General features: G+C 60.3%; 51 protein-coding genes and 1 tRNA gene (2 of these 52 cut by a window edge). 16 read left to right on the top strand and 36 right to left on the bottom strand.

Going from position 1 to position 56,471, the window contains the following annotated elements:
* Both K1X80_RS17205 and K1X80_RS17200 read right to left on the bottom strand, forming a co-directional pair.
* On the bottom strand, nucleotides 1–1,853 hold the start of the coding sequence (locus K1X80_RS17205; RefSeq protein WP_220172364.1) for an RHS repeat-associated core domain-containing protein. 2,776 nt of this gene lie to the left of the window's left edge; 1,853 of the gene's 4,629 nt are visible here — the first part of the coding sequence; the start codon lies at nucleotides 1,851–1,853; its stop codon lies off the left edge, out of view.
* Between the two features lie 176 nt (nucleotides 1,854–2,029).
* Nucleotides 2,030–3,850, bottom strand: coding sequence for a sigma-54-dependent Fis family transcriptional regulator (locus K1X80_RS17200; RefSeq protein ID WP_186625901.1), 1,821 nt, complete (start codon nucleotides 3,848–3,850; stop codon nucleotides 2,030–2,032).
* Between the two features lie 253 nt (nucleotides 3,851–4,103).
* Between K1X80_RS17200 and K1X80_RS17195 the strand changes: the two genes are divergently transcribed.
* The 6 genes from K1X80_RS17195 to K1X80_RS17170 are packed head-to-tail and all read left to right on the top strand — an operon-like array spanning nucleotide 4,104 to nucleotide 10,033.
* Nucleotides 4,104–5,198 (top strand): ABC transporter ATP-binding protein, encoded by a 1,095-nt coding sequence (locus K1X80_RS17195; protein WP_057445261.1) that lies wholly within the window; start codon nucleotides 4,104–4,106, stop codon nucleotides 5,196–5,198.
* Complete coding sequence (locus K1X80_RS17190) at nucleotides 5,198–6,295, top strand: ABC transporter ATP-binding protein (RefSeq protein WP_057960018.1); 1,098 nt, start codon at nucleotides 5,198–5,200, stop codon at nucleotides 6,293–6,295. The genes K1X80_RS17195 and K1X80_RS17190 overlap by 1 nt, the downstream gene beginning before the upstream one ends.
* Nucleotides 6,292–7,158: a carbohydrate ABC transporter permease gene (locus K1X80_RS17185; RefSeq protein ID WP_120733471.1), complete on the top strand. Its 867-nt coding sequence runs from the start codon at nucleotides 6,292–6,294 to the stop codon at nucleotides 7,156–7,158. The genes K1X80_RS17190 and K1X80_RS17185 overlap by 4 nt, the downstream gene beginning before the upstream one ends.
* 10 nt (nucleotides 7,159–7,168) lie before the next feature.
* Nucleotides 7,169–7,969: a carbohydrate ABC transporter permease gene (locus K1X80_RS17180; protein ID WP_057960017.1), complete on the top strand. Its 801-nt coding sequence runs from the start codon at nucleotides 7,169–7,171 to the stop codon at nucleotides 7,967–7,969.
* Between the two features lie 10 nt (nucleotides 7,970–7,979).
* A complete protein-coding gene (locus K1X80_RS17175) occupies nucleotides 7,980–8,252 on the top strand; it encodes a DUF2160 domain-containing protein (RefSeq protein ID WP_029293327.1) in 273 nt (90 codons plus the stop codon).
* A gap of 38 nt (nucleotides 8,253–8,290) precedes the next feature.
* Complete coding sequence (locus tag K1X80_RS17170) at nucleotides 8,291–10,033, top strand: ABC transporter substrate-binding protein (RefSeq protein ID WP_029293329.1); 1,743 nt, start codon at nucleotides 8,291–8,293, stop codon at nucleotides 10,031–10,033.
* Between the two features lie 233 nt (nucleotides 10,034–10,266).
* Here the strand turns inward: K1X80_RS17170 and nuoN are convergent, their stop codons facing one another.
* The 22 genes from nuoN to K1X80_RS17060 all read right to left on the bottom strand — a co-directional run bounded on the left by nuoN (nucleotide 10,267) and on the right by K1X80_RS17060 (nucleotide 36,531).
* Nucleotides 10,267–11,730, bottom strand: a complete 1,464-nt coding sequence (nuoN, locus tag K1X80_RS17165; RefSeq protein ID WP_057441395.1) for an NADH-quinone oxidoreductase subunit NuoN — start codon at nucleotides 11,728–11,730, stop codon at nucleotides 10,267–10,269.
* Nucleotides 11,731–11,737: 7 nt separating this feature from the next.
* A complete protein-coding gene (gene nuoM, locus K1X80_RS17160) occupies nucleotides 11,738–13,270 on the bottom strand; it encodes an NADH-quinone oxidoreductase subunit M (RefSeq protein ID WP_057445263.1) in 1,533 nt (510 codons plus the stop codon).
* 39 nt (nucleotides 13,271–13,309) lie between these two features.
* Entirely contained in the window at nucleotides 13,310–15,163 is a 1,854-nt protein-coding gene (gene nuoL / locus K1X80_RS17155) for an NADH-quinone oxidoreductase subunit L (protein WP_029293339.1), read from the bottom strand.
* Nucleotides 15,160–15,468 (bottom strand): NADH-quinone oxidoreductase subunit NuoK, encoded by a 309-nt coding sequence (nuoK, locus tag K1X80_RS17150; RefSeq protein ID WP_003174727.1) that lies wholly within the window; start codon nucleotides 15,466–15,468, stop codon nucleotides 15,160–15,162. Before nuoK ends, nuoL begins: the two co-directional genes overlap by 4 nt.
* 2 nt (nucleotides 15,469–15,470) lie before the next feature.
* Complete coding sequence (gene nuoJ, locus K1X80_RS17145; RefSeq protein ID WP_017476146.1) at nucleotides 15,471–15,974, bottom strand: NADH-quinone oxidoreductase subunit J; 504 nt, start codon at nucleotides 15,972–15,974, stop codon at nucleotides 15,471–15,473.
* Nucleotides 15,975–15,983: 9 nt separating this feature from the next.
* Nucleotides 15,984–16,532: an NADH-quinone oxidoreductase subunit NuoI gene (nuoI, locus tag K1X80_RS17140; protein ID WP_003174725.1), complete on the bottom strand. Its 549-nt coding sequence runs from the start codon at nucleotides 16,530–16,532 to the stop codon at nucleotides 15,984–15,986.
* A gap of 11 nt (nucleotides 16,533–16,543) precedes the next feature.
* Nucleotides 16,544–17,551 (bottom strand): NADH-quinone oxidoreductase subunit NuoH, encoded by a 1,008-nt coding sequence (gene nuoH, locus K1X80_RS17135; protein ID WP_017737147.1) that lies wholly within the window; start codon nucleotides 17,549–17,551, stop codon nucleotides 16,544–16,546.
* On the bottom strand, nucleotides 17,548–20,262 hold the full coding sequence (nuoG, locus tag K1X80_RS17130; RefSeq protein WP_057960016.1) for an NADH-quinone oxidoreductase subunit NuoG: 2,715 nt from the start codon (nucleotides 20,260–20,262) through the stop codon (nucleotides 17,548–17,550). Before nuoG ends, nuoH begins: the two co-directional genes overlap by 4 nt.
* 135 nt (nucleotides 20,263–20,397) lie before the next feature.
* Nucleotides 20,398–21,753, bottom strand: a complete 1,356-nt coding sequence (gene nuoF / locus K1X80_RS17125) for an NADH-quinone oxidoreductase subunit NuoF (RefSeq protein ID WP_057441397.1) — start codon at nucleotides 21,751–21,753, stop codon at nucleotides 20,398–20,400.
* Nucleotides 21,750–22,247, bottom strand: a complete 498-nt coding sequence (gene nuoE / locus K1X80_RS17120) for an NADH-quinone oxidoreductase subunit NuoE (RefSeq protein WP_057441399.1) — start codon at nucleotides 22,245–22,247, stop codon at nucleotides 21,750–21,752. The genes nuoF and nuoE overlap by 4 nt, the downstream gene beginning before the upstream one ends.
* A 2-nt stretch (nucleotides 22,248–22,249) precedes the next feature.
* A complete protein-coding gene (nuoC, locus tag K1X80_RS17115) occupies nucleotides 22,250–24,034 on the bottom strand; it encodes an NADH-quinone oxidoreductase subunit C/D (protein ID WP_033896875.1) in 1,785 nt (594 codons plus the stop codon).
* A gap of 72 nt (nucleotides 24,035–24,106) precedes the next feature.
* Nucleotides 24,107–24,781, bottom strand: coding sequence for an NADH-quinone oxidoreductase subunit B family protein (locus K1X80_RS17110; RefSeq protein ID WP_012724951.1), 675 nt, complete (start codon nucleotides 24,779–24,781; stop codon nucleotides 24,107–24,109).
* Between the two features lie 10 nt (nucleotides 24,782–24,791).
* Nucleotides 24,792–25,205, bottom strand: coding sequence for an NADH-quinone oxidoreductase subunit A (locus K1X80_RS17105; RefSeq protein WP_003219575.1), 414 nt, complete (start codon nucleotides 25,203–25,205; stop codon nucleotides 24,792–24,794).
* A gap of 671 nt (nucleotides 25,206–25,876) precedes the next feature.
* Entirely contained in the window at nucleotides 25,877–27,202 is a 1,326-nt protein-coding gene (aceA, locus tag K1X80_RS17100) for an isocitrate lyase (protein WP_003219577.1), read from the bottom strand.
* A gap of 509 nt (nucleotides 27,203–27,711) precedes the next feature.
* Nucleotides 27,712–28,437 (bottom strand): secretin N-terminal domain-containing protein, encoded by a 726-nt coding sequence (locus tag K1X80_RS17095; RefSeq protein WP_057960015.1) that lies wholly within the window; start codon nucleotides 28,435–28,437, stop codon nucleotides 27,712–27,714.
* Between the two features lie 240 nt (nucleotides 28,438–28,677).
* A complete protein-coding gene (locus K1X80_RS17090; RefSeq protein WP_057441403.1) occupies nucleotides 28,678–29,100 on the bottom strand; it encodes a GNAT family N-acetyltransferase in 423 nt (140 codons plus the stop codon).
* Nucleotides 29,093–30,262 (bottom strand): cupin domain-containing protein, encoded by a 1,170-nt coding sequence (locus K1X80_RS17085; protein ID WP_115128480.1) that lies wholly within the window; start codon nucleotides 30,260–30,262, stop codon nucleotides 29,093–29,095. Before K1X80_RS17085 ends, K1X80_RS17090 begins: the two co-directional genes overlap by 8 nt.
* Before the next feature lie 84 nt (nucleotides 30,263–30,346).
* Nucleotides 30,347–31,717 (bottom strand): adenylosuccinate lyase, encoded by a 1,371-nt coding sequence (purB, locus tag K1X80_RS17080; RefSeq protein WP_038441746.1) that lies wholly within the window; start codon nucleotides 31,715–31,717, stop codon nucleotides 30,347–30,349.
* A 125-nt stretch (nucleotides 31,718–31,842) separates the two neighbouring features.
* Nucleotides 31,843–32,466: a high frequency lysogenization protein HflD gene (hflD, locus tag K1X80_RS17075; RefSeq protein ID WP_005789104.1), complete on the bottom strand. Its 624-nt coding sequence runs from the start codon at nucleotides 32,464–32,466 to the stop codon at nucleotides 31,843–31,845.
* Nucleotides 32,463–33,587, bottom strand: coding sequence for a tRNA 2-thiouridine(34) synthase MnmA (mnmA, locus tag K1X80_RS17070; RefSeq protein WP_169990596.1), 1,125 nt, complete (start codon nucleotides 33,585–33,587; stop codon nucleotides 32,463–32,465). The genes hflD and mnmA overlap by 4 nt, the downstream gene beginning before the upstream one ends.
* Before the next feature lie 59 nt (nucleotides 33,588–33,646).
* On the bottom strand, nucleotides 33,647–34,093 hold the full coding sequence (locus K1X80_RS17065) for an NUDIX hydrolase (protein WP_128593586.1): 447 nt from the start codon (nucleotides 34,091–34,093) through the stop codon (nucleotides 33,647–33,649).
* Nucleotides 34,094–34,305: 212 nt separating this feature from the next.
* Nucleotides 34,306–36,531 carry an NADP-dependent isocitrate dehydrogenase gene (locus K1X80_RS17060; RefSeq protein ID WP_169990005.1) on the bottom strand — a complete coding sequence of 742 codons (2,226 nt, stop codon included), beginning with the start codon at nucleotides 36,529–36,531 and terminating at the stop codon, nucleotides 34,306–34,308.
* Nucleotides 36,532–37,026: 495 nt separating this feature from the next.
* On the opposite strand from K1X80_RS17060, the gene icd reads away from it, so the two are divergent.
* Nucleotides 37,027–38,283, top strand: a complete 1,257-nt coding sequence (icd, locus tag K1X80_RS17055) for an NADP-dependent isocitrate dehydrogenase (RefSeq protein WP_057441442.1) — start codon at nucleotides 37,027–37,029, stop codon at nucleotides 38,281–38,283.
* Nucleotides 38,284–38,362: 79 nt separating this feature from the next.
* Here icd and cspD read toward each other — a convergent pair whose 3' ends face one another.
* Complete coding sequence (gene cspD, locus K1X80_RS17050; RefSeq protein ID WP_057960026.1) at nucleotides 38,363–38,653, bottom strand: cold shock domain-containing protein CspD; 291 nt, start codon at nucleotides 38,651–38,653, stop codon at nucleotides 38,363–38,365.
* Between the two features lie 223 nt (nucleotides 38,654–38,876).
* Between cspD and clpS the strand changes: the two genes are divergently transcribed.
* Both clpS and clpA read left to right on the top strand, forming a co-directional pair.
* Entirely contained in the window at nucleotides 38,877–39,245 is a 369-nt protein-coding gene (clpS, locus tag K1X80_RS17045) for an ATP-dependent Clp protease adapter ClpS (RefSeq protein WP_029293391.1), read from the top strand.
* Between the two features lie 29 nt (nucleotides 39,246–39,274).
* A complete protein-coding gene (gene clpA, locus K1X80_RS17040; RefSeq protein WP_057445275.1) occupies nucleotides 39,275–41,545 on the top strand; it encodes an ATP-dependent Clp protease ATP-binding subunit ClpA in 2,271 nt (756 codons plus the stop codon).
* Between the two features lie 211 nt (nucleotides 41,546–41,756).
* Here the strand turns inward: clpA and infA are convergent, their stop codons facing one another.
* From infA to aat, 3 genes are all read right to left on the bottom strand, one after another.
* Nucleotides 41,757–41,975: a translation initiation factor IF-1 gene (gene infA, locus K1X80_RS17035; RefSeq protein WP_002553999.1), complete on the bottom strand. Its 219-nt coding sequence runs from the start codon at nucleotides 41,973–41,975 to the stop codon at nucleotides 41,757–41,759.
* Nucleotides 41,976–42,075: 100 nt separating this feature from the next.
* On the bottom strand, nucleotides 42,076–42,783 hold the full coding sequence (locus K1X80_RS17030; RefSeq protein ID WP_120733463.1) for an arginyltransferase: 708 nt from the start codon (nucleotides 42,781–42,783) through the stop codon (nucleotides 42,076–42,078).
* Between the two features lie 55 nt (nucleotides 42,784–42,838).
* Nucleotides 42,839–43,519: a leucyl/phenylalanyl-tRNA--protein transferase gene (aat, locus tag K1X80_RS17025; RefSeq protein WP_057441414.1), complete on the bottom strand. Its 681-nt coding sequence runs from the start codon at nucleotides 43,517–43,519 to the stop codon at nucleotides 42,839–42,841.
* A gap of 521 nt (nucleotides 43,520–44,040) precedes the next feature.
* Here aat and K1X80_RS17020 point away from each other — a divergent pair.
* Genes K1X80_RS17020 through cysG form a run of 6 tightly spaced genes read left to right on the top strand, consistent with a single transcriptional unit; the run spans nucleotide 44,041 to nucleotide 51,529 of the window.
* On the top strand, nucleotides 44,041–46,449 hold the full coding sequence (locus K1X80_RS17020; RefSeq protein ID WP_057441416.1) for a DNA translocase FtsK: 2,409 nt from the start codon (nucleotides 44,041–44,043) through the stop codon (nucleotides 46,447–46,449).
* Between the two features lie 57 nt (nucleotides 46,450–46,506).
* Nucleotides 46,507–47,130 carry an outer membrane lipoprotein chaperone LolA gene (lolA, locus tag K1X80_RS17015; protein WP_057960009.1) on the top strand — a complete coding sequence of 208 codons (624 nt, stop codon included), beginning with the start codon at nucleotides 46,507–46,509 and terminating at the stop codon, nucleotides 47,128–47,130.
* Nucleotides 47,131–47,140: 10 nt separating this feature from the next.
* A complete protein-coding gene (locus K1X80_RS17010) occupies nucleotides 47,141–48,466 on the top strand; it encodes a replication-associated recombination protein A (RefSeq protein ID WP_057960008.1) in 1,326 nt (441 codons plus the stop codon).
* A complete protein-coding gene (gene crcB, locus K1X80_RS17005; RefSeq protein WP_057441422.1) occupies nucleotides 48,463–48,837 on the top strand; it encodes a fluoride efflux transporter CrcB in 375 nt (124 codons plus the stop codon). The genes K1X80_RS17010 and crcB overlap by 4 nt, the downstream gene beginning before the upstream one ends.
* Nucleotides 48,838–48,853: 16 nt before the next feature.
* The gene (gene serS, locus K1X80_RS17000) at nucleotides 48,854–50,134 is read left to right on the top strand and encodes a serine--tRNA ligase (protein ID WP_057441423.1); all 1,281 of its coding nucleotides are present in this window, start codon (nucleotides 48,854–48,856) and stop codon (nucleotides 50,132–50,134) included.
* Entirely contained in the window at nucleotides 50,135–51,529 is a 1,395-nt protein-coding gene (gene cysG, locus K1X80_RS16995; protein WP_057960007.1) for a siroheme synthase CysG, read from the top strand.
* Nucleotides 51,530–51,595: 66 nt separating this feature from the next.
* Here the strand turns inward: cysG and K1X80_RS16990 are convergent, their stop codons facing one another.
* The 7 genes from K1X80_RS16990 to K1X80_RS16960 all read right to left on the bottom strand — a co-directional run bounded on the left by K1X80_RS16990 (nucleotide 51,596) and on the right by K1X80_RS16960 (nucleotide 55,806).
* Nucleotides 51,596–52,591, bottom strand: a complete 996-nt coding sequence (locus tag K1X80_RS16990) for a glutathione S-transferase family protein (RefSeq protein WP_220172363.1) — start codon at nucleotides 52,589–52,591, stop codon at nucleotides 51,596–51,598.
* Between the two features lie 88 nt (nucleotides 52,592–52,679).
* Nucleotides 52,680–53,681, bottom strand: a complete 1,002-nt coding sequence (locus K1X80_RS16985; protein ID WP_128593584.1) for a glycosyl transferase family protein — start codon at nucleotides 53,679–53,681, stop codon at nucleotides 52,680–52,682.
* Nucleotides 53,678–54,013, bottom strand: coding sequence for a TusE/DsrC/DsvC family sulfur relay protein (locus tag K1X80_RS16980; protein ID WP_169961316.1), 336 nt, complete (start codon nucleotides 54,011–54,013; stop codon nucleotides 53,678–53,680). The genes K1X80_RS16985 and K1X80_RS16980 overlap by 4 nt, the downstream gene beginning before the upstream one ends.
* Complete coding sequence (gene tusB / locus K1X80_RS16975; protein ID WP_220172362.1) at nucleotides 54,010–54,303, bottom strand: sulfurtransferase complex subunit TusB; 294 nt, start codon at nucleotides 54,301–54,303, stop codon at nucleotides 54,010–54,012. Before tusB ends, K1X80_RS16980 begins: the two co-directional genes overlap by 4 nt.
* Complete coding sequence (gene tusC / locus K1X80_RS16970) at nucleotides 54,303–54,653, bottom strand: sulfurtransferase complex subunit TusC (RefSeq protein ID WP_169961315.1); 351 nt, start codon at nucleotides 54,651–54,653, stop codon at nucleotides 54,303–54,305. The genes tusB and tusC overlap by 1 nt, the downstream gene beginning before the upstream one ends.
* Before the next feature lies 1 nt (nucleotide 54,654).
* The gene (gene tusD, locus K1X80_RS16965; protein ID WP_057960002.1) at nucleotides 54,655–55,047 is read right to left on the bottom strand and encodes a sulfurtransferase complex subunit TusD; all 393 of its coding nucleotides are present in this window, start codon (nucleotides 55,045–55,047) and stop codon (nucleotides 54,655–54,657) included.
* Nucleotides 55,048–55,134: 87 nt separating this feature from the next.
* Nucleotides 55,135–55,806, bottom strand: coding sequence for a Bax inhibitor-1/YccA family protein (locus K1X80_RS16960; protein ID WP_029293588.1), 672 nt, complete (start codon nucleotides 55,804–55,806; stop codon nucleotides 55,135–55,137).
* A 152-nt stretch (nucleotides 55,807–55,958) separates the two neighbouring features.
* On the opposite strand from K1X80_RS16960, the gene K1X80_RS16955 reads away from it, so the two are divergent.
* Nucleotides 55,959–56,049: transfer RNA gene (locus tag K1X80_RS16955), tRNA-Ser, on the top strand.
* 128 nt (nucleotides 56,050–56,177) lie between these two features.
* On the opposite strand, the gene K1X80_RS16950 is transcribed toward K1X80_RS16955, so the two are convergent.
* Nucleotides 56,178–56,471, bottom strand: partial view of a tyrosine-type recombinase/integrase gene (locus tag K1X80_RS16950; protein ID WP_220172361.1) — the 3' end only. 771 nt of this gene lie beyond the right edge of the window; the window shows 294 of its 1,065 coding nt (coding positions 772–1,065); its start codon lies beyond the right edge, outside the window — the gene reads right to left on this strand; its stop codon occupies nucleotides 56,178–56,180.

The following is a 56,471-nucleotide window of genomic DNA, read 5'->3' as shown; positions in this document are numbered from 1 at the left end:
AGGCTGTCGTACTGATAGCGCTCGCTTTCGCCGACGGCATTGATCGCCTCAAGCAGTCGCCACTGTTCGTCATAGCGGTAGGAAACAACGTTCTGCTCAGTAACCCAGGCGTCATCCGATTCGCTTTCCACGCGAAACACCTGGTAGTCCAGCGCCACGATATGCCCGCGGTCATAACGCAACAGCAAGGCGCGACCGGCACCGTTATCCAGGCGCAGAATCCGCCCCAAGCCATCGCGGGAAATACCCAGGCGGTTGTCATACCCATCGCTGATCGCCGTCAGCACACCGTCGTGAAAGTGGTAGAAGCGTGCCCCCTGCGCCAGCACCAGCTCATCCGGCGTCGCCCCCAGATAAATCGCCGCTTCAGCCAGGCTATTGCTGATCGCCGGGCGGGCAACGGAGGGCAGGGGAAAGGTGGTGCTGCGGTTCTCATGGTCCGTCCACACCACCGACCCGCCGACCACCTCCAGCCGCTGCGCCAACGAGTGGCTCCAGCCAAAGCCCAACCCGCAATCCACCTCCACGGCACTGGTGCGATACAGGCGTGTCCAGGCAAATGGCAGCACGCCATCCAGTTCGCCATCGGTCAGGGTCAGCAGTTCTTCGCCGGTGACCATGGACACCGGGCAACCGTGGGTCGCGGTTTTATCAGCGCTAGCAGTTGCTTCCCCGTTGGGGTTTTTCGCGGAGGAGGGTGCGTCGTCCAACGCCTCTGCCTGCTTGAGCGTGGTATTGCGCCGCGCGCCCCAGTGCATCTGCAGGCCACCCTTTTTCAAGCCGCCAACCACGCCGCGCACAGCCACCGCCTTGTAGCGATCCACCGCGCCCATAAAACGCTTGAGGATGTCGAACACGCCATTGACGAAGCCCACTGCAACGTCAACCACCTGCTTGCCATACTTCGCCAGACGCAGCCCCAGGTACGCGATCCCGGCACCTTGCAGGGCAATGGTCAGCACCAGCGCAATCAGCAAATCAATGAGCAGCGACACGGCAAACCCGGCAATCACCTCGGCGGTTTTCCCTGCCACCTGGCTGGGCGGCAACGCCGACAACCAGATCATCGCCGTGCGCAACATCAGGTACAGCGCCGCTTCGTCGCTGGCCAGCAACATCGCCTGTTCCATCACCTGCGGCGCTTCGCGCGCCAGGGCTGTCAGCTCGGCGGCCTGGGCGCCAAGGCGTTCGATGTGTTTGGCCGGGTCCTTGAGGATGTCCTGCACCAGCGACAGGCTGTCCCACACCTCGGAAATGGCTGACCAGGTACCGGCCAATACCCCACTGCCAATGGCACTTGACGCCGACACCTGCCAGTGCGGTTTGAACCCCCTCCATTCCTTGCGCAGCCAGGCTTGTAGCTCGGCGGCCAAACTGTCGTAGGACGCAAACAGCGCCTCCACCTGCGCCGCCGAAACCCCGCCCTGTACGCGCACCTGATAGCGCCCACCGGCCGCGCAGTGATGGGCGCCCTTGCCCTGTTCATCCAGTTGGATAAATGTGGAACTGCCGTCCTCCAGGCCAATCACCTGCACCTGGAGATTGCCCAGCGGCACGTCATACACCGACTCGAATTTGCTTTCGATCTTCAGCTCGCCGCCTGCCGGGCACACGGCAACACTGGAAGTAAAGTCGGTGTCGGTCAGGCTTACCGACACCTGGGAATCACCGATCCGCAGCACCCGCTCCATGCCCAGCAGCGACGGCAAATCCGTGGCGTGGCTGACCTTGTCCAGGGCCAGCGCGTACCAGCTTGTTACCTGCTGGCGATACAGCGCCAGGCTCTGGTGAAAGCCATCCAGCTCGTATTCGATCAGGTCGATGGGCGATGAATCAGGGGCAGGGGCTGGCATCCATGACGTCTCTGCAAAAGAAAGGCGTCGGAGAATGCCGCAGGAAAAGGGCGCTTGGAGGTGTGGTCTGTTAAATCAGAATGGGCTTACGGACAGGGGGAGTTTTTCAGTTGGAATCGGCGTTTACGCCCACATCAACTAGCGATCAGTCTTAAAGAAAGACACAGGGTTTACGGCTATGGAGCGGCGCGTAATCGCTTGTATAAGGTATTGCGGCTGACCCCCAACTCCCTCGCCAAGTGGGAGATATTGCCGCCGACCGCTGCCAGTCGTTGCTGAAGGTTTTGCCTATCGTCCAGATCGTCCATGACCACCGGCGCGCTGGGTGCGGCTTGCCCTAGGTCGACAAAAAAATCATCCGGCAGGTGCTCGGGGCGAATCGGTTGATCTTCGGCCATGACCAGCGCCACCTGCATTACGCTGCTGACCTGGCGCAGGTTGCCCGGCCAGGGGTGTTGCTCGAATAACGCCAGCACTTCAGCACTGAGCCCGGCCCACTGCGTGGGCTCGCGGTGCTGTTGCCACAGTTGCTTGAACAGCGCCTGCTTGTCACTGCGCTCGCGCAGGGGCGGCAGTTCCAGGGTCAGGCCGCCGATGCGGTAGTACAAATCCTCCCGAAACCGTCCGATCTGTACCTGTTCGCGCAGCGAACGGTTGGTCGCCGAGATAATCCGCAGGTCCACCGGGAACAATTCGCTGCTGCCCACCGGCTGGACGCAGCGCTCTTGCAATACCCGCAGCAGCCGGGCCTGGGTGGGCAAGGGCATGTCACCGATTTCATCGAGAAACAGCGTGCCTTTGTCCGCCTTGCGGATCAGGCCAATGCTGCCTTTTTGATTGGCGCCGGTGAACGCGCCTTTTTCATAGCCAAACAGCTCCGATTCCACCAGCTCCGCCGGAATTGCCGCACAGTTGACCGCGATAAACGCCTGCTGGCTGCGGGAACTGGCCTGGTGCAGGGCTTTGACGAAAACTTCCTTGCCGACACCGGTTTCACCGTGGATCAGCAGCGGAATGTCTTTTTCCAGTAGGCGTTCAGCCTGGCGCACAGCCTTTTCCACGCGGCTGTCACCAAAGTGCAGGGTCTTGAGGCCGATGGGCGCGGAGGCTGGTTCACTAAAGACCCTGGCCTGCACCGGCGCCTGTTTGGGGCGTTTGAGCAGGCACTGGAAACGGTTGCGCCCCGCAGCCTGCAGGGCAAAGGGCAGGCCTTCGGGCTGGTTGAGCAACTCCAGCAGCGAGACCTTGAACAGGCTGTCGATCATCACCCGCGACAGGCTGATGCCCAGCAAGTTGTCGGCGCGGCGATTGGCTGACAGCACCTGGCCACTTTCATCGAAGATCAGCAGGCCGGCCCATTGGCTGTCGAGGTTGTTCAGGCCGGTGTTGAAGGTCAGTTGGAAGTGTTCGCCGCCAAACAGGTTAAGGATCAGCCGGTTTTCCACGGTCTGGCTCATCATCTTGACCATGCCCAGGGTGTGGGAGGGCGGCAGGTAGCTGTCGCTGGACACATCCAGTACCGCAATGATCTCGCGGTTGGCATCAAAGATCGGCGCGGCTGAGCCGGTCATAAAACGGTTGGCCTTGAGGAAGTGTTCGTCATGTTCGATATGCACCGCCTGGGCGCAGGCCAGCGCGGTGCCGATGGCGTTGGTGCCGGTGGCGCGCTCCATCCAACTGGCTCCGGCGTTGAAGCCACGGGCCAGCTTGGGGTCGATAAAGCGTTGGGTGCCCCACGAGGTCAGGACTTGGCCCTGATTGTCGGCCAGCATGATCAGGCAGTTGGAATTGCTGAGGATGTTCTCGTAATAAGGCAGCACTTCCTGGTGGGTGGTCTGGACCAGCGCGTGCTGGCTCTCCAGCAGTTGGCTGATGCCCTCGGCGGGCAGCTGGTCGAAGCTGGGGGCGCTCTGGTGATCCAGGCCGAACGCACGGCAGCGGCGCCAGGAGTCCTGGATGATGGTGTCGTGGGGCAAAAGCGGGGCTGGTGCGGCCATGGCGGTGACCTTCTTTTTATTGTTGTTATGAACCCTATGCAATTCCAATGTGCGAGCGGGCTTGCTCAGTGTTGTTCAGAACTGTTCATTGTCAACCTGGAGGTTGTTCAATTGTTCAGTTGTGAATGTTCATTTCTGTTCAGCACTGAGCAGTGGTTTTGCTCAAGTCTTTGGCAAATCGACGTTTTTTATTATTGGCACGAAACTCGCTCTGCCCCTGGAAGAACAATTCCAATAAGAAAAAGGGCGTGTCATGTCATTGACCCTGGAACATGTGACCCGTGTCGTCGAAGGCCAGACCTGGATCGACGACGCCAACCTGCGCTTTGAAGCCGGTTCTTTCAATGTGTTGCTGGGCCGTACGCTGTCCGGCAAGACCAGCCTGATGCGCCTGATGGCCGGCCTGGACAAGCCTGACAGCGGACGCATCCTGATGAACGGCGTCGACGTCACCCATAAGCCGGTGCGCTTGCGCAATGTGTCGATGGTGTACCAGCAGTTCATCAACTACCCGACCATGACCGTGTTCGAGAACATCGCCTCGCCGCTGCGCCAGGCCGGGGCCTCCAACGAACTGATCCACAGCAAAGTGCTGGAAACCGCGAAGATGCTGCGCATCGAGAAGTTCCTGCAACGTCACCCTCTGGAGCTGTCCGGTGGCCAGCAGCAACGCACGGCGATGGCCCGGGCGCTGGTCAAGGATGCCGAGCTGATTCTGTTCGACGAACCCTTGGTCAATCTGGACTACAAACTGCGCGAAGAGCTGCGCCAGGAAATGCGCGAGCTGTTCAAGGCCCGCAACACCATTGCCATCTATGCCACCACCGAGCCCAACGAGGCACTGGCGCTGGGCGGCACCACCACCATTCTCCACGAAGGCCGGGTGATCCAGAGCGGCAAGGCCGCCGAGGTCTATCACCAACCGCAGACCGTGCTGGCAGCCGAACTGTTTTCCGAACCGCCGATCAACCTGATGCCGGGGCGCATCAGCGGCAATGAAGTGAGTTTCGCCAGCGACGTGCACTTTCCGTTGAATGTCGACCTGCGCCCCATCGGCGAGGGCGAATTCCGCTTTGGTGTGCGCCCCAGCCATATCAGCCTGGTGCCCAGCAACGACGATGATCTGGAACTGGCAGTAACCGTGGAAGTGGCGGAGATCAGCGGCTCGGAAACCTTCCTGCACGTGCGCAGCGAGCATTTTTTGCTGGTTTTACACCTGCCGGGAGTACACGAGTACGACGTGGATGCGCCGATCCGCATCTATATTCCGACCCATAAACTGTTTGTGTTCGATGGTCAGGGCCGTTTGGTCCAGGCTCCCGGGCGCCGTGTCGCGAGGGTTGCCTGATGGCCGAGATCCATTTGCAGAACCTGGCACATAGCTACAGCCCTACACCCGCCGGGCCTGAAGACTACGCCATTCGCGAAATGAACCACATCTGGGAGCAGGGCGGTGCCTACGCGTTGCTCGGGCCGTCTGGCTGTGGCAAGTCAACCTTGCTCAACATCATCTCCGGCCTGCTCAGCCCTTCGGAAGGCCAGGTGCTGTTCGACAATAAGGTGGTAAATGAGCTGACCCCGGAAAAGCGCAATATCGCCCAGGTTTTCCAGTTCCCGGTGGTCTACGACACCATGACCGTGTTCGATAACCTGGCATTCCCCCTGCGCAACCAGGGCATGGCCGAGGCGAAAGTGCACAGCAAGGTGCAGGAAATTGCTGAAGTGCTCGACCTGCAGAACCTGCTGGGCAAAAAGGCCCGCAACCTGAGTGCCGATGAAAAGCAAAAGGTCTCGATGGGCCGTGGGCTGGTGCGCGATGACGTCTCGGCGATCCTGTTCGACGAGCCGCTGACGGTAATCGACCCGCACCTGAAGTGGAAACTGCGGCGCAAGCTCAAGCAGATCCATGAGCAGTTCAATATCACCATGGTTTACGTCACCCACGATCAGTTGGAAGCCTCGACCTTTGCCGACAAGATCGCGGTGATGTACGGCGGGCAGATTGTGCAGTTCGGCACGCCGCGGGAATTGTTTGAGCGTCCCAGCCATACCTTTGTCGGCTATTTCATCGGCAGCCCAGGGATGAATCTGATTGAAGTGCGGGCCGAAGCTGGTGGGGTGCGGTTTGCCGGGACACATCTGGCGTTGTCCGAGGTGCAGCAGCGGCAGATCGCGGAAAAGGACTACAAAAAACTTCAGGTCGGCATTCGTCCCGAGTTTATCCATGTGTGGGACGAGGCCAATCCTGATGCGTTGCAGGCCGACGTCATGCATATCGAAGACCTGGGCACCTACAAGATCCTGACCCTCAACCTCGACGGCGCGCCGTTGAAAGTACGCCTTGCCGAAGACAAACCGGTACCCGAGGGCCGGGCGTCGATCAGCTTCCCGGCGCAATGGTTGATGGTCTATGCCGATGATTACCTGCTGGAGGCGCGGCCATGAACAAGGTGCAGAACAACAAGGCCTGGTGGCTGGTATTGCCGGTGTTCCTGCTGGTGGCGTTCAGCGCGGTAATCCCGATGATGACCGTGGTCAACTACTCGCTGCAGGACATTTTCGACCAGTCCAGCCGCTATTTCGTCGGTGCCGACTGGTACAAGCAAGTGCTGCTGGACCCGCGCCTGCATGATTCGCTGCTGCGCCAGTTCATCTATTCCGCGTGTGTGCTGTTGATTGAGATTCCGCTGGGCATTGCCATTGCCCTGACCATGCCCACCAAAGGCCGCTGGTCGTCCCTGGTGCTGATTGTGATGGCCATCCCGCTGCTGATCCCGTGGAACGTGGTCGGCACCATCTGGCAGATCTTCGGCCGTGCCGATATCGGCCTGCTGGGTTCGAGCCTGAATGCCATGGGCATCAACTACAACTATGCCGCCAACACCATGGACGCCTGGGTCACGGTGCTGGTGATGGATGTCTGGCACTGGACCTCCCTGGTGGCGCTGCTGTGCTACTCCGGGCTGCGGGCCATACCGGATGTGTACTACCAGGCGGCGCGGATTGATCGGGCATCAGCCTGGGCGGTATTCCGACATATCCAGTTGCCGAAGATGAAGAGCGTGCTGCTGATCGCCGTGATGCTGCGCTTCATGGACAGTTTCATGATCTACACCGAGCCGTTTGTCCTGACGGGAGGCGGGCCGGGGAATGCCACGACCTTCCTCAGTCAGACCTTGACCCAGATGGCTATCGGCCAATTCGACCTGGGGCCGGCGGCAGCGTTTTCCCTGGTGTATTTCCTGATCATCCTGTTGGTGTCCTGGCTGTTCTACACCGCCATGACCCACTCCGACGCCAACCGCTGAGGTCGCCAACATGAGCAAGCGCAAGGTCATCCCGCTGCTGATCTACATTCTGTTCCTGCTGGTGCCGATCTACTGGCTGCTGAACATGTCCTTCAAGAGCAACACCGAAATCCTCGGCGGCCTGACGCTGTTTCCGCAGGATTTCACCCTGGCCAACTACAAGGTGATCTTTACCGACCCCAGTTGGTACACCGGGTATCTGAACTCGCTGTACTACGTGAGCCTGAACACCGTGATTTCCCTTGCGGTGGCGCTGCCGGCGGCCTACGCGTTTTCGCGCTATCGCTTCCTCGGCGACAAGCACCTGTTCTTCTGGTTGCTGACCAACCGCATGGCGCCGCCGGCGGTGTTCCTGTTGCCGTTTTTCCAGTTGTATTCGTCCATCGGCCTGTTCGACACCCATATCGCTGTGGCTCTGGCCCACTGCCTGTTCAACGTGCCGCTGGCGGTGTGGATCCTGGAAGGCTTTATGTCGGGGGTGCCCAAGGAGATCGACGAAACGGCCTATATCGACGGCTATAGTTTTCCGAAGTTTTTCGTGAAGATCTTTATCCCGCTGATTGGCTCGGGGATCGGTGTCACGGCGTTTTTCTGCTTTATGTTTTCCTGGGTCGAACTGTTGCTGGCGCGCACGCTGACGTCCGTGAATGCCAAACCGATTGCCGCCGTGATGACCCGCACCGTGTCAGCGTCCGGGATTGACTGGGGGGTGTTGGCGGCCGCCGGGGTGCTGACCATCCTGCCGGGCATGCTGGTGATCTGGTTTGTTCGCAACCATGTGGCCAAGGGCTTTGCCCTTGGCCGGGTCTGAGGAAACGATGATGGAATGGATGGCCTGGACCACCCCGACGGCACTGTTCTTTGCGGCGATTGCCCTGTTGCTGGCGGGCATGACCACGTGGGAGCTGCGTTCGCCGAGCATTCCCCGGCGCGGGTTGTTACCGATCAGCACCACCCGTGGTGATCGTTTGTTTATCGGTCTTCTCGGGAGCGCCTACCTGCATCTGCTGGTGATTGGCGTAACCGGCTGGAGCATCTGGGTGGCGTCCGCGCTGTCTGTGGTGTGGCTGTTGTCTGTGATGCGTTGGGGATAGCCACAGGCATCCCTTTTGATCCCAACCAGGAGGTCTCTATGTTCGATAAAAACAATAAGCTGCGACATAGCATTTCATTGGCCGCTGTCTTGGCCCTCAGTGGCCTGAGTGCTGCGGCCTGGGCTGATGCCTATGAAGATGCCGCGAAAAAATGGATTGGCAGCGAGTTCAAACCGTCCACCCTCACCGAAGCCCAGCAACTTGAAGAGTTGAAGTGGTTTATCAAGGCCGCCGAGCCGTTTCGTGGGATGAAGATCAATGTGGTGTCGGAAACCCTTACCACCCACGAGTACGAATCCAAGGTGCTGGCCAAGGCATTTAGTGAAATCACCGGGATCAAGCTGACCCACGACCTACTGCAGGAAGGCGATGTGGTGGAAAAACTGCAGACCCAGATGCAGTCGGACAAGAATATCTATGACGGCTGGGTCAACGATTCCGACCTGATCGGTACGCACTTTCGCTATGGCAAGACCGAATCCATCACCGACCTGATGGCCAATGAAGGCAAGGACTTCACCTCGCCGACCCTGGACCTCAAGGACTTTATCGGCATCTCCTTTACCACTGCGCCGGATGGCAAGATCTACCAGTTGCCCGACCAGCAATTTGCCAACTTGTACTGGTTCCGCGCCGACTGGTTCGAGCGGGCCGATCTCAAGGCCAAGTTCAAGGAAAAGTACGGCTATGAGTTGGGCGTCCCGGTGAACTGGTCGGCCTATGAAGATATCGCCAAGTTCTTCAGCGAAGACGTCAAGGAAATCGACGGCAAGCGCGTGTATGGCCATATGGACTACGGCAAGAAGGATCCGTCCCTGGGCTGGCGCTTTACCGATGCCTGGTTCTCCATGGCTGGGGGCGGCGACAAGGGCCTGCCCAACGGCTTGCCGGTGGACGAGTGGGGCATTCGGGTCGAGGACTGCCACCCGGTGGGTTCCAGCGTGACCCGTGGCGGCGATACCAACGGCCCGGCCGCCGTGTTTGCCACGCAGAAATATGTCGACTGGATGCGCGCCTATGCGCCACCGGAAGCGGCGGGCATGACCTTCTCCGAGTCCGGGCCGGTACCGTCCCAGGGCAACATCGCGCAGCAGATTTTCTGGTACACCGCCTTTACCGCCGATATGACCAAGCCGGGTCTGCCGGTGATGAACGCCGATGGCACGCCGAAGTGGCGCATGGCACCGTCACCACGCGGTCCGTATTGGGAGGAGGGTATGAAGCTGGGGTATCAGGACGTGGGCTCCTGGACCTTCCTCAAATCCACGCCTGAGAAGCAAAAACTGGCAGCCTGGCTGTATGCGCAGTTCGTCACCTCGAAAACCGTGTCCTTGAAGAAGACCATCGTCGGCCTGACGCCAATCCGCGAATCGGACATCAACTCCCAGGCCATGACTGACCTGGCACCGAAACTCGGCGGCCTGGTGGAGTTCTATCGCAGCCCGGCGCGGGTGCAATGGACGCCGACCGGCACCAACGTGCCGGATTATCCGCGCCTGGCGCAATTGTGGTGGAGCCATATCTCGGAAGCCGCCAGCGGCGAGAAAACCCCACAACAGGCGCTGGATGGCCTGGCCAAAGATCAGGACGCCATCATGACGCGCCTGGAGCGCTCCAAGGTGCAGCCGATCTGCGGGCCGAAGATGAACCCTGAGCGCGATGCCCAGTACTGGTTCGACCAGCCGGGTGCACCGAAGCCGAAACTGGCGAACGAAAAGCCCAAGGGTGAAACCGTGAACTATGCCGACTTGCTCAAGTCGTGGGAGGCGGCGCGTAAGTGAGGTAGGGCAGATAGCACAACGGCACCGTGAGGTGCCGTTTTTTGTGGTGTCGCTGCTACCGCCATCGCGGGCAAGCCCGCTCCCACATTGATCCGGTTTCATCATGAGAACACGGTCATGTGTGGGAGCGGGCTTGCCCGCGATGGCGACAGCGGTGGCACCGCATATCTCCCCCCAGAAACGCAAAACGGCACCCAAGGGTGCCGTTCTGTTTACTGCTTGAGCCTAAGCGATCAACCCGCCATCACCGCATGCTGCACCAGGGTGAGCAACGGTTGTGGGTAGACACCCAGGAAGAACGCCAGCAGGGCAATGGCCAGCAGCATCACGCCACCGGCTTTTTGCTCCCAGTGCAGCTCGGCGTCCACACGGCGCAGGTTTGGCTCGATCAGGTACAGGGTGACCATCACGCGCAGGTAGTAGAACACGCCGATGGCGCTGCCCAGTACCAGGGAGGCTACCAGCCACCATTCGTGGGCTTCAACACCGGTCGCGACGATGTAGAACTTGCCGATAAAGCCGGCGGTCAGCGGGATACCGGCCAGGGACAGCATCATCACGGTCAGCACGGCGGTCAGGTACGGACGGCGCCAGAACAGGCCGCGGTATTCGTACAGGGCGTCGGCGTCCCGACCTTTGTAAGGCGAGGACATCAGGGTGATGACGCCGAACGCACCGAGGCTGGTGATCACGTAGGTGACCAGGTACACGCCGATGGCTTCCACGGCCAGGCCTTTGCTCGCCACCAGGGCGATCAGCAGGTAGCCGAAGTGGGCGATGGACGAGTAACCCAGCAGACGCTTGAGGTTGTTCTGGGTCAGGGCCAGCAGGTTACCGAACAGGATCGACGCAATGGCGATCACGGTCAGCACGTCGCTGAGTACGCCGGTGTTGGCGGCAGGGGAGATCTGGAACAGACGCACCATCACCGCAAACACTGCAACCTTGGACGCGGTAGCCAGGAACGCGGCTACCGGTGCCGGGGCGCCTTCGTACACGTCCGGGGTCCACAGGTGGAACGGTACCAGCGACAGCTTGAACGCCAGGCCGATCAGCATCATGGCCAGGCCCAGTTGGGCAAGCGGCGCAGGCATGCTGGTGGTGGCCAGTGCGTGGCCGATACCGCTGAAGCTCAGGCTGCCGGCTTCGGCGTAGAGCAGGGCCATACCGAACAACAGGAACGCGGAACCGGCGGCCGACAGCACCATGTACTTGATGCCGGCTTCCAGGGAGCGCTTGTTGAAGAAGGCGTAGGCCACCAGGCCGTAGGTCGGGATCGACAGCAGTTCCAGGCCGATGAACAAACCGGCCAGGTGCTGCGCGCTGACCAGCACGATACCGCCGGCCGCAGCCAGCAGGATCAGCAGGTACAGCTCTTCGCGGTTGCCCGGGTAGCCGGTGCCGCCTTCGCCGAGGTAAGCGTGGGCGAGGGTGACGCAGGCCAGTGTCGCAACCAGGATCAACGCGGTGTACAGCAGCGCGAAGTCATCGATCATCACCAGCGGGGTCACCGCCAGTGGGGCGACCTTGAGTGCCGGGATAATCGACAGCAAGGCCAGGTTCAGACCTGCGGTAGACAGCAGGAACGTCTGTGAGTGATTGCGGCGCCAGGCGATTGCCAGCATCACCACCACAATGGTGAGGCTGGTAATCAGCAGCGGCGCAAGCGCGATAAAGTGTTGGATCGTGAATTCCATAGCGCTCTTACCGGGCCGAAGCGAGTTGAGTGAAGGCGGTGCTCAACCACTGCTGCACGCCATGCATCGTGGCGGCAGAGGTGTCGAGGAACGGTTGCGGATACACGCCGATATACACCAGCAATGCCGCAAGGCCGAGCACCATGATCAGTTCGCGAGCATCCATCCCTTTAAGGACAGCGTCCGACTTGGTCGGGCCGAAGTAGGCGCGGTGGATCATGATCAGCGAGTAGACCGAACCGAACACCAGGCCGGAGGTGGCAATCGCGGTGATCCATGGCGCACTGACGAAGCTGCCCATCAGGATCAGGAACTCGCCGACAAAGTTACCGGTGCCCGGCAAGCCCAGGGAGGCGGCTGCAAAGAACAGGCTGATCGCCGGCAGGTAGGCGATACGCGACCAGATGCCGCCCATTTCACGCATGTCACGGGTGTGCAGGCGCTCGTACAGTTGGCCACTGAGGATAAACAGTGCGGCTGCCGAAACACCGTGAGCCAGCATCTGGATCACCGCGCCTTGCAACGCCAGCTGGCTGCCGGAGTAGATGCCGATCAGTACGAAACCCATGTGGGAAACGGACGAGAAGGCAATCAGACGCTTGATGTCGGTTTGTGCGAAGGCCAGGAACGCGCCGTAGAAGATCCCGATCAGACCCAGGGTCATGGCAATCGGCGCGAACTCGGCCGAAGCATTCGGGAACAGCGGCAGGGCGAAACGCAGCAGGCCGTAGGCCGCCGTCTTCAACAGGATACCGGCCAGGTCCACGGAACCTGCGGTGGGTGCCTGGGCGTGAGCGTCAGGCAACCAGGAGTGGAACGGTACCACTGGCAGCTTCACCGCGAAGGCGATGAAGAAACCGAGCATGAGAATGTACTCGGTGGTCATCGACATCTTGGTTTTCAACAGGTCGGCGTAGTTGAAGGTAATCACGCCGGTGTTGTTGAAGTTGACCAGGACCAGGCCCAGGATCGCCACCAACATGATCAGGCCGGAAGCCTGGGTGAAGATGAAGAACTTGGTCGCCGCGTAGATCCGGGTTTTCTTGCCGTCCGAAGAACTGTGACCCCAGAGCGCGATGAGGAAGTACATCGGCACCAGCATCATTTCCCAGAAGAAGAAGAACATGAACAGGTCCAGCGCAAGGAACACGCCGACAACGCCGCCCAGGATCCACATCAGGTTCAGGTGGAAGAAGCCCACGTGACGCTCGATTTCTTTCCAGGAGCAGAGTACCGAGAGGATACCCAGCAGGCCGGTCAGCAGGATCATCAACAGCGACAGGCCATCGAGGGCCAGGTGCACGTTGATGCCGAAGCGTTCGATCCAGACGTGCTTGAATTCAAGCGCGAAGGTTGGATCGACACCCGGTGCCGGAGCAAATGAATAGTCGCCATGGGCCCACAGCCAGAGGCCGAGTGCGAGTTCCAGGGACATGGTCAGCAACGCAATCCAGCGGGGCAGGGTAGCGCCGAAGCGCTCGCCCATCCAGCAGAGCAGGCCGCCGATAAAAGGGATCAGGATTAGCCAGGGCAGAATCATGACGGGCTCGTTTCCTTTCGCAAGTTCGCAAAGTTCATATCAGACCGCTACCACTACGATGGCGCCGATCACCAGCACGGCACCGGCCGCCATGGAAGCTGCATACCAACGCAATTGGCCGGTCTCGGTGCGGCTCAGGGCGGTGTGACCGGCCTTGGCGGCACGCGGGATCAAACCAATGGTCTGGTCGAGCGGGTCTTTGCGCAGTACATGGCTGATCGCAAGGTAAGGCTTGACGAACAGTTTGTCGTAGATCCAGTCGAAGCCCCAGGCAGCGAACCACCAGGCCGAAAGGAAGCGGCCAATGCCACTGTTGGCCACGGCAGTGACGAAGCGACGCTTGCCGAGGAACAACATGGCCGCCAGCAGGATACCGGCGATGGCGATGGCGCCCGAGGCGATTTCCAGGCTGTGCTTGGCGTCGCCGCCGGCATGCCCGACGCTTTGTGGCAGTACGCCAGCCAGTGGCGGGGTGATCATGGCGCCGACGAAGGTCGACAGGATGATCAGCACCGACAGTGGCAGCCAGTGGGAAATGCCGTGACCTGCGTGGGCTTCGGTCTTGGCTTCACCGTGGAACGTGATGAAGATCAGGCGGAAGGTGTACAGCGAGGTCATGAATGCGCCAACCAGACCGGCGTACAGCAGGCCTTGGTTACCGCTGGCAAAGGCTTCCCAGAGGATTTCGTCTTTGGAGTAGAAACCTGCGGTCACCAGTGGCAGGGCTGCAAGCGCCGCGCCGCCGACGATGAAGCTGGCGTAGGCCAACGGCAGTTTTTTCCACAGGCCGCCCATCTTGAAGATGTTCTGCTCGTGGTGGCAGGCAACGATCACCGCACCGGACGCGAGGAACAGCAGGGCCTTGAAGAAGGCGTGGGTCATCAGGTGGAAGATCGCGCCGTCCCAGGCGCCGACGCCCAGGGCCAGGAACATGTAGCCGATCTGGCTCATGGTCGAGTAAGCGAGGATCCGCTTGATGTCGGTCTGCACCAGCGCGGCGAAGCCGGCCAGCACCAGGGTCACGCCACCCACCAGGCCCACCAGGTGCAGGATTTCCGGCGCCAGGGTGAACAGGCCGTGGGTACGGGCGATCAGGTAGACACCGGCGGTCACCATGGTGGCGGCGTGGATCAGTGCCGAAACCGGGGTAGGACCGGCCATGGCGTCTGCCAGCCAGGTTTGCAGTGGCAGTTGTGCCGACTTACCGACAGCGCCGCCCAGCAGCATCAGGGTCGCCAGGGTGATCCAGAAGTCGCCGACCTGGAATTTCTGCGGTGCCAGCACCAGCAGTTCCTGGATATTCAGCGTGCCCACCTGTTGGAACAGGATGAACAGGCCGATGGCCATGAACACGTCGCCGATCCGGGTCACGACAAACGCCTTGAGTGCCGCGTTACCGTTGTTGCGGTTGCTGTAGTAGAAACCGATCAACAGGTACGAGCACAGGCCCACGCCTTCCCAGCCGAAGTACAGGAACAACAGGTTATCGCCCAGCACCAGGAACAGCATGCTGGCGATAAACAGGTTGGTGTAGGCGAAGAAGCGCGAGTAACCGGCCTCACCGCGCATGTACCAGGACGCGAACAGGTGGATCAGGAAGCCCACGCCCACCACCACGCCGAGCATGGTGATCGACAGGCCGTCGACGTAGAGGGCGAAGTCAGGCTTGAAGCCTTCGACCGCCATCCACTGCCACAGCACCAGGGTGTAGTGACCCGCTTCTGGTGGCGCAACGTTGAATTGCCAGATGACGTAGGCGGCGACAATCGCCGACAGGCCAATGGAACCCACGCCGACCAGGGCCGAGAGGTTTTCCGACCAGCGTCCACGGGAGAACGACAGCAGCAGGAAACCGATCAGGGGAAATACGAAAGTCAGAAAGATCATGTTCATCCGCGCATCTCACTGGCAGCGTCGATATCAAGCGTGTGGAAGCGACGATACAGTTGCAGCAGGATCGCCAGGCCAATACTGGCCTCGGCGGCTGCCAGGCTGATCACCAGGATGAACATCACTTGCCCATCCGGCTGGCCCCAACGCGCACCCGCCACGATGAAGGCCAGTGCAGCAGCGTTCATCATGATTTCCAGGCTCATCAACACGAACAGAATGTTACGGCGAACCATCAGGCCGACCAGGCCAAGGCAGAACAGGATGCCGGCGACCGCCAGACCATGCTCCAAAGGGATAGCAGGCATCGTCATTGCTCCTTGGCTTCGTTGCGGCCCAAGTGGAAGGCAGTGATGGCTGCAGCGAGCAGCAGCATCGAAGCCAGTTCGACCACCAGCAGGTACGGGCCGAACAGGCTGATGCCCACGGCCTTGGCGTCTACGGTGGTGTGGCCGATGGCCTGGCCGCTCTGGTGAGCGAACAGTACATACAGCAGTTCAGCCAGCAGCAGCGCCGCCAGGATCACCGGGCCAAGCCAGATGCCGGGCTTGAGCCAGACGCGCTCCTGGGCGACCGAAGCCGGCCCCAGGTTGAGCATCATCACCACAAACACGAAAAGCACCATGATGGCGCCAGCGTAGGCGATCACTTCCAGGACACCGGCAAACGGTGCGCCGAGGCTGAAAAAGGTCATGGCCACGGCGATCAGCGAAATGATCAGGTAGAGCAGGGCGTGCACGGGGTTGGTGTTGGTGATCACGCGAAGCGTGGACACCACTGCAATACCCGATGCGAAATAGAAAGCGAATTCCATCTTTCTTCCTTAAGGCAGCAAGCTCTTCACGTTGATCGGCTCGGCTTCGTTTTGTGCGGCGCCCTTGGGCTTACCGGCAACGGCCATACCTGCAACACGATAGAAGTTGTAATCAGGGTTTTTACCGGGACCAGAGATCAACAGATCTTCTTTCTCGTACACCAGGTCCTGACGTTTGAACTCGGCCATCTCGAAATCCGGTGTCAGCTGGATTGCGGTGGTCGGGCAAGCTTCCTCGCAGAGGCCGCAGAAAATGCAGCGCGAGAAGTTGATGCGGAAGAAGTCCGGGTACCAGCGACCGTCTTCGGTTTCAGCTTTCTGCAGGGAGATACAGCCAACCGGGCACGCCACGGCGCACAGGTTGCAGGCTACGCAACGCTCTTCGCCATCGGGGTCGCGGGTCAGTACGATACGGCCGCGATAACGCGGCGGCAGGTACACCGCTTCTTCCGGGTATTGCAGGGTGTCGCGTTTGCGAAAGCCATGGCCGAAAACCATCACCAGGCTTCGCAACTGGGTACCGGTACCCTTAACGATGTCGCCAATATATTTGAACATGGGTCAAATCCTCACTGAACCGCGCCCGCTGGCGTGTTCAACAACACAACGGCAGCAGTCACCAGCAAATTGATCAGGGTCAGCGGCAGGCAGAAGCGCCAGCTGAAATCCATCACCTGGTCGTATCGTGGACGCGGAATGGAAGCGCGCAGCAGGATAAACAACATGATGAAGAACGCGGTCTTGAGGAAGAACCAGAAGAACGCCAACTGCGGCAGGATGCCGAACGGACCGTGCCAGCCGCCGAAGAACAGCGTGACCAGCAGGGCCGAGATCAAGATGATGCCGATGTACTCACCGACGAAGAACATGCCCCATTTCATGCCGGCATATTCAATGTGGTAACCGTCGGCCAGTTCCTGTTCCGCTTCGGGCTGGTCGAAAGGGTGACGGTGAGTCACGGCCACGCCAGCGATGAAGAAGGTACAGAAGCCGAAGAACTGCGGAATGATGAACCACAGGTTCTGTGCCTGGTACTCGACGATGTCGCGCATGTTGAACGAGCCCACCTGCACCACGATGCCCATCAGCGCCAGGCCCATGAACACTTCGTAGGACACAGTCTGGGCCGAGGCCCGCAAGCTGCCCAGCAGGGCGAACTTGTTGTTACTGGCCCAGCCGGCGAACAGCACCGCGTAGACCGACAGACCGGCCATGGCGAAGAAGAACAGCAAGCCGATGTTCAGGTCCGCCACGCCCCAGGTCGGGGTGATCGGGATGATCGCGAAGGCGATCAGCAAGGCGCTCATGGCCACGACCGGTGCCAGGGTGAAGATCACCTTGTCGGCAAACGGCGGGGTCCAGTCTTCCTTGAAGAACATTTTCAGCATGTCGGCAGCGATCTGGAACATACCAAATGGGCCAACGCGGTTCGGACCGTAACGGTCCTGCCACCAGCCCAGCAGGCGACGTTCGACGAAGCTGAGCAGGGCGCCCGCGACGACCACGGCCAACAGGATCACGATGGCCTTGACGACCGAGATGATCACGTCGATCACTTCAGGGGTGAACCAGGTCATTGCGCTGCCTCCTGCAGACCGTCAACGGTTTGGCCAAAGATCGCAGGAGGAATCCCGGCGAGGCCTTTTGGCAGTGCAACCAGGCCAGCACCCAGCTCGTCGTTGATGCGCAGCGGCAGACGCAGGGTCTGGCCGGCTACGTTCACGCTGAGCAGGGCACCGTCGTTGACGCCCAGGCGATCGGCTTCGGACTTGGCCACGGACACGTAGGCTTGTGGAATGCGCTCTTGCACCGGTGCGGCTTTGGAAGAGGTCTCTTCGCTGCCGAACAGGTGGAAGAACGGCACAACCTGCCAGGTGCCCTGGGCCGGGTTGAACGGACGCGGTACTGCAGCGAACCAGTTCAGCGAATCGCCGGTGCTTTCGATCAGGCGGGTGCCTGGGTCGCCAGCGCGGATATGACCACCGACTTCGTCCTGGAACTTGTTCCAGGCCTGCGGCGAGTTCCAGCCCGGCGACCAGGCAAATGGCACCTGCTGACGGGGCTCGACCGAACCCGAGTAGCCTTCCATGGAGAAGGCGAACGCGGTGTCGTTGTCTTGCGGGGTACGCGGTTCGTGCACGCTGATATCCGCGCGCATGGCGGTACGCCCGGAGTAACGCAGCGGTTCACGGGCCAGCTTCATGCCCTTGATGCGGAACGCGGCGGACGGTGCGGCATCGACGATACGCGCCAACTGCGGTGCGCTCGCGGCGACGGCTGCTGTGACGTGGTCGAGCTGGGTCCAGTCGATCGGCTGGTTCAGCAGGGTTGCGCGCAGGGCATGCAGCCAGCGCCAGCCTTCGTGAACCAGGATGCTGGCGTCCATGTACTTTGGATCGAACACCTGGAAGAAGCGCTGGGCGCGGCCTTCCTGGCTGACCAGGGTCCCGTCGCCTTCGGCGAAGGTGGCGGCTGGCAGCACCAGGTGGGCGCGGTCGCTGGTGGCGGTCTTCTGGTGATCGGCGACGATCAGCACTTTGGCAGCATTCAGCGCTGCATCGACCTTGGTCGCATCGGTGCGGGTGTACAGGTCGTTTTCCAGTACCACGATGGCGTCCGCAGTGCCGTCGATCACGGCTTGCAGGGCACTGTCCAGGGACTCGCCACCGAGCATGGCCAGGCCAAGGCTGTTGGCTTCCGGCACGACCAGGCTGATGGAGCCGTTCTTCTCGCGCAGCTTCAAGGCTTTGGCGATGTTGGCGGCGGCCTCGATCAGCGCCTTGGAACCCAGCGAGGTACCGGCAATGATCAGTGGACGCTTGGCCGCCAGCAGGGCATCGGCGATGCGCTGGGCCAGGGCTGCAGCTTCTGCGTCCAGGCCTTCGACGGCAGGGGCGCTGGCGTCGAGGGCGTGGGCCACGGCGAAACCGATGCGAGCCAGGTCGTCGGGCGCTGCGTGTACGCATTCTTCGGCGATATCGTCGAGCTTGGTTTCAGCCAGGCTGGCGATAAACAGCGGGTTCAGCGCGTGCTGGCCGATGTTTTTCACCGCGGCGTCGAGCCACGGCTGGACGCGCATGGCGTCGGCCATTTCTTCGGCCTTGCCTTTGACCGACTGGCGCAGCGACAGGGCGATACGTGCGGCGGTCTGGGTCAGGTCTTCACCGAGCACGAAAATCGCGTCGTGGTCTTCGATGTCGCGCATGTTCGGTACTGGCAGCGGGCTGTCATTGAGCACTTGCAGGACCAGGCGAATGCGCTCCAGCTCACCGGCTTCGATACCGCTGTAGAAGTGCTCGGCGCCTACCAGTTCGCGCAACGCATAGTTGCTTTCGAGGCTGGCGCGTGGCGAACCGATACCCACGATGTTGCGCCCGCGCAGCAGGTCAGCGGCTTTATCCAGCGCCGCGTCCAGGCTCAGCTTGGCGCCATCGGCCAGCAGTGGCTGGCGAGGGCGGTCTTCGCGGTTGACGTAGCCATAGCCGAAACGGCCACGGTCGCACAGGAAGTACTGGTTGACCGAACCGTTGAAGCGGTTTTCGATGCGACGCAGTTCGCCGTAGCGCTCGCCCGGGGAGATGTTGCAACCGCTGGAGCAGCCATGGCAGATGCTCGGCGAGAACTGCATGTCCCACTTGCGGTTGTAGCGCTCGGAGTGGGTCTTGTCGGTAAACACACCGGTCGGGCAGACCTCGGTGAGGTTGCCGGAGAACTCGCTTTCGAGCACGCCGTCTTCAACGCGACCGAAGTACACGTTGTCGTGGGCGCCGAATACGCCCAGGTCGGTGCCGCCGGCGTAGTCTTTATAGAAGCGCACACAGCGATAGCAGGCGATGCAGCGGTTCATTTCGTGGGAAATGAACGGGCCGAGGTCCTGGTTCTGGTGGGTACGCTTGGTGAAGCGATAACGGCGCTCGTTGTGGCCGGTCATCACCGTCATATCTTGCAGGTGGCAGTGACCGCCTTCCTCACAGACCGGGCAGTCGTGGGGGTGGTTGGTCATCAGCCATTCGACAACGCTGGCGCGGAACGCCTTGGATTCATCATCGTCGATGGAAATCCAGGTGTTGTCGGTGGCCGGCGTCATGCAGGACATAACGATACGACCACGGGTGTCGTTTTCGTCGGTGTACTGCTTGACCGCACACTGGCGACAGGCACCGACGCTACCAAGCGCGGGGTGCCAGCAGAAATAAGGGATGTCGAGGCCTAGTGACAGACACGCCTGTAACAGGTTGTCCGCCCCATCGACTTCGAGCGCTTTGCCGTCTACGTGGATAGTGGCCATGGTTCAAAGTTCTTCGTTGGCCCGTTGTCAGCGGGCGTGGCTAATGGAATCTTGTTATTCATGTGCATCAACACAGCCTTCAAGGCGTCAGCACATGACAAGGCGAAGGGCACGGACCCTTCGCCTATTGAAGCGTTACGCGCCGACTACGATCGGCTTTGCCAGAGGCGGGACGGCGGCGCTTTTGGGCGCGATGCCGGCTTCGAACTCCGAGCGGAAGTACTTGATTGCGCTGCCCAGTGGCTCCACGGCGCCCGGTGCGTGAGCACAGAAGGTCTTGCCCGGGCCGAGGAAACCCACGAGGCCCAGCAGGGTCTCGATATCTCCCGGCTGGCCTTCGCCTTTCTCGATCGCCATCAGGAGCTTGACGCTCCATGGCAAGCCATCGCGGCACGGGGTGCAGAAGCCACAGGATTCGCGAGCGAAGAACTGCTCCATGTTGCGCAGCAGCGAGACCATGTTCACGGTGTTGTCCACCGCCATCGCCAGGCCGGTACCCATCCGGGTGCCCACCTTGCCGATGCCGCCGGCATACATCTGTGCGTCGAGGTGCTCGGGCAACAGGAAACCGGTGCCGGCGCCGCCTGGCTGCCAGGCCTTGAGGGTGTAGCCGTCGCGCATGCCGCCGGCGTAGTCCTCGAACAGCTCACGGGCGGTCACGCCGAATGGCAGTTCCCACAGGCCAGGGTTCTTGACCTTGCCGGAGAAGCCCATGAGCTTGGTGCCCATGTCTTCGCTGCCTTCGCGGGCCAGGGATTTGTACCAGTCCACGCCGTCGGCGATGATCGCCGGCACGTTGCACAGGGTCTCGACGTTGTTCACGCACGTAGGCTTGCCCCACACGCCAACGGCGGCAGGGAAGGGCGGCTTGGAGCGTGGGTTGGCGCGGCGGCCTTCGAGGGAGTTGATCAGGGCGGTTTCTTCACCGCAGATATAACGCCCGGCGCCGGTATGCACGAACAGTTCGAAGTCAAAACCCGAACCGAGGATGTTCTTGCCCAACAGGCCTGCGGCCTTGGCTTCGGCCACGGCACGGTTCAGGTGCTTGGCGGCGGTGGTGTATTCGCCACGCAGGAAGATGTAGCCCCGGTAGGTTTTCAGCGCACGGGCACTGATCAGCATGCCTTCGATCAGCAGATGGGGCAGTTGCTCCATCAGCATGCGGTCTTTCCAGGTGTTGGGCTCCATCTCATCCGCGTTGCACAGCAGGTAACGGATGTTGATGGATTCGTCTTTAGGCATCAGGCCCCACTTCACACCCGTGGGGAAGCCTGCACCACCGCGACCTTTAAGGCCTGCGTCCTTCACGGTCTGGACGATATCGTCCTGGGCCATGTCGGCAAAGGCTTTGCGCGCTGCGGCGTAACCGTTCTTGGCCTGGTACTCGTCAAGCCATACCGCCTCGCCGTCGTCACGCAGGCGCCAGGTCAGCGGGTGAGTCTCGGCCGAACGCTTGATCAGGTTGGCGGGACCAAAGGAAGTCAGGGTCATGGGTAGCCCTCGAGCAATTGGGTGACGCCAGCAGCCTGGACGTCACCGAATGTGTCGTCGTCGATCATCAACGCCGGCGCCTTGTCACAGTTGCCCAGGCAGCACACCGGCAGCAGCGTGAAGCGACCGTCTGCAGTGGTTTGGCCCAGGCCGATGCCCAGCTTGCTCTGGATCGCGTCGACCACCGACTCGTGGCCACCGATGTAGCAGACCATGCTGTCGCACACGCGAATGATGTGGCGGCCGACCGGCTGGCGGAAGATCTGGCTGTAGAACGTCGCCACGCCTTCCACATCGCTGGCCGGGATGCCGAGGATCTCGCCGATGGCGTAGAGGGCACCATCGGGCACCCAGCCACGTTCCTTCTGGACGATCTTCAAGGCTTCGATAGACGCCGCGCGCGGGTCTTCGTAGTGATGCAGCTCGTGCTCGATGGCCGAGCGCTCGGTTTCACTCAAGGTGAAACGGTCTGTCTGGATAAGCGTGCTGTTCATGCTTAGCGGTCCACGTCGGCCATAACGAAATCGATACTACCCAGGTACGCAATCAAGTCCGCGACCATCTCGCCTTTGATCACCGAAGGGATCTGCTGCAAGTGGGCAAAGCTTGGGGTACGAATCCGGGTGCGGTAGCTCATGGTGCCGCCATCGCTCGTCAGGTAATAACTGTTGATACCCTTGGTCGCTTCGATCATCTGGAAGGACTCGTTGGCCGGCATGACCGGGCCCCACGAGACTTGCAGGAAGTGCGTGATCAGGGTTTCGATGTGCTGCAGGGTGCGCTCTTTAGGCGGCGGCGTGGTCAGCGGGTGATCCGCCTTGTACGGGCCGGCCGGCATGTTGCGCATGCACTGCTCGATGATTTTCAGGCTCTGGCGCATTTCTTCGACGCGCACGATGCAACGGTCGTAGGCATCGCCGTTGGCCGCCAGCGGGACTTCGAACTCGAAGTTCTCGTAGCCGGAGTACGGGCGCGCCTTGCGCAGGTCGAAATCGCAACCGGTGGAACGCAGGCCAGCACCGGTGACGCCCCATTCCAGGGCCTCCTTGGTGTTGTACTGGGCGACGCCGATGGTCCGGCCCTTGAGGATGCTGTTATCCAGCGCAGCCTTTTGGTACTCGTCCAGACGCTTGGGCATCCAGTCGATGAATTCCTTGACCAGGCGCTCCCAGCCGTTCGGCAGGTCGTGGGCCACACCGCCGATGCGGTACCAGGCCGGGTGCAGGCGGAAGCCGGTGATGGCTTCGATGACCTTGTACGCACGCTGACGGTCGGTGAAGGTGAAGAACACCGGGGTCATGGCGCCGACGTCCTGGATATAGGTACCCAGGAACAGCAGGTGGCTGGTGATCCGGAAGAACTCGGCCATCATGATGCGGATGGTGTCGACGCGGTCCGGAACCTTGATCCCGGCCAGCTTCTCGACCGAGAGCACGTACGGCAGGTTGTTCATCACGCCGCCGAGGTAGTCGATACGGTCGGTGTACGGGATGAAGCTGTGCCAGGACTGGCGTTCGGCCATTTTCTCGGCACCACGGTGGTGGTAGCCGATGTCCGGTACGCAGTCGACGATTTCTTCGCCGTCCAGTTGCAGGATGATGCGGAAGGCACCGTGGGCCGAAGGGTGGTTCGGGCCCAGGTTGAGGAACATGTAGTCCTCGTTGGTGCCGGAGCGTTTCATGCCCCAGTCTTCCGGACGGAAGCGCGCCGCTTCTTCTTCAAGCTGTTGCTTGGCCAGGTTGAGGCTGAACGGATCGAATTCGGTGGCGCGGGCAGGGAAGTCCTTGCGCAGCGGGTGACCTTCCCAGGTTGGCGGCATCATGATGCGCGTCAAGTGCGGGTGGCCCGGGAAGTCGATGCCGAACATGTCCCAGACTTCGCGTTCGTACCAGCTGGCGTTCGGCCAGATACCGGTCACGGTCGGGATGCTCAGGTCGCTTTCCGACAGGGCGACCTTGATCATCACGTCGCTGTTACGTTCCAGCGACATCAGGTGATAGAACACGGTGAAATCAGCGCCGCTCGGCAGCCCCTGGCGCTTGGTGCGCAGACGCTCGTCCACGCCATGCAGGTCATAGAGCATGACGTACGGCTTGGGCAGGTTGCGCAGGAAGGTCAGGACTTCGACGAGCTTGGCACGCGCCACCCACAGCACCGGCATACCGGTGCGTGTGGCCTGGGCAGTGAAGGCGTCAGGGCCAAAACGGTTATTGAGTTCGACGACCACATCCTGGTCGTCTGCCTTATAAGGCGGGATGTACAGAGCACTGCCTGTAGTCATGGTTTTTTATCGCTTTCGGTCAACGTAAAGAATGAAGCCAGGTTTTCGTTCTATAAAAGAAGCGGTTCTGGATCAGACTTCGTCGGGGCTGCGCAGGTTGGTGACTGCGATTCGCTGTTCGCGGCGCTGTTCCTTTTGTGACGGCATCTCGGCGCGGTACACGCCTTGATCGCCGACAACCCAGGACAGTGGGCGACGCTCCTTGCCAATCGACTCCTGCAGCAGCATCAAGCCTTGCAGGAAAGCTTCAGGGCGGGGCGGGCAGCCAGGCACGTAGACGTCCACGGGCAGGAACTTGTCGACCCCCTGAACCACGGAGTAGATGTCGTACATGCCACCGGAGTTGGCGCACGAACCCATGGAGATAACCCACTTCGGCTCGAGCATTTGCTCGTAGAGACGCTGGATGATCGGCGCCATCTTGATAAAGCAGGTACCGGCGATAACCATGAAATCCGCCTGACGCGGCGATGCCCGGATAACCTCGGCGCCAAAGCGCGCGATGTCGTGGGGCGCCGTGAAGGCGGTGGTCATTTCCACGTAGCAGCACGAAAGGCCGAAGTTGTACGGCCACAGGGAGTTCTTACGCCCCCAGTTGACCGCGCCACTCAGCACGTCTTCCAGCTTGCCCATGTAGATGTTTTTGTGGACTTGGTCTTCTAACGGATCGGAGACGGTTTCCCGCTCGCCGATGGGGTACTGATCGTTAGGAGCATCCGGGTCGATCCTGGTGAGATTGTATTGCATCGCCAAAGCCTCATTGTTTCAGCTTCGCTTGCCGCTTGCGACGAGCTTCCGGAGCCCAGTCAAGGGCGCCCACTCGGAACAGGTAGACAAGACCTGCCAACAGAATTGCTATGAAAACGAGAGCTTCGACGAATCCGGTCCAGCCGCTTTCGCGGACGGACACAGACCAGGCAAAGAGAAAGAGGGCTTCGATATCGAAGATCACGAACAGCATCGCGACCAGATAGAATTTGGCTGAGAGCCGCAAGCGGGCGCCACCTGTAGGTAGCATGCCGGACTCGAACGGTTCGTTTTTGCTGCGGCCCCAGGCTTTTGACCCGAGGAGGCTGGAAACACCGAGCATGAAGGCGCAGAGGCCGACAACACCGAGGAGGAAAATGGCAAAGCCCCAGTTGTGGGCCATGAGTCCTGTCGCTTCGGTCATGCTGGAAATCCTTAACAGAGAGCAAAGGTCTCTGAGCTCGAAAAAGTAACGACGCAGTGACGATATGTCGCAGCGCAATCAATCGCGGTGATTTTATGGCTAAACACCTAGCAAGTAAAATTCCTGTGGCTAAATTATTCGCTGAAATAAGGACATAGTGCACCTTTGTGGGGCTGTAGCCCAGACGCTGCGGGCATTAGCTTGATTTTAATCAATTGTGTTTTGTTTAGGGTGTAACGAAGTTTTATTGCTCTAAATGATAATGAATATTGTTTGCGAGAGTTTTAAGCGGGTGTTGAGTGCGTCGCGGGGAAAGTTGTTGTTACTTGCCCGTATGGCGCAAGTTGCCAGCGCGCAACTTTTAACTGATTTTTCCTAAGCCAATACCGCTCTGGATCAAGGTTTTGCTCAAAAAGACGTTTTGACTCGGTTTCTGTGGGAGTCGGGCTTTTCGGATCGCCGCATCGCCGCGATGGCGGTGGGGCATTAGGCAAATGGGTGGCTGAAACGCCGCTACCGCAGGCAGGCCAGCTCCCACATTGGGTTTCGGGAGGGGGGGCAGTAACCTTTCGCCCAGGCAAAAAAACGCCCCGAACCAGTCGGGGCGTCAGATCGTGCGGCACTGCGGTTAGCTTTCTATCGGGCCCGCAATGGCCGTGTACTCAGGTCACTTAGTGAAACTGTTCTTCTTCGGTCGAGCCGGTTAGCGCGGTCACGGACGAGGTGCCGCCCTGGATCACGGTGGTCATGTCGTCGAAGTAGCCGGTGCCCACTTCCTGCTGGTGCGCCACGAAGGTGTAGCCTTTGGCGGCGTCAGCGAATTCCTGCTCTTGCAGCTTCACGTAGGCAGTCATGTCGTTGCGGGCGTAGTCGTGCGCCAGGTTGAACATGCTGTGCCACATGTTGTGAATGCCGGCCAGGGTGATGAACTGGTGCTTGTAGCCCATGGCGGACAGTTCGCGCTGGAACTTGGCGATGGTCGCGTCGTCCAGGTTCTTCTTCCAGTTGAAAGAAGGCGAGCAGTTGTAGGACAGCAGTTGGTCCGGGTATTCCTTCTTGATCGCCTCGGCGAAGCGACGGGCTTCGTCCAGGTCTGGCTTGGCGGTTTCGCACCAGATCAGGTCGGCGTACGGTGCGTAGGCCAGGCCGCGGGCAATTGCTTGATCCAGGCCAGCGCGTACCTTGTAGAAGCCTTCCTGGGTGCGCTCGCCAGTCACGAACGGCTGGTCGTACGGGTCGCAGTCCGAAGTCAGCAGGTCAGCAGCGTTGGCGTCGGTACGGGCCAGGATGATGGTCGGCGTGCCGGCAACGTCAGCTGCCAGACGGGCAGCGGTCAGCTTCTGTACGGCTTCCTGGGTCGGAACCAGTACCTTGCCGCCCATGTGGCCGCATTTTTTCACGGAAGCCAGTTGGTCTTCGAAGTGCACGCCGGCGGCGCCTGCTTCGATCATGCTTTTCATCAGCTCGTAGGCGTTCAGTACACCACCGAAACCGGCTTCGGCGTCAGCCACGATTGGCGCGAAGTAGTCGATGTAGCCTTCGTCGCCCGGACCTTTACCGGCTTTCCACTGGATCTGGTCGGCGCGGCGGAACGAGTTGTTGATGCGCTTGACCACGGTTGGCACGGAGTCCACCGGGTACAGCGATTGGTCAGGGTACATGGACTCGGCGGAGTTGTTGTCCGCAGCCACTTGCCAGCCGGACAGGTAGATCGCCTGGATACCGGCCTTGACTTGTTGCACAGCCTGGCCGCCGGTCAGGGCGCCCATGCAGTTGACGAAATCTTTCTCGGGGCGGAAGGACGGCTTGGCGCCCTGGGTAACCAGCTTCCACAGCTTCTCGGCGCCCAGTTTTGCAAAGGTGTGCTCGGGTTGAACCGAGCCGCGCAGGCGGACGACGTCAGCAGCGGAGTAAGCGCGAGTCACGCCTTTCCAGCGTGGGTTTTCAGCCCAGTCTTTTTCAAGGGCTGCAATTTGCTGTTCGCGTGTCAGTGCCATGGGGAAAAACCTCGTCGCGTCTTTTGTGGAAAAACTACTGGGTTGAAAATTCCGTTTTGCCAGCCACGCATTCAGTACGTGGTTATGGCTGCTCGCTGACCAGAAGCTTAGGCGGTCAAGTTGGGCTTGGCGGGGAAGGCGACGGGATGAACGATAGGCTCAAGGGAGAAAGTGAGCAGGTAGAGGCGAACCGAGAACAGTCTTCGGGCGTCGTGGGCCTTTGTACGATCCAACAGTGTGTTGCCGGGTTACCTGGTTAGCTTCCGTCCCTCGGGACAACTTCGTTCCAGTCGCAACCTCGTCAAACACGCCTTGTGGGCGGTACAGACACGAATCGGCTCAGGTGGGTAACTTGGAGCGACGATCCGAAGGCCCTTGCCAGGGCCCCTGATTAGCGGGAGCGAGGCCATCATGCCCATGCTTTTTTGGATCGTCAAATGTTTTGTAGTGCTTTTTTTATGGCACTACATCTTTGGTCTAATACGACTAATCAGTCAGTTTTTGGTGCTTCAGTTCAAGGTGTCGACTTTGACCCGCACTGTCAGGTCATCCCGGCCCTGGGTCGAGTAGGTGCGGGTCGCGCCCTGTTTGTCGGCCTGGGTCTGGCGATTGATGCCGGCCAGCGTGATCCACTCACCCAGGCGCCCGCTGACGGTTGTGTCGGTACTTTGCACGTTCACTACATCGGGACGCTCCTGGCTCATGCGGTCACGATTGGTGCTGATGCTCAGGTGCACGGTCTCGCCGGTGACGCTGGCGGTGACATAGAAGCCCTGGGTGACGTTGCGGTACTGGGTCTGGTTTTGCGGGCGGCCATAGGCGTCGGGCTGGGTGGTGGTCAGTGGCACGCTCTGGCCGACCTGGATCAGTGCGGGCACGCCTTCGCTGGCCTGGATCTGCTGGATCCCGCCGTCACGGCTTTCGGTGCTGTAGGTGATGACCTGGCGGTTGGCCTGCTGATTGTTTTCGTTGGTGTCGACGGTGATCAGCAAGCGTTTGGAGGGTGTATCCAGTTGTGCGAGCAGGGCGCGCAGGGCCTGGATCTTGTCGGGCTCGGCATTGACGATCAACTGATTGCCGTAGGCGCTGACAGTGCCGTCCTTGCCAATGAAATTCTGCGCCACGGGTAACAGGTCGGCGCTGGCGCGGTTGTTCAAGGGTACGACTTCGGTGGCTGCCATTGCCGAAAAGCTGACGGCCATGAGCAGGCTGGCGACTAGGGTGCGTAGGGACATGTCCGTTATCTCTGCAAGTCATTTGGGCTTGATGGTGCCAGTTTATCGGCCCGGCGGGGCGTAAGTTGAATCGTAGACGGCAAAAGGCCCTGGCATCGGTGGATGGCAGGGCCTTTTTGGGGGGCTGCTAATGACGCCTTCGCGAGCAAGCCCGCTCCCACTTTTGACCGCATTTCAGGGGTCGAGCTCGATCAAGTGTGGGAGCGGGCTTGCTCGCGAAGGGAGCGACTGGGTCTAAAGTCAGCCCTCGCGCTCCATATCAACATGGGGAATCCCGACTTCCAGGAATTCCCCGCTGACGATCTTGAACCCCAACCGCTCATAGAACGGCGCGGCATACACCTGTGCACTGAGGAACTGCCGGCTCTGGCCGCGTTTCTCGGCCTCGCCAATCACCGCTTCCATCAGTTTGTCGCCGACCTTCAGCCCGCGCCAGTCCTTGAGGACTGACACGCGACCGATCTCGCCGCTGGGCAGCAGGCGCGCCGTGCCAATGGGGAAGTCGCCTTCGAACGCGAGGAAATGCATGGCCCCGGCGTCGTCTGCGTCCCATTCCAGCTCAGGTGGAACCGATTGTTCAGCGATAAATACCGCTTCACGAATGCGCCGAATCTCGGCGATATCCTTTTGCCAGTCCGCGACACTTACGTGAATTTTATTCATCGGCAAACCCCAGGCTTCCTTGCTTGACCAGTTCGCACAGCAGGTCGCGGCCATCTTCATCAACCAGCCACGGGCCCAGGTTGTCGACGTGCAGGGCGTCGGCCGCGCAGATCAACTTCAGCAGTTCGCGCAGTTTGCCCGGCAGGTAACGGCTCTGGCCGCTGGCGAACAGCAATACATCGTCGTCCACTTCCGACCAGGCCAGGCGCGCGCTCGGGTTGCGGATCAGGACTGCACCGTCTTCCAGGCTGCTGATCACTTCATCCTGCGCCAGCTCTTCGGGGCCGGCGACCAGTTCCGGGTAGCGCGGCTCGGTCATGAATTGGCCGAACCAGGTCAGCAGCATGCGCTCGTCGCTCATGTGCTCGGCCAGCAGGCTTTTCAGGCGGTCGAGGGCGTCGCTCTGGATCTGGTGCGGGTCACTGACGGGCTGGACATCGGCGTCGGTGTAGCGCTCTTCATCCGTCAGGTACTGGCTGAGGAAGTCGGTGAAGTGGGTCAGCACTTCGGCGGCGCTCGGTGCGCGGAAGCCGACCGAGTAGGTCATGCAGTCATCTTCGGCGATGCCGAAGTGCGCCAGGCGCGGCGGCAGGTAGAGCATGTCGCCAGGCTCCAGCACCCATTCGGCGCTCTCTTCGAATTCGGCGAGGATGCGCAGGTCGGCGTGTTGCAGCAGCGGGCTCTCCGAGTTGCACATCTGGCCGATCTTCCAGTTGCGCTTGCCTTGGGCCTGCAGCAGGAACACATCGTAGTTATCGAAGTGCGGGCCTACGCTGCCACCAGGGGCGGCAAAGCTGATCATCACGTCGTCGATGCGCCAGCTTGGCAGGAAGCGGAACTGCTCCAGCAGCTCGGCCACTTCCGGTACGAACTGGTCGACCGCCTGCACCAGCAGGGTCCACTCGCGCTCGGGCAGGGTGCTGAAGGCATCTTCGGCAAATGGGCCGCGACGCAGCTCCCACGGGCGCTCGCCGTGCTCGATCACCAGGCGCGACTCGACTTCTTCTTCCAGCGCCAGGCCGGCCAGTTCGTCGGCGTCGATCGGGCTTTCGAAATCAGGGATGGCCTGGCGGATCAGCAGTGGTTTTTTCTGCCAGTAGTCGCGCAGGAATTCCCGTGCCGTGATGCCGCCCAGAAGTTGAAGAGGAATATCAGGATTCATGTGTAACCTATTGAAAAAAAGCACTTTTCAGACGGGAATAAAAACGCCCGGCGCTGCCGGGCGTCTTAAGGGGTCAAGCCGCAATCAGATGCGTTTGGCTTGGTCTACAGCGTTGCCGATGTAGTTGGCCGGGGTCAGCAGTTTCAGCTCGGCCTTGGCCGCAGCTGGCATGTCCAGGCCGTCGATGAAAGTTTGCAGTGCTTCAGGGCTGATGCCCTTGCCGCGTGTCAACTCTTTCAGCTTCTCGTACGGGTTTTCGATGTTGTAGCGGCGCATCACGGTCTGGATCGGCTCGGCCAGGACTTCCCAGCAGGCGTCCAGGTCAGCGGCGATTTTCTGCGCGTTGAGCTCCAGCTTGCTGATGCCTTTGAGGCTGGCTTCGTACGCGATCACGCTATGGGCAAAGCCCACGCCGAGGTTGCGCAATACGGTGGAGTCGGTCAGGTCGCGCTGCCAGCGGGAGATCGGCAACTTGCTGGCGAGGTGCTGGAACAAGGCGTTGGCGATGCCCAGGTTGCCTTCGGAGTTTTCGAAGTCGATCGGGTTGACCTTGTGCGGCATGGTCGACGAGCCGATTTCGCCTGCGATGGTGCGCTGCTTGAAGTAGCCCAGGGAGATGTAGCCCCAGATATCGCGATCGAAGTCGATCAGGATGGTGTTGAAGCGCGCAATGGCGTCGAACAGCTCGGCGATGTAGTCGTGGGGTTCGATCTGCGTGGTGTACGGGTTGAAGCCCAGGCCCAGCTCGTCTTCGATGAAGGCGCGGGCGTTGGCTTCCCAGTCGATCTCAGGGTAGGCCGACAGGTGGGCGTTGTAGTTGCCTACGGCGCCGTTGATCTTGCCCAGCAATGGCACGGCAGCCACTTGCGCGATCTGGCGCTCCAGGCGGTACACCACGTTGGCCAGTTCTTTACCCAGGGTGGTCGGCGAGGCTGGCTGGCCGTGGGTGCGCGACAGCATCGGCACGTCGGCGAAGCGGATGGCCAGTTCGCGGATGGCGTTGGCGGTCTGGCGCATCAGTGGCAGCATCACGTCATCACGGCCTTCGCGCAGCATCAGGGCGTGGGACAGGTTGTTGATGTCCTCGCTGGTGCAGGCAAAGTGGATGAACTCGCTGACCTGGGCCAGTTCCGGCAGCTTGGCCGCTTGTTCTTTGAGCAGGTACTCGATGGCTTTGACGTCGTGGTTGGTGGTGCGCTCGATCTCTTTCACACGCTCGGCGTGCTCCAGGGAGAAGTTTTCCGCCAGGGTGTTGAGTACCGCGTTGGCTTGCGCAGAAAACGCCGGCACTTCGCTGATGGCGGGGTGAGCGGCCAGGCGCTGGAGCCAGCGCACTTCAACCAGTACACGAGCACGGATCAGGCCGTATTCGCTGAAAATAGGGCGCAGGGCCTGGGTTTTGCCGGCGTAGCGGCCGTCAACAGGGGAAACCGCAGTGAGCGAAGAGAGCTGCATGGGGTGTTCTCGGACAGTCGGGCAACGAAATGGGGCGCGTATCATACATGAAAAAATCCGCCGGTCCGTTGCCAACTGACCGGCGTATTACGCGTAACGGCTTGAAAATAGCCCGTGGCTGCGACTTATTCGTTGCGCATCAACGGGTAAAGCTCTTTGAGCAATTTGCGACGGCTGATGACCAACTGCCAACGATGACCGCCCAACTGTCGCCACAACCGCGCCGAACGGATACCGGCCAGCAGCAGGGCGCGGATTTTCGAGGCGTTGTTGGGCTGTTGCAGGTTGCGCATGTCGCCGTGGACCTGGATCCGCTGGCGCAAGGTGCTCAAGGTGTCCTGGTACAAAGCGCCACAGGCGGCGATCACGTTCTCGTGGGCCGGGCCGAAGTGCTCGACCTGGGACTGGATCTGCGGCAGGCGCTTGCCGATGGTTTCCAGCAGGTCGTCGCGCTTGGCCAGTTGCCGCTCAAGGCCGAGCATCGACAAGGCATAGCGCAGCGGCTCGCGTTGCAGGGTGCTGGGGTCGCGCTCGAGGGCGCCGATCAGCGCGCGATAACCTTCACGCAGGCTCAGGTCGTCGCCGCCGTACACATCCAGGGTGTCCTTCGGGTCGACCACCAGCAGGCTGCCGAGCATGCAGGTCAGGCCGGCCTCGGTGACCTGGCCGGTCTTGGCGATCTTGTCCACCAGCACTGCGGCGAGAAACACGCCGCCCAATGCCGTCAATTGCTCCTGGGTCGGGCTCATGCCGGGGTGCTCCAGGGTTCGGCGACTTCAATCACGCCGCCCCCCAGGCAGATCTCACCGTCGTAGAACACTACGGACTGGCCGGGCGTGACCGCACGTTGCGGGTCATCGAAGGTGGCACGGTAGCCATTGGTGGTTTTTTCCAGGGTGCAGGGCTGGTCGCTCTGGCGATAGCGCACCTTGGCGGTCAGGCGGCGCGGAGCGCTCAGGTCGATCGGGTTGACCCAATAGATCTCCGAGGCCAGCAGCGCGCCGGAGAACAGCAGGGGATGCTCGTTGCCCTGGCCGACGATCAGCACGTTATGTTGCAGATCCTTCACCAGCACGTACCACGGCTCTTCACCGGCGTCCTTCAAGCCGCCAATACCCAGGCCCTGGCGCTGGCCGATGGTGTGGTACATCAGGCCGTGGTGACGGCCGATGACTTCGCCTTCGGTGGTCTTGATCTCGCCCGGTTGCGCCGGCAGGTACTGCTTGAGGAAGTCACTGAAGCGGCGTTCGCCGATAAAGCAGATCCCGGTGGAATCCTTCTTCTTGGCGGTGGCCAGGCCGTGTTTCTCGGCAATCTTGCGTACTTCGGGCTTTTCCAGTTCGCCCACCGGGAACAGGGTCTTGGCGATCTGTTCACCGCCGACGGCGTGCAGGAAGTAGCTCTGGTCCTTGTTCGGGTCCAGGCCCTTGAGCAATTCGGTGCGGCCATCAACATCGCGACGGCGCACATAGTGGCCAGTGGCGATCAGGTCGGCGCCGAGGATCATGGCGTAGTCGAGGAACGCCTTGAACTTGATTTCGCGGTTGCACAAGATGTCCGGGTTCGGCGTGCGACCGGCCTTGTATTCGGCCAGGAAGTGCTCGAACACATTGTCCCAGTACTCGGCGGCGAAGTTGGCGGTGTGCAGCTTGATGCCAATCTTGTCGCACACGGCCTGGGCGTCCGCCAGGTCGTCCATGGCGGTGCAGTATTCCGTTCCATCGTCTTCTTCCCAGTTCTTCATGAACAGGCCTTCCACCTCATAACCCTGCTCCATGAGCAGAACGGCGGAAACGGAAGAATCCACGCCGCCGGACATACCGACGATGACGCGCTTCTTTTGTGTGTCAGAAGGGGCTGGATCACGCATAGGATTTCAACGGGTGTCTTTAAAAAGGACGCGATTCTAGCAGGCCCGAGCCCGCAAGGCTAAAGAGAAGGACGGATCAATTCGAGACTGTGGCAGTGGCCGGCCAGATAATCGTCAATACAACGCATGATCAGCTCGCTGCGCCAGTCATCGCGCAAGGCCATCAACTCGTCACGGGTCAGCCAGCGGGCGCGCACGATGCCTTCGTCCAGTTGATAGTCCGGGTGGTGTTGCAAGGCCTTGGCGACAAAGCACACGCGCTGGTAGGTCACGCCATTGCTGGGAGCGGTGTACAGATAGATGCCGACGATGCCGGTGGCTGCGACGTCCCAGCCGGTTTCCTCGAGGGTTTCGCGCACGGCGGCTTCGGTCAGGGTTTCGTGCGGGTCGAGATGGCCGGCAGGCTGGTTGAGCACGGTGCGGCCGCCCTTGAGCTCTTCGACCATGAGGAAGCGGCCATTGTCTTCGACGATGGTGGCGACGGTGATGTGGGGTTGCCAGGTCATAGCGGCCTCGAATTCGGTGGGGTTGGGCCTAATCAGTGTGGGAGCTGGCTTGCCTGCGATGGCGGTGGCTCGGCTACATCTGTACCGACTGGCAGACTGCTATCGCAGGCAAGCCAGCTCCCACATTTGCTCGGGTTTTTTCATTAAAGCGGTGTTGGACACAAAGACAAACCCCGGCACATGGCCGGGGTTTGTGATGTCGCCCTACAGCATTACTTCAATGCAGCAATCGCCGCATTGAGGGTAGCGCTCGGACGCATAGCCTTGCTGGTCAGCTCAGGATTCGGCGCGTAGTAGCCGCCGATGTCCACTGGCTTGCCCTGCACGGCGTTGAGTTCGGCAACGATGGTTGCCTCGTTCTCGGCCAGGGTTTTTGCCAGTTGAGCGAACTGCGCCTGCAGCGCGGTATCTTCAGTCTGGGCGGCCAGGGCTTGTGCCCAGTACAGCGCCAGGTAGAAGTGGCTGCCGCGGTTGTCGATGTTGCCGACTTTGCGCGATGGCGACTTGTTGTTGTCGAGGAACTGGCCGGTGGCCTGGTCCAGGGTCTTGGACAGTACCAGGGCTTTCGGGTTGTTGTAGTTCACACCCAAATGCTCAAGGGAGGCTGCCAGGGCCAGGAACTCGCCCAGGGAGTCCCAACGCAGGAAGTTTTCTTCCAGCAGTTGCTGCACGTGTTTTGGAGCCGAACCGCCAGCGCCGGTTTCGAACAGGCCGCCACCGTTCATCAGCGGCACGATCGACAGCATCTTGGCGCTGGTGCCCAGTTCCATGATCGGGAACAGGTCAGTCAGGTAGTCGCGCAGTACGTTGCCGGTCACCGAGATGGTGTCCAGGCCCTTGCGGGTGCGTTCCAGGGTGAACTTCATCGCGTCGACCGGCGACATGATGCGGATGTCCAGGCCTTCGGTGTTGTGGTCTTTCAGGTAGGCCTGAACTTTCTCGACCACGACGCCGTCGTGGGCGCGCAGCGGGTCCAGCCAGAAAATTGCTGGCGTGTTGCTGGCGCGGGCGCGGTTGACGGCCAGTTTGACCCAGTCCTGGATCGGCGCGTCTTTGGTCTGGCACATGCGGAAGATATCGCCGGCTTCAACCGACTGTTCCATCAGCAGCTTGCCCTTGCTGTCGGTGACGCGGACTACGCCGTCAGCCTTGATCTGGAAAGTCTTGTCGTGGGAACCGTACTCTTCGGCTTTCTTCGCCATCAGGCCAACGTTTGGCACGCTGCCCATGGTGGTTGGGTCGAAGGCGCCATTAGCCTTGCAGTCTTCGATGACCGCCTGGTAGATGGTGGCGTAGCAGCGATCCGGGATCACGGCCTTGGTGTCGTGCAGCTGGCCGTCGGTGCCCCACATTTTGCCGGAGTCACGGATCATGGCTGGCATCGAGGCGTCGACGATCACGTCGCTCGGCACGTGCAGGTTGGTGATGCCTTTGTCGGAGTTGACCATCGCCAGGGAAGGGCGAGCGGCGTAGACCGCCTGGATGTCGGCTTCGATCTGCGCTTGCTGGTCGGCCGGCAGGGCCTTGATGCGAGCGTACAGGTCGCCGATGCCGTTGTTCAGGTTGAAGCCGATCTGTTCCAGCACGGTAGCGTGCTTGGCCAGGGCGTCTTTATAGAACTCGGCAACGATCTGGCCGAACATGATCGGGTCGGAGACCTTCATCATGGTGGCTTTCAGGTGAACCGACAGCAGCACGCCTTGTCTCTTGGCGTCTTCGATTTCGGCGGCGATGAAGCTGCGCAGGGCGTTCTTGCTCAGCACGGCGCTGTCGAGGATCTCGCCGGCCAGTGCGGTGGTCTTTTCTTTCAGGACGGTGGTGCTGCCATCCTTGCCGACCAGTTCGATCTTGACCGCATCGGCGGCTTCGATCTGTACGGCTTTTTCGCTGCCGTAGAAGTCGCCGTTGCTCATGTGAGCGACGTGGGACTTGGAGTCAGCAGCCCAGGCACCCATTTTGTGCGGGTGCTTGCGCGCATAGTTCTTGACCGACAGTGGGGCGCGGCGGTCGGAGTTGCCTTCGCGCAGGACCGGGTTTACGGCGCTGCCCTTGACCTTGTCGTAACGTGCACGGGTTTCTTTTTCCGCGTCGGTGGTTACGGTTTCCGGGTAGTCCGGCAGGGCGTAGCCCTGGGCCTGCAGTTCCTTGATCGCGGCTTGCAGCTGCGGGGTCGAGGCGCTGATGTTAGGCAGCTTGATGATATTGGCTTCGGGGGTCACGGCCAGGGCGCCCAGTTCGGCGAGGTGGTCCGCAACGGCCTTGGTGCCCAGTTGCTCGGGGAAGCTTGCGAGGATGCGCCCTGCGAGGGAGATATCGCGGGTTTCCACTTCAATATCAGCGGAAGCGGTGAAGGCCTCTACGATAGGCAGCAGTGAATAGGTGGCGAGGGCTGGGGCTTCGTCGGTGAAGGTATAGATGATCTTCGAGCGGGTGGGCATATTCGGATTAACTCTCTTCTTTGCTAAAAGCGTGCGCGGAAACTCGAGATGCGCCGGGTAAAGCGCGTTCGTTCAAAGTCATCCATGAGCCGAATGTCGATGTTTCTTCGCGGTGATGTTGGGTTGCATCAGTCGAGCGTCAAGCGGGTGGGCTACGGTGGCAGCCCGGCTTTTTCAGGCGCAGGTGCTCGATATAGAGCGGTCGGCCGTCGTGACTCTTTGGTCAGCGGCGGCATTATACATAGGTCGCTATGCTTACGCCGAGCCTTCATACAAAAGGTGGATCGTCCATTGGTCTAAAGGTCGCATGGACCGGATTGCGCCTAAAGTCGCACGCAGTGCTCAAGTTTGGCGTTTTTCCCTTTTGTTTCAAGGTTGTAGGCGACTAAATCTACCGTTTTCGCAGCAAATGTACCGGGCGCAAGGTTCCAGTCCACATTCAACTGGAGTAGGCTCGGGCACAGCCAGATGTTCAATCCACAAACGGAGTTCAGCATGGGATACAAGAAGATTCAGGTTCCGGCAGTCGGCGACAAAATCACCGTCAACGCAGACCATTCTCTCAATGTTCCTGACAACCCGATCATTCCCTTCATCGAAGGTGACGGTATTGGCGTCGACATCAGCCCGGTGATGATCAAGGTGGTCGATGCAGCTGTTAACAAGGCTTACGGCGGCAAGCGCAAAATCTCCTGGATGGAGGTGTATGCCGGCGAGAAGGCGACTCAAGTTTACGACCAGGACACCTGGCTGCCCCAGGAAACCCTGGATGCGGTCAAGGACTACGTGGTTTCCATCAAGGGTCCGCTGACCACGCCGGTCGGTGGCGGTATCCGCTCGCTGAACGTTGCCCTGCGCCAGCAGCTGGACCTGTATGTCTGTCTGCGTCCGGTGCGTTGGTTCGAAGGTGTGCCAAGCCCGGTCAAGAAGCCAGGCGATGTGGACATGACTATCTTCCGTGAGAACTCCGAAGATATTTACGCCGGTATCGAGTGGAAGGCCGGTTCGCCCGAAGCAACCAAGGTCATCAAGTTCCTCAAAGAGGAAATGGGTGTCACCAAGATCCGTTTCGACCAGGATTGCGGGATTGGCATCAAGCCGGTTTCCAAAGAGGGCACCAAGCGCCTGGCGCGCAAGGCCCTGCAATATGTAGTGGATAACGACCGTGAGTCGCTGACCATCGTGCACAAAGGCAACATCATGAAGTTCACCGAAGGTGCCTTCAAGGAGTGGGCCTACGAAGTGGCGGCCGAAGAGTTCGGCGCGACCCTGCTCGATGGCGGGCCGTGGATGCAGTTCAAGAACCCGCGCACCGGCCGCAATGTGGTGGTCAAGGATGCGATTGCCGACGCCATGCTCCAGCAGATCCTGCTGCGCCCGGCCGAATATGACGTGATCGCCACCCTAAACCTCAATGGTGACTACCTCTCCGATGCCCTGGCGGCAGAAGTGGGCGGTATCGGTATTGCACCGGGTGCCAACCTGTCCGACACCGTGGCGATGTTTGAAGCCACCCACGGTACTGCGCCTAAATACGCGGGCAAGGACCAGGTCAACCCGGGCTCGCTGATTCTGTCGGCGGAAATGATGCTGCGCCATATGGGCTGGACCGAGGCGGCCGACTTGATCATCAAGGGCACCAACGGGGCGATTTCGGCCAAGACCGTGACCTATGACTTCGAGCGCCTGATGGACGGCGCCAAGCTGGTGTCGTCGTCGGGCTTCGGCGATGCGTTGATTTCGCATATGTAAGTCGAAGGCTATGAAAAACGGCCATCCTGATTGCTCGGGATGGCCGTTTTTTTATGCGTGGTATCTGCTCGGTGGCGGATCAGGCCGTTTGTTTCTTTTTCGAATGAGCGGATTTATCTGCCTTGTCGTGCCTGTCTTCGTTGGTTTTTCCAGGCTCGACTGCGCAGATGGCGACAGCATGCAGGCCCTTGGGCCCCTGGACGATTTCAAAGGATACTAATTGACCCGCTTTAAGGGTTTTGTATCCGTCCATCGTGATCGCCGAGTAATGCGCAAAAAGATCATCCTCTTTGCCGTCTTCGTTAATGAAGCCGTAGCCCTTGGCATTGTTGAACCATTTGACCTTGCCACTGATCTTGACGCCAGACATACCCATATCCCTCTGCACCAGACTCCATCACTGGAGTATCATCCAGTTTATCCGTCCTAACCCGAATAAATAAGGTTGACTGCGCGGACCTTTTTTACCCACTGTGGGTTCTATTGGTTGTAACACCGTTTTGCCGATAGTCAAGGTGACCAGTCGGTCGGAGTTGAATTTCTGACAGGTCGCCCCCATCACTGTAAATGCACAACAGACGAACCTTTCTTTCATGCATGCATTCAGCCAGATTCGACTAACATTCAATCAGGATCGCCCGGATCATCTAGAAGACGATGACGGTTCTGCAGGCATCGCTGTTCAAGAGGCCAAGCCTGCTTTACAGGCGCCGCCGATGTACAAGGTGGTTTTGTTCAATGATGACTACACGCCGATGGATTTCGTCGTCGAAGTACTCGAGGTGTTTTTTAATCTGAACCGCGAGTTGGCGACCAAGGTAATGCTGGCCGTTCACACAGAAGGACGGGCAGTATGTGGAGTGTTTACCCGCGACATCGCCGAGACCAAGGCCATGCAGGTCAACCAGTACGCCAGGGAAAGCCAGCATCCGCTACTCTGTGAAATCGAGAAGGACGGTTAACTCCGACCACTTGGGTATGAGGTGAAGCTATGTTAAACCGCGAGCTCGAAGTCACCCTCAATCTTGCCTTCAAGGAGGCCCGTTCGAAGCGTCATGAATTCATGACCGTCGAACACCTGCTGCTGGCACTTTTGGATAACGAAGCTGCCGCCACCGTTCTGCGTGCGTGCGGCGCCAACCTCGACAAACTCAAGCATGACCTGCAGGAGTTCATCGACTCCACCACGCCACTGATCCCTGTGCATGACGAGGACCGTGAGACCCAGCCAACCCTGGGCTTCCAGCGGGTGTTGCAGCGTGCTGTCTTCCACGTGCAGAGCTCCGGCAAGCGCGAAGTGACGGGCGCCAATGTCTTGGTTGCCATCTTCAGCGAACAGGAAAGCCAGGCCGTGTTCCTGCTCAAGCAGCAGAGCGTGGCGCGCATTGATGTCGTCAACTACATCGCCCATGGCATCTCGAAAGTGCCAGGGCATGGCGATCATTCCGAGGGTGAGCAGGATATGCAGGACGACGAGGGCGGTGAGTCTTCTTCTTCAAGCAACCCGCTGGATGCCTACGCCAGCAATCTCAACGAACTGGCGCGCCAGGGGCGGATTGATCCGCTGGTGGGGCGTGAGATGGAAGTTGAGCGTGTTGCGCAGATCCTCGCGCGTCGTCGCAAGAACAACCCTTTGCTGGTGGGCGAGGCGGGCGTGGGCAAGACCGCGATTGCCGAAGGCCTGGCCAAGCGCATTGTTGATAATCAGGTGCCTGACCTGCTGGCCAACAGCGTTGTCTACTCCCTGGACCTGGGCGCGCTGCTCGCCGGGACCAAGTACCGTGGCGACTTTGAAAAGCGTTTCAAGGCGTTGCTTGGCGAGCTGAAAAAGCGTCCGCAGGCGATCCTGTTCATTGATGAAATCCACACCATCATTGGCGCCGGTGCGGCTTCCGGTGGGGTGATGGATGCGTCCAACCTGCTCAAGCCGCTGCTGTCTTCGGGTGATATCCGTTGCATCGGTTCGACCACGTTCCAGGAGTTTCGCGGGATCTTCGAAAAAGACCGTGCTCTGGCGCGTCGCTTCCAGAAAGTCGACGTGTCCGAGCCTTCGGTCGAAGACACTATTGGCATCCTGCGGGGACTGAAAGGGCGTTTCGAAGCGCACCACGGCATCGAGTACAGTGATGAGGCGCTGCGTGCAGCCGCCGAGCTGGCCTCGCGCTACATCAATGACCGGCATATGCCCGACAAGGCCATCGACGTGATCGACGAAGCCGGGGCCTACCAGCGCCTGCAGCCGGTAGAGAAGCGTGTGAAGCGCATCGAAGTGCCGCAGGTCGAGGATATCGTGGCGAAAATCGCGCGAATTCCGCCAAAACACGTCACCAGCTCCGACAAAGAGCTGCTGCGTAACCTGGAGCGCGACCTCAAGTTGACAGTGTTTGGCCAGGATGCGGCGATTGACTCGCTGTCGACGGCGATCAAGCTGTCCCGGGCTGGCCTCAAGTCGCCGGACAAACCGGTGGGTTCGTTCCTGTTTGCCGGGCCTACCGGCGTCGGCAAGACCGAAGCGGCGCGGCAGTTGGCCAAGGCCATGGGCATTGAGCTGGTGCGGTTCGACATGTCCGAATACATGGAGCGGCACACCGTGTCGCGCCTGATCGGTGCGCCTCCGGGCTATGTCGGCTTCGATCAGGGCGGTCTGTTGACCGAGGCGATTACCAAGCAGCCGCACTGCGTACTGCTGCTCGATGAAATCGAAAAGGCCCACCCGGAAGTCTTCAACCTGCTGCTGCAGGTCATGGACCACGGGACCCTGACCGACAACAACGGGCGCAAGGCGGACTTCCGCAACGTGATCGTGATCATGACCACCAACGCCGGTGCCGAGACGGCCGCGCGGGCTTCCATTGGCTTTACTCATCAGGATCACTCTTCCGACGCCATGGAAGTGATCAAGAAGAGCTTCACGCCGGAATTCCGCAACCGCCTGGACACCATTATCCAGTTTGGTCGCCTCAGCCATGAGGTGATCAAGAGCGTGGTGGACAAGTTCCTTACCGAGCTTCAGGCGCAGTTGGAAGACAAGCGCGTGCAGCTGGAGGTGACGGAAGCGGCACGCAGCTGGATCGCCGAGGGCGGCTACGACGCGGCAATGGGCGCCCGCCCAATGGCGCGTCTGATCCAGGACAAGATCAAGCGGCCATTGGCCGAAGAGATCCTGTTCGGCGAGCTCTCCGACCATGGTGGCGTGGTGCATATCGACTTGAAGGATGGCGAGCTGACCTTCGACTTCGAGACCACTGCTGAAATGGCCTGATCGCAACACAACAAAAAGGCGCTTCGGCGCCTTTTTGCTATTTCTCAAGCGCTGCAATCAAAATGTGGGAGCGGGCTTGCCCGCGATAGCGGTGTATCGGTGCCAGATGTATTGCCTGACACACAGCTATCGCGAGCAAGCCCGTTCCCGCATTAATTTTATAGCGCGCACAAAAACGCCCGGCATAACCGGGCGTCTTGTATTGACTTGTTTAGCGAGCGCGGTAAGTGATGCGCCCTTTGCTCAAGTCATAGGGCGTCAGCTCGACGCGCACTTTGTCACCGGTAAGAATACGAATGTAGTTCTTGCGCATCTTGCCGGAGATATGCGCGGTTACGACGTGCCCATTTTCCAACTCCACACGAAACATGGTGTTGGGCAGGGTGTCGACGACAGTGCCTTCCATTTCGAAGCTGTCTTCTTTCGACATGCAGTAAAGCCCTCGGTATCCAGTGAATGGCCCGGTGCAACTGCGCCAGGCAAAAGCGGCGTGCATTGTGCCCGAAAAAGGGTGTTTAAGCCAAGGGGTTCTAGTTAAGCGTGACCCATCTTTGATTAATTAGCAGCTCAATGGGCCGATATTGGGTCTTGTAATTCATCTTTTTGCAGTTTTTTATCCAGTATCCGAGGTACACCGCGTCCAGGTTTTGCCGGGAGGCTTCACTGATTTGCCACAAAATCGCAAAGCGCCCGAGGCTGCGGCGCTCTTCGGCGGGTTCGTAAAAGGTGTAGACCGCCGATAAGCCATTGGGCAGCAGGTCGGTGACCGCGACCGCCAGCAGCTTTCCCTCAAGGCGGAATTCGTAAAAACGCGAGAACGGCAGGTCGCGCACCAGGAACGTGGAAAACTGATCACGACTGGGTGGGAACATGTCACCGTCGGCGTGGCGTTGTTCGATATAGCGCTGGTACAGGTCGAAGTACTCTTCGCTGAAGCCGGGCTTGGCGGGGGTCACGATCAGGTCGGCATTGCGCTTGAGGATGCGTTTTTGATTGCGATCGGCTAAAAATTGCGCCACGGGGATACGCGCCGGCACACAGGCGTTGCAGTTTTGGCAGTGCGGCCGGTACAGGTGGTCGCCACTGCGCCGAAAGCCCATCTCTGACAGGTCGGCATACACATGCACGTCCATCGGCTGGCTGGGGTCGAGGAACAGCGTAGTGGCCTGTTCTTCGGGCAGGTAGCTGCAAGAGTGGGGTTGAGTGGCATAAAACTTCAAGCGCGCCAACTCGGTCATGATCAACCCTCGGATAAGCTTTGAAATAAGTGTAAGCCAGGTGCGCGCATGTCGCCTAAGAAACCCACGGCCCACTGCTGGCTTGATCAAGATGGTCGCGCAGGTAACCGGCAAAGTCGCTGCGGGGAATGGCGCGGGCGCCGAGGCTGTGCAGGTGATCGGTGGGCATCTGGCAGTCGATCAGCACAAAACCCCAGGCCTGCAATTGCCTGACGAGCGTGGCAAAGCCATATTTCGAGGCATTGTCTGCGCGACTGAACATCGACTCGCCAAAAAACAACTGGCCCATGGCCAGGCCATACAGGCCGCCGACCAGTTCGCCCTGGTCCCAGACTTCAACGGAATGGGCGTAGCCCCGTTGGTGCAGTTGCAGATAGGCGTTCTGCATGGCTTCGGTGATCCAGGTGCCGTCTGCATAGCTGCGTGGCGCAGCACAGGCCTGTATGACAGCGGCGAAGTCCTGGTCGAAGGTGACCTCGTAGCGTTGCTGGCGCAGCAGCTTGGCGAGGCTGCGGGACACGTGCAGTTCGGCGGGGAACAGCACCGTGCGTGGGTCTGGCGACCACCATAGGATGGGCTGGCCTTCGGAGAACCAGGGGAAACAGCCGTGGCGATAGGCCTGGACCAGGCGGTCGGCGGACAGGTCGCCACCGGCAGCCAGCAGGCCGTTGGGTTCACGCATGGCTTTGGCCAGCGGTGGAAACGTCAAGGTGTTGCGTTGCAACCAGGTGAGCATGGTATTCAGGCTTACAGAAGGGGAGGGCGGTGACAGGCCGGGGCCCGCCGCGTTAAGCAGTGATTATTGTCGAGCCGGCGCCACTCGGCCAGCCCGATCATGTAATCCGTACCCTGATGCATGAGCGGGTGTTTCTGCAACTCTATAGCGGTGATGCGGTCGTAATCGCGTCATGTCGCCATCCGTTGAGCGGGAATGCTGGGTAAAGCTTGTCCAGCCTGATAAAAACAGCTCATAAGCCTTTGTCAGTAAAGACAATGCATGCTCAAATTGAAATGCATCGGCAATGCGCCGGATGATGCTCCATGAGCGAAGCCGGCAGCGTGGCAACGGGCACACAAACCCGTACAATGGCGGCACTATGTCCTTGTGGGCTGGCGTTAACGTCGGCGCATGATTCAATCTCGGAGTGTTAAAGGACGCTTGACGACGCTCATTCACTTTTCATCTGTCCGGATTGGGCAGTATTTTTATAGTCATTCAACTGTTGGACGCGCTTAAGGCGCAGGAAAAGACCCGTTTTGAAGAAATCCGCCGCAGCACCCAAAACAGCAGTAGTACCGGCCTGGCGCCAGCACCTGCACTATCGGCTCAAGGAAGGCGCGCTGATTGCCATCGGTGCTTTATGCCTGTTCCTGATGATGGCCTTGCTGACCTATGGCAAGGACGATCCGGGCTGGAGCCATAACAGCAAGATCGACGATGTGCAGAACTTCGGCGGGCCTGTGGGCTCCTACAGCGCCGATATCCTGTTCATGATCCTGGGCTATTTCGCCTATATCTTCCCGTTGTTGCTGGCGATCAAGACCTGGCAGATCTTCCGCCAGCGCCATGAGCCGTGGCAGTGGAGCGGCTGGCTGTTCTCCTGGCGCCTGATCGGCCTGGTGTTCCTGGTGCTGTCGGGCGCGGCCCTGGCGCATATTCACTTCCATGCACCGACCGGCCTGCCGGCTGGCGCGGGCGGTGCCTTGGGCGAAAGCCTGGGTGACCTGGCCCGCAGGACCCTGAATATCCAGGGCAGCACGCTGACGTTCATTGCCCTGTTCCTGTTTGGTCTGACGGTATTTACCGACTTGTCGTGGTTCAAGGTCATGGACGTGACCGGCAAGATCACCCTCGATCTGTTCGAGTTGTTCCAGGGTGCCGCCAACCGCTGGTGGGCCGCCCGTGTGGACCGCAAGCGCATGGTCGCGCAATTGCGTGAAGTCGACACCCGGGTCAACGAAGTGGTGGCCCCGAGTACGCCGGACCGCCGTGAGCAGGCCAAGGTCAAGGAGCGCCTGATCGAGCGCGAGCAGGCCCTGACCAAGCACATGTCCGACCGCGAGAAGCAAGTGCCGCCGGTTATCGCCCCGGCGCCGGTCAAGGCGCCCGAGCCAAGCCATCGCGTGCAAAAGGAAAAGCAGGCGCCGCTGTTTATCGACAGCGCCGTCGAGGGCACTTTGCCGCCGATCTCGATCCTCGATCCGGCGGAAAAGAAGCAACTCAACTATTCCCCGGAATCCCTGGCGGCCGTCGGCCATCTGCTGGAAATCAAACTCAAAGAGTTTGGCGTCGAAGTGTCGGTGGATTCGATCCACCCCGGCCCGGTGATTACCCGTTACGAAATCCAGCCGGCCGCAGGGGTCAAGGTCAGCCGTATCGCCAACCTGGCCAAAGACCTGGCGCGCTCCCTGGCGGTTACCAGCGTGCGGGTGGTGGAAGTGATCCCCGGCAAAACCACCGTGGGTATCGAGATTCCCAACGAAGACCGGCAGATCGTGCGCTTCTCCGAAGTGCTATCGACCCCGGAATACGACAACTTCAAGTCGCCGGTCACCCTGGCCCTGGGGCACGACATCGGCGGCAAGCCGGTGATCACTGACCTGGCGAAAATGCCCCACCTGCTGGTTGCCGGTACCACCGGTTCCGGTAAGTCGGTGGGTGTGAACGCGATGATCCTGTCGATCCTGTTCAAGTCTGGCCCGGAAGACGCCAAGCTGATCATGATCGACCCGAAGATGCTCGAACTGTCGATCTACGAAGGCATCCCGCACCTGCTGTGCCCGGTGGTGACCGACATGAAGGACGCCGCCAACGCCCTGCGCTGGAGCGTGGCCGAGATGGAGCGGCGCTACAAACTGATGGCGAAGATGGGCGTGCGTAACCTGTCCGGCTTCAACGCCAAGGTCAAGGAAGCCCAGGACGCCGGCACGCCGCTGACCGACCCGCTGTACAAGCGCGAAAGCATTCACGATGAAGCGCCGCTGCTGACCAAGTTGCCGACCATCGTGGTGGTGGTCGACGAATTTGCCGACATGATGATGATCGTCGGCAAGAAGGTTGAAGAACTGATCGCGCGTATCGCGCAGAAGGCCCGTGCGGCCGGGATCCACTTGATCCTCGCGACCCAGCGGCCGTCGGTGGATGTGATCACCGGCCTGATCAAGGCCAACATCCCGACCCGCATGGCGTTCCAGGTGTCGAGCAAGATCGACTCACGGACCATCATCGACCAGGGCGGTGCCGAGCAACTGCTGGGCCATGGTGACATGCTCTACATGCCGCCCGGCACCAGCCTGCCGATCCGCGTTCACGGTGCATTTGTGTCCGATGACGAGGTGCACCGCGTGGTCGAGGCGTGGAAACTGCGGGGTGCGCCGGAATACAACGACGATATCCTGGCGGGTGTCGAAGAAGCCGGCAGCGGTTTCGACGGTGGCAGCGGTGGCGGCGACGATGATGCCGAGACTGACGCGCTGTACGACGAAGCGGTGGCATTCGTGCTGGAAAGCCGTCGCGCCTCGATCTCGGCGGTGCAACGTAAACTGAAGATCGGCTACAACCGCGCCGCGCGTATGATCGAGTCCATGGAAATGGCCGGCGTCGTTACGGCCATGAACACCAACGGCTCGCGCGAAGTCATCGCGCCAGGGCCGATGCGCGACTGACCTCGCGCCGCGTGGCAGCACGCGGCGCGCCTTTCACATCATTCTATGAGGACTCCCATGCGTCTTATCCGCATGCTGTTGTTGCCGGCATTGGCCCTGACCGCGTTTTCGGCCCACGCCGACCAGGCATCCGTCGCGAGCCTGACCAACTTGCTGGACAAATCCAAGACCCTGACCGCGCGCTTCTCCCAGTTGACCCTGGACGGTGGCGGTACGCAGTTGCAGGAAACGGCCGGTGAAATGGCCGTGCAGCGTCCTGGCTTGTTCTTCTGGAAAACCGACGCGCCCAATGAGCAGACCATTGTCTCCGATGGCAAGAAAGTCACGCTGTGGGACCCGGACCTGGAGCAGGCGACCATCAAGACCCTCGACCCACGCCTGAGCCAGACCCCGGCCTTGCTGCTGTCGGGTGATGTGTCGCAGATCAGCGAGAGCTTCGAGATTACCTCCAAGCAACAAAGCAACGTGATCGACTTCACCCTCAAGCCCAAGTCCAAGGACACGCTGTTCGACAGCCTGCGCCTGTCGTTCCGCAATGGGGTGATCAACGATATGCAACTGATCGACAGTGTCGGCCAGCGCACCAATATCCTGTTCACCGGGGTCAAGGCCAATGAGTCGGTCCCGGCCAAGACGTTCAAGTTCGACATCCCCAAGGGTGCCGATGTGATCCAGGAGTAAAAAGCCGCCCATGGACCTGTTTCGCAGTGACCCGATTGCCCAGCCATTGGCCGCGCGCCTGCGCTCGACCAACCTGGATGAGTATGTCGGGCAGGAGCACTTGCTGGCTCGTGGCAAGCCGCTGCGCGAAGCTCTGGAGCAGGGTGCCCTGCACTCGATGATCTTCTGGGGGCCGCCGGGCGTGGGCAAGACCACCCTGGCGCGGCTGCTGGCGAAGGTCTCCGATGCACACTTTGAAACGGTCTCGGCGGTATTGGCCGGGGTCAAGGAAATCCGCCAGGCGGTGGAAGTCGCCAAGCAACAGGCCGGGCAATACGGCCGGCGCACTATCCTGTTTGTCGACGAAGTGCATCGCTTCAACAAGTCGCAGCAAGATGCGTTCCTGCCTTACGTGGAAGACGGCACGCTGATTTTTATCGGTGCGACCACGGAAAACCCCTCGTTTGAGTTGAACAACGCTTTGCTCTCGCGAGCGCGGGTGTATGTGCTCAAAAGTCTCGATGAAGCGGCGATGCAGAAGCTGTTGCAGCGGGCGCTGAGCGAGGACAAGGGGCTGGGCAAGCGCCACCTGAGTCTGGGTGACGAGGGTTTCAAGATCCTGTTGGCGGCGGCAGACGGCGATGGCCGGCGGTTTCTCAACCTGCTGGAAAACGCCTCCGACCTTGCCGAAGACAATAGTGAGATTGGCGTCGACCTGCTGCAAAGCCTGTTGGGCGATACCCGGCGGCGTTTCGACAAGGGCGGCGAAGCCTTTTACGATCAGATTTCCGCGTTGCACAAATCCGTGCGCGGCTCTAACCCGGACGGCGCGCTGTACTGGTTCGCCCGCATGATCGACGGCGGCTGCGACCCGCTGTACCTGGCCCGGCGCGTGGTGCGCATGGCCAGCGAGGACATCGGCAACGCCGACCCACGGGCCCTGAGCCTGTGCCTGGCGGCCTGGGAAGTCCAGGAGCGCCTGGGCAGCCCGGAAGGTGAGTTGGCGGTGGCGCAAGCCATCACCTACCTGGCCTGCGCGCCGAAAAGCAATGCGGTGTATATGGGCTTCAAATCGGCATTGCGCGCCGCGGCCGAGCACGGCTCGCTGGAAGTCCCTTTGCACCTGCGTAATGCACCGACCAAGCTGATGAAACAATTGGGTTATGGCGATGAGTACCGCTACGCCCACGATGAACCGGATGCCTATGCCGCCGGTGAAGACTACTTTCCCGACGAGCTTGCCCCGCAACCGTTCTACCAGCCGGTGCCCCGTGGCCTGGAGTTGAAGATCGGGGAAAAGCTCAACCACCTGGCGCAACTTGATCGCCTGAGCCCCAAACAACGGAGAAAACTATGATTCCCTTGGTGGTCGCAGTCTCTGTTGGCGGTGTGGCCGGTACCTTATTGCGCTTTGCCACCGGTAATTGGATTAACGCCAATTGGCCGAAACACTTCTATACCGCGACGCTGGCCGTTAATATCGTGGGCTGCCTGTTGATCGGCGTGTTGTACGGCCTGTTTCTGTTACGCCCGGAGGTGCCTGTTGAGGTGCGCGCCGGGTTGATGGTGGGCTTCCTTGGCGGCCTGACCACCTTTTCATCCTTTTCACTGGATACCGTGCGCCTGCTGGAAAGTGGGCAAGTGCCGCTGGCGATAGGCTATGCGGCCATCAGTGTATTCGGCGGGCTGCTCGCCACCTGGGCCGGCCTGTCCTTGACCAAACTTTGATAAACGAGAGACCGACATGCTCGATTCCAAACTGTTACGTAGCAACCTTCAGGACGTAGCGGACCGCCTGGCATCCCGTGGCTTTGCCTTGGATGTTGCGCGCATCGAAGCGCTGGAAGAACAGCGCAAGACCGTCCAGACCCGCACCGAAGCACTGCAGGCTGAACGCAATGCGCGCTCCAAATCCATCGGTCAGGCCAAGCAGCGTGGCGAAGACATCGCGCCGTTGATGGCGGACGTCGAGCGTATGGGCAGCGAGCTGTCTGACGGTAAGGTCGAGTTGGACAAGATTCAGTCCGAGTTGGATTCCATCCTGCTGGGCATTCCCAACCTGCCGCATGAGTCGGTACCGGTCGGCGAAGATGAAGACGGCAACGTCGAAGTGCGCCGCTGGGGTACGCCAAAAGCCTTTGATTTCGAGATCAAGGACCACGTCGCCCTGGGCGAATTGACCGGCGGCCTGGATTTCGAAACCGCCGCCAAGATGTCCGGTGCGCGCTTTGCTCTGCTGCGCGGTCCGATTGCGCGCATGCACCGGGCCCTGGCGCAGTTCATGCTCAACCTGCACACCGGCGAACACGGGTACGAAGAGGCTTATACCCCGTACCTGGTTCAGGCGCCGGCGCTGATGGGCACCAGCCAGTTGCCGAAGTTCGAGGAAGACCTGTTCAAGATCAGCCGCGATGGCGAAGCCGATCTGTACCTGATTCCGACTGCCGAAGTGTCGCTGACCAATATCGTGGCCGGCGAGATCCTCGACGCCAAACAGCTGCCGATCAAGTTCGTGGCCCACAGCCCGTGCTTTCGCAGTGAAGCCGGTGCCTCGGGGCGCGACACCCGCGGCATGATCCGCCAGCACCAGTTCGACAAGGTCGAGATGGTACAGGTGGTCGAGCCGTCGACCTCCATGGAAGCCCTGGAAGGCCTGACTGCCAACGCCGAGCGCGTCCTGCAACTGCTGGAGCTGCCGTATCGCGTATTGGCGCTGTGCACTGGCGACATGGGTTTCAGCGCGGTGAAGACCTACGACCTGGAAGTGTGGGTGCCGAGCCAGGATAAATACCGCGAGATTTCTTCGTGCTCCAACTGCGGTGATTTCCAGGCCCGACGCATGCAGGCGCGTTTCCGTAACCCGGAAACCGGCAAGCCGGAGCTGGTCCACACCCTTAACGGTTCGGGCTTGGCGGTAGGTCGCACCCTGGTTGCCGTTCTGGAGAACTACCAGCAGGCCGACGGTTCGATCCGTGTACCTGAAGTGCTCAAGCCATACATGGCGGGCGTTGAGGTCATCGGCTAAATGGAATTTCTGCCACTGTTTCATAACCTGCGCGGCAGCCGTGTGTTGGTCGTCGGTGGTGGGGAGATTGCCTTGCGCAAGTCCCGGCTGCTGGCCGATGCCGGCGCGGTATTGCGGGTGGTTGCTCCCCTGATTGAAGATCAGTTGCGTGAACTGGTGCAGGGCAGTGGCGGTGAACTGATTGTGCGCGGTTATCAGGAGGCGGACCTTGATGGCTGCACCCTGATCATCGCTGCAACCGACGACGAGCCGCTGAACGCGCAAGTGTCCAGCGATGCCCGGCGGCGGTGTGTGCCGGTCAATGTGGTGGACGCGCCAGCGTTGTGCAGCGTGATCTTCCCGGCGATTGTCGACCGCTCGCCCTTGGTGATTGCGGTGTCCAGTGGCGGCGACGCGCCGGTGCTGGCGCGTTTGATCCGCGCCAAGCTGGAAACCTGGATTCCGTCCACCTACGGTCAATTGGCCGGGCTGGCCGCGCGTTTTCGCGCCCAGGTCAAGGGTTTGTATCCCGATGTTCAGCAACGCCGGGCTTTTTGGGAAGAGGTTTTCCAGGGCCCGATTGCCGATCGGCAACTGGCGGGGCAAGGTGATGAAGCCGAGCGGTTGCTGGTGGAAAAAGTCAACGGCAAGCCGCCCCATGCACCAGGTGAGGTGTATCTGGTGGGCGCAGGCCCCGGTGATCCGGACCTCCTGACCTTTCGCGCGCTGCGTTTGATGCAGCAAGCCGATGTGGTGCTGTATGACCGCCTGGTGGCCCCCGCGATTCTTGAGCTGTGCCGACGGGATGCCGAGCGGGTCTATGTCGGCAAGCGCCGCGCCGATCACGCGGTGCCGCAAGAGCAGATCAACCAGCAACTGGTGAACCTGGCCAAGCAAGGTAAGCGTGTGCTGCGCCTCAAGGGCGGCGACCCGTTTATTTTTGGGCGCGGCGGCGAAGAGATCGAAGAGCTGGCGGCCCATGGCATCCCGTTCCAGGTGGTGCCGGGCATCACCGCGGCCAGTGGTTGCGCGGCTTACGCTGGCATCCCTTTGACCCATCGCGACTATGCGCAATCGGTACGCTTCATCACCGGCCACCTGAAAGATGGCACCTCGGATTTGCCCTGGAATGACCTGGTGGGGCCGTCGCAGACCCTGGTCTTCTATATGGGGTTGGTGGGCTTGCCGGTCATCTGCGAGCAACTGATTCGCCATGGTCGTTCGGCGGACACCCCGGCTGCGCTGATCCAGCAAGGCACCACGTCCAACCAGCGTGTGTTTACCGGCACCCTGGCCGACTTGCCGCGCCTGGTGGCGGAGCATGAAGTGCATGCGCCGACCCTGGTGATCGTAGGCGAAGTGGTGGTGTTGCGTGAGAAATTGAAGTGGTTTGAAGGCGCCCAGTCCCAGGTATAACCTGTTCGCCCGGCTGCACACAGACCCACTGTGGGAGCCGGGCTTACCCGCGATGAGGCTGGCGCATCAGCGCCAGATCTCTTTACCGCTCAATCCTTCTCGATCATGTTTGCTATCAAACGCCTGCAATGGCCCCTTCGGCACAATCCCTGTCGGATTGATCGTCCGGTGGCTGGCATAGTAATGCCCCTTGATATGCGAAAAATCCACGGTCTCGGCCACCCCCGGCCATTGATACAGCTCTCGCAACCAATTCGACAGATTCGGATAATCTGCTATCCGCCGTAGGTTGCATTTGAAGTGGCTGTAATACACCGCGTCAAACCGAATCAGCGTGGTAAACAGCCGCACATCGGCCTCTGTCAGGTATTCACCGGCCAGGTAGCGCTGCTGGCCCAGGTGTTGTTCCAACTGATCCAACTCGGCAAACACCTCATCAAATGCGCTTTCATACGGCTGCTGCGAGGTGGCGAAGCCTGCGCGATACACGCCATTGTTCACGGCGGGATAGATCCGCTCGTTCAACGCGTCGATGGTCGGGCGCAGCGGTTCGGGGTAGAAGTCCAGGGTGTTGCCGGTCAGCCCGTTGAATGCGCTGTTGAACATGCGGATGATCTCTGCCGATTCATTGCTGACGATGCGATTGAGCTTCTTATCCCATAACACCGGCACCGTGACACGCCCGGTGTAGTCGGCGGTGTCGGCGGTATAGCGCTGGTGCATGAAGGCAAAGTCGTCGAGCTTGTCGCCAGTGGAGCCGTGGGCCTTGTCGAAGGTCCAGCCATTCTCCAGCATCAACCAACTGACCACCGACACGTCAATCAGGCTTTCCAGGCCTTTGAGCTTGCGCAGGATCAGGGTGCGGTGCGCCCATGGGCAGGCGAGGGAAACATAGAGATGGTAGCGGCCAGCCTCAGCCTTGAAGCCACCATCCCCGCTCGGGCCAGGTTGGCCATCGGCGGTGACCCAGTGCCGGCGTTGCGCCTGTTCCCGTTGGAAGGCGCCATCTGCGCTACTTTCGTACCACTGGTCGTGCCAGTGTCCTTCAATCAGCAAACCCATGACTGACTCCTTGGCTAGTAAGCGTTGGAGTGCAGTCTAATCGTCTGGGTTCGAACAAATAGCGCAAAGGGTCGGGGTTAATTATCGACTAGTTCGATGTGTTGCGCGCATCCCAATACTGTTGGGCCAGTTCGAAGGCCTGTTCCCGTGGGTGCCCCAGGCCGCGCAGGGCCAAGGCCATGGTGGCGATCAGCGCTAATTGCGGGTAGCTGTCTTGTACCTCACCACGCCACAGGGCCTTTAGATGTTCGGGGTCGAGACTGGCGGGCTTGACGTGGCGCTGGGCGGAGAGGGCAGGCCACTCTTCGTCCCAGCTTGTGCCGCCGGTGGTACCGTACAAGTGGCTGGTGGTGTCGGGATTGATCTCGATCTCGCCGCCATCGCCCTTGATCACAATGGTGTTGTCACCCAGCAGGCCACTGGCATCGCGGTGTACCCCCTGGTAGCCGGGATGGAAGATGCTTTGCAGGCCGCAGCGCGCGCCCAGCGGGTTGAGGATGCGGGCCAGGGAGTGAATGGGCGAGCGCAGGCCGAGGATATTGCGCAGGTCAATCATGCGTTGCAACTGCGGGGCCCAGTCGCCCAGTGGCATAAATGCCAGGTTGCCTTGTTCCAGAGCGGTCTCGACCTGTTGCCAGTTGCGGCACAGTGGAATCTGCAGCTCACCCAGCAACTGTTCGGTGTACAGCCGGCCGGCCGTATGGGCACCGCCGCCGTGCATGAAAATCCGCACGCCGTTCTGCGCCAGGCACTTGGCGGCCAGCAGGTACCACGGCAGGTGGCGTTTTTTTCCGGCATAGGTGGGCCAGTCGAGATCCACCGTCAGTGCTGGAGGGTTGAGCCGCTCGCGCAGGGCCTCGGTGAAGCCGGCGAGCTCCTCCGGGCTTTCTTCCTTGTGGCGCAGCAGCATCAGGAACGCACCGAGCTGGGAGTCCTCGACTTTCTCGTCGAGCAGCATGCCCATGGCTTCCCGGGCTTCTTCACGCGTCAGGCTACGGGCGCCGCGCTTGCCTTTGCCGAGGATCCGCACAAACGGCGCAAAGGGGTGTTCGGCGGGAGTTTCGGTGATCAACGGGGCAAAGTCGGTCATAAGCAATTCGTCGGCCTGGGCAGGCCCGCCAGCTTGGCGGCAAGTTTGGCGGGAGTGCCTTTGAACAGTCGGTTGAGGTGCAGGCTGTTGCCCTTTTCCGGGCCCAGCTTCAAGGCGGTGTACTTGATCAGGGGGCGGGTGGCCGGGGACAACTGGAACTCCTGGTAAAAACCCCTGAGCAGCTTGAGGATTTCCCAGTGTTCGTCGGTCAGTTCCAGCGCTTCGGCGCTCGCCAGGGCATTGGCCACCTCGACTGACCAGGCATTCAGGTCAACCAGGTAGCCGTCCTTGTCCAGCTCAAGGGTGTGGGTGCCTACAGTCAGGGTGTTCATAGCCAGGTGTTGACCTTGTCATGGTCGATCGACAGCTGCACAAAACCTGGGTAGTCGACACTCCTGGCCCACTGCGGCAACGCCAGGCCGCGGGCCTGGGCATCTTCGGCAAGCAGGAAGATGGCCAGGGCCTTGGCTTGCAGGGCCTGGAAGGGGGCGCTACCGGGTTGCAGGGCATAGATTGCATCGCCGCACAGCAGGATCGCATCTTGCGCGCCACACAGGCGTAGGCAACTGCCGAGGCGGCTGTCGGTAAACGGGGAGTGGGACAACACATGCAAGGTCGACATCAGAGGGTCATCACCTGATCGTAACGGTCAATCATCTGGGAAATCTGTTCGCTGCTCAGTGGCTGCGCGCTATCAGGGGCGGTCAACCCACGCTCCGCCAGGCTGTGGCTGCATGCGAACACGTCGTCGATGCCAAACAGCGAGAGGGCCTGCAGGTTGGCCGTCACATCCTTTTGTTGCAAGGCCTTGGCATCTTGGGCGGTTGCCAGTTGAAACACCCCGTCATCGAGAAACAGCAGCCCGATCGGCAAGTCGAATGCGCCGCCGGCCAGCACCACATCCAGTGCTTCCCGCGCACTGGGCCCGGACCATGGCGCCTGGCGGCTGATGACTAACAAGGATCTGGACATTTCATGGCCCTCCAAAGCAGATCAGGCGGTCGGCGTCCTGAATGGCGTCGTGCAACTGCCCCAGGCCTGACAGCGCCCACGGCGCGTCCAGATTCACCGCACTGCGCTGGTAGCGCGCAGCTTCCTCGGCATTCAACACCCCTCGGCGCAGCGCCGCCGCAATGCAGACCACGCCGTCAAGCTGATGCTCGCTGACGAAGGCGCGCCATTGTTGGGCGATATCCTGCTCATCCTGGGGCGTGACCACCGAATTGGCAGCGCTGTAGACGCCATCCTGATAGAAAAACAGCCGCACAATCTCATGCCCGCCGGCCAACGCCGCCTGGGCAAACTGCAGGGCGCGGCGCGAGGAGGGCGCATGGGCGGCGGAAAAAAGCGCAATCGCGAACTTCATGGAACACTCTGTAGGCAAACCTTTGCCAATGATAAAGCCGCAGGCAACAAAAAGCCCGCCGAAGCGGGCTTTTTGATGAGGCTGGGATCAGTCGTCGCGGCTCATGATGCCGAAGATCTGCAACAGGCTGACAAACAGGTTGTAGATCGATACATACAGGCTGATGGTCGCCATGATGTAGTTACGCTCGCCGCCATGGATGATGGCGCTGGTCTGGAACAAAATGCAGACCGAGGAAAACAGCACAAAACCGGCGCTGATCGCCAATTGCAGGCCGCTGATCTGGAAGAACATGCTCGCCAGCACGGCCGCCAGCAACACGAAGAAGCCAGCCGTGATGAAACCGCCGAGGAAGCTCATGTCCTTACGGGTGATCAGCACATAGGCCGACAGGCCACCAAACACCAAGGCCGTCATGGCGAATGCCGAGCTGACCACTTCCGCGCCGCCCTGCATACCCAGGTAACGGTTCAGGATCGGGCCCAGCAGGAACCCCATGAAACCGGTCAGGGCAAACGCCGACACCAGGCCCCAGGCCGAGTCGCGCAGCTTGTTGGTGAGGAAAAACAGGCCGTAGAAGCCGATCAATACCACGAAGATATTCGGGTAGCCGACACGCATCTGCTGCGCCACATACGCCATCACGCCGCTAAATGCGAGGGTGAGGGCGAGCAAGCCGTATGTATTGCGCAGGACGCGGCTAACCTCTAGCTGCTCAGCCTGCACGTTGCTATTAACTGCGTAATCCTGTTCGCGCATGGCGACACTCCTTCAGTTTTGAAACGTTCAGTCGCAAAGATCATAACAGACGCTCTGTAACAAGCTATGCAGAGAGTTTGACAGTGTGTTTCATTCGGGTATTATGGCGCCCGCTGAGACAGGATGGGCTATTATAATCCTGTGTTGCGCAAGGGAAATTGGCAGAGTGGTTGAATGCACCGGTCTTGAAAACCGGCGAACGTTAATAGCGTTCCCAGGGTTCGAATCCCTGGTTTCCCGCCAAGATTCATACGAAAGCCCCGCGAATGCGGGGCTTTTGTGTTTCTGGCGTTCGATAATTGGACAGGGTTTTAAACTAACAGTTTCCGCATCGTTTAAGACGCTTTCCGCAACTACTGTCAGATCCTCTATCAACGGGTTGGTTTCACGATCTCACCAACACGTCTATAAACCGTCTCGGTTATCCGCTTATCCGTGTGTCCAAGCAGGCGACTGGCATCGCCCAGGTCCAATATTTCACTGGCTGCTTTTGGTCGGATGTCGCGGAACTGGAACTGCCGGATGCTCGCCGCAAGCACGCCGTCTCCGGTCTCGTTAGCAATGGCAATTGCCTTGTTCCTGGCATCGTCAAAGCGTAGGCGTAACATCGGCTTGGTCACCTGCCGGCCATCTTCAGTGATTATTAGGTATGGAGTCCGTACTCC

The organism is Pseudomonas sp. So3.2b (genome assembly GCF_019464415.1).
Lineage (GTDB): Bacteria > Pseudomonadota > Gammaproteobacteria > Pseudomonadales > Pseudomonadaceae > Aquipseudomonas > Aquipseudomonas shahriarae.
The sequence above is the reverse complement of the archived record's forward strand: the minus strand, read 5'-3'. Positions and strand labels throughout refer to the sequence as shown.

What these genes read in the sequence shown, in the direction of transcription:
- crcB (WP_057441422.1), top strand. Translation starts at nt 48,463, where the DNA reads ATGATTCCCTTGGTGGTCGCAGTCTCTGTTGGCGGTGTGGCCGGTACC.
- nuoM (WP_057445263.1), bottom strand. Translation starts at nt 13,270, where the DNA reads ATGATTCTGCCCTGGCTAATCCTGATCCCTTTTATCGGCGGCCTGCTC.
- clpA (WP_057445275.1), top strand. Translation starts at nt 39,275, where the DNA reads ATGTTAAACCGCGAGCTCGAAGTCACCCTCAATCTTGCCTTCAAGGAG.
- aceA (WP_003219577.1), bottom strand. Translation starts at nt 27,202, where the DNA reads ATGGCACTGACACGCGAACAGCAAATTGCAGCCCTTGAAAAAGACTGG.
- K1X80_RS17090 (WP_057441403.1), bottom strand. Translation starts at nt 29,100, where the DNA reads ATGAATAAAATTCACGTAAGTGTCGCGGACTGGCAAAAGGATATCGCC.
- K1X80_RS17200 (WP_186625901.1), bottom strand. Translation starts at nt 3,850, where the DNA reads ATGGCCGCACCAGCCCCGCTTTTGCCCCACGACACCATCATCCAGGAC.
- K1X80_RS17095 (WP_057960015.1), bottom strand. Translation starts at nt 28,437, where the DNA reads ATGTCCCTACGCACCCTAGTCGCCAGCCTGCTCATGGCCGTCAGCTTT.
- mnmA (WP_169990596.1), bottom strand. Translation starts at nt 33,587, where the DNA reads ATGCGTGATCCAGCCCCTTCTGACACACAAAAGAAGCGCGTCATCGTC.
- nuoL (WP_029293339.1), bottom strand. Translation starts at nt 15,163, where the DNA reads ATGAACATGATCTTTCTGACTTTCGTATTTCCCCTGATCGGTTTCCTG.
- aat (WP_057441414.1), bottom strand. Translation starts at nt 43,519, where the DNA reads ATGCTCACCTGGTTGCAACGCAACACCTTGACGTTTCCACCGCTGGCC.
- K1X80_RS17085 (WP_115128480.1), bottom strand. Translation starts at nt 30,262, where the DNA reads ATGAATCCTGATATTCCTCTTCAACTTCTGGGCGGCATCACGGCACGG.
- nuoK (WP_003174727.1), bottom strand. Translation starts at nt 15,468, where the DNA reads ATGCCTGCTATCCCTTTGGAGCATGGTCTGGCGGTCGCCGGCATCCTG.
- K1X80_RS17170 (WP_029293329.1), top strand. Translation starts at nt 8,291, where the DNA reads ATGTTCGATAAAAACAATAAGCTGCGACATAGCATTTCATTGGCCGCT.
- K1X80_RS17190 (WP_057960018.1), top strand. Translation starts at nt 5,198, where the DNA reads ATGGCCGAGATCCATTTGCAGAACCTGGCACATAGCTACAGCCCTACA.
- K1X80_RS17175 (WP_029293327.1), top strand. Translation starts at nt 7,980, where the DNA reads ATGGAATGGATGGCCTGGACCACCCCGACGGCACTGTTCTTTGCGGCG.
- nuoN (WP_057441395.1), bottom strand. Translation starts at nt 11,730, where the DNA reads ATGGAATTCACGATCCAACACTTTATCGCGCTTGCGCCGCTGCTGATT.
- cysG (WP_057960007.1), top strand. Translation starts at nt 50,135, where the DNA reads ATGGAATTTCTGCCACTGTTTCATAACCTGCGCGGCAGCCGTGTGTTG.
- nuoJ (WP_017476146.1), bottom strand. Translation starts at nt 15,974, where the DNA reads ATGGAATTCGCTTTCTATTTCGCATCGGGTATTGCAGTGGTGTCCACG.
- nuoE (WP_057441399.1), bottom strand. Translation starts at nt 22,247, where the DNA reads ATGAACAGCACGCTTATCCAGACAGACCGTTTCACCTTGAGTGAAACC.
- K1X80_RS16990 (WP_220172363.1), bottom strand. Translation starts at nt 52,591, where the DNA reads ATGGGTTTGCTGATTGAAGGACACTGGCACGACCAGTGGTACGAAAGT.
- K1X80_RS17185 (WP_120733471.1), top strand. Translation starts at nt 6,292, where the DNA reads ATGAACAAGGTGCAGAACAACAAGGCCTGGTGGCTGGTATTGCCGGTG.
- K1X80_RS16985 (WP_128593584.1), bottom strand. Translation starts at nt 53,681, where the DNA reads ATGACCGACTTTGCCCCGTTGATCACCGAAACTCCCGCCGAACACCCC.
- purB (WP_038441746.1), bottom strand. Translation starts at nt 31,717, where the DNA reads ATGCAGCTCTCTTCGCTCACTGCGGTTTCCCCTGTTGACGGCCGCTAC.
- nuoG (WP_057960016.1), bottom strand. Translation starts at nt 20,262, where the DNA reads ATGGCCACTATCCACGTAGACGGCAAAGCGCTCGAAGTCGATGGGGCG.
- K1X80_RS17105 (WP_003219575.1), bottom strand. Translation starts at nt 25,205, where the DNA reads ATGACCGAAGCGACAGGACTCATGGCCCACAACTGGGGCTTTGCCATT.
- K1X80_RS16980 (WP_169961316.1), bottom strand. Translation starts at nt 54,013, where the DNA reads ATGAACACCCTGACTGTAGGCACCCACACCCTTGAGCTGGACAAGGAC.
- K1X80_RS16960 (WP_029293588.1), bottom strand. Translation starts at nt 55,806, where the DNA reads ATGCGCGAACAGGATTACGCAGTTAATAGCAACGTGCAGGCTGAGCAG.
- serS (WP_057441423.1), top strand. Translation starts at nt 48,854, where the DNA reads ATGCTCGATTCCAAACTGTTACGTAGCAACCTTCAGGACGTAGCGGAC.
- K1X80_RS17030 (WP_120733463.1), bottom strand. Translation starts at nt 42,783, where the DNA reads ATGACCGAGTTGGCGCGCTTGAAGTTTTATGCCACTCAACCCCACTCT.
- K1X80_RS17060 (WP_169990005.1), bottom strand. Translation starts at nt 36,531, where the DNA reads ATGCCCACCCGCTCGAAGATCATCTATACCTTCACCGACGAAGCCCCA.
- nuoH (WP_017737147.1), bottom strand. Translation starts at nt 17,551, where the DNA reads ATGACCTGGTTCACCCCTGAAGTGATCGACGTGATCATCTCGGTCGTC.
- infA (WP_002553999.1), bottom strand. Translation starts at nt 41,975, where the DNA reads ATGTCGAAAGAAGACAGCTTCGAAATGGAAGGCACTGTCGTCGACACC.
- K1X80_RS17065 (WP_128593586.1), bottom strand. Translation starts at nt 34,093, where the DNA reads ATGACCTGGCAACCCCACATCACCGTCGCCACCATCGTCGAAGACAAT.
- tusC (WP_169961315.1), bottom strand. Translation starts at nt 54,653, where the DNA reads ATGTCCAGATCCTTGTTAGTCATCAGCCGCCAGGCGCCATGGTCCGGG.
- tusD (WP_057960002.1), bottom strand. Translation starts at nt 55,047, where the DNA reads ATGAAGTTCGCGATTGCGCTTTTTTCCGCCGCCCATGCGCCCTCCTCG.
- tusB (WP_220172362.1), bottom strand. Translation starts at nt 54,303, where the DNA reads ATGTCGACCTTGCATGTGTTGTCCCACTCCCCGTTTACCGACAGCCGC.
- nuoF (WP_057441397.1), bottom strand. Translation starts at nt 21,753, where the DNA reads ATGACCCTGACTTCCTTTGGTCCCGCCAACCTGATCAAGCGTTCGGCC.
- clpS (WP_029293391.1), top strand. Translation starts at nt 38,877, where the DNA reads ATGCATGCATTCAGCCAGATTCGACTAACATTCAATCAGGATCGCCCG.
- nuoC (WP_033896875.1), bottom strand. Translation starts at nt 24,034, where the DNA reads ATGACTACAGGCAGTGCTCTGTACATCCCGCCTTATAAGGCAGACGAC.
- K1X80_RS17010 (WP_057960008.1), top strand. Translation starts at nt 47,141, where the DNA reads ATGGACCTGTTTCGCAGTGACCCGATTGCCCAGCCATTGGCCGCGCGC.
- K1X80_RS17195 (WP_057445261.1), top strand. Translation starts at nt 4,104, where the DNA reads ATGTCATTGACCCTGGAACATGTGACCCGTGTCGTCGAAGGCCAGACC.
- cspD (WP_057960026.1), bottom strand. Translation starts at nt 38,653, where the DNA reads ATGTCTGGCGTCAAGATCAGTGGCAAGGTCAAATGGTTCAACAATGCC.
- hflD (WP_005789104.1), bottom strand. Translation starts at nt 32,466, where the DNA reads ATGAGCCCGACCCAGGAGCAATTGACGGCATTGGGCGGCGTGTTTCTC.
- K1X80_RS17110 (WP_012724951.1), bottom strand. Translation starts at nt 24,781, where the DNA reads ATGCAATACAATCTCACCAGGATCGACCCGGATGCTCCTAACGATCAG.
- lolA (WP_057960009.1), top strand. Translation starts at nt 46,507, where the DNA reads ATGCGTCTTATCCGCATGCTGTTGTTGCCGGCATTGGCCCTGACCGCG.
- nuoI (WP_003174725.1), bottom strand. Translation starts at nt 16,532, where the DNA reads ATGTTCAAATATATTGGCGACATCGTTAAGGGTACCGGTACCCAGTTG.
- icd (WP_057441442.1), top strand. Translation starts at nt 37,027, where the DNA reads ATGGGATACAAGAAGATTCAGGTTCCGGCAGTCGGCGACAAAATCACC.
- K1X80_RS17180 (WP_057960017.1), top strand. Translation starts at nt 7,169, where the DNA reads ATGAGCAAGCGCAAGGTCATCCCGCTGCTGATCTACATTCTGTTCCTG.